Raw genomic sequence first — 55,640 nt, 5'->3', positions numbered from 1 at the left:
CGCGGGCGACCGGACAGGGCGCAACGGGTGCGCTGGCGAACCGGGCTGGCGTCGCGCGGCAGCTTCTGCAGCTTGCTCTGGGCCTCCATCTTCTCCTCGTAGGAGGCGCTGGGGCTCAGCACGACCGCCTTCAGTTCGGCGCGCTTGGCGGCGTACTTCTGGACGAGCTTGGTCCGCTTCAGATCGCGGTTGACCATCGAGGTCTTTGCCATGGTTTATCTCTCGCGTATCAGTTGCGGAACGGGAAGCTGAAGGCTTCCAGCAACGCCTTGGCTTCGGCGTCGGTCTTGGCGGTGGTGGTGATGGAGATATCCATGCCACGCATCGCGTCGATCTGGTCGAAGTCGATTTCCGGGAAGATGATCTGTTCCTTCACGCCGAAGTTGTAGTTGCCGCGGCCGTCAAAGGCGCGACCCGACACGCCGCGGAAGTCGCGGACGCGGGGCAGCGAGATGTTGATCAGGCGATCGAGGAACTCCCACATCTGGGCACGGCGCAGGGTCACCTTGCAGCCGATCGGCCAGCCGTCGCGGATCTTGAACGAGGCGACGGAGACGCGCGCCTTGGTCGTGATCGGCTTCTGGCCGGCGATCTTGGCCATGTCGGCAACGGCGTTCTCGAGCACCTTCTTGTTGCCCGCCGCTTCGCCCACGCCCATGTTCAGCGTGATCTTGGTGATGCGGGGAACCTGCATCACGTTCTGGTAGCCGAACTTCTCGGTGAGCTTGGCGACTACCTGCTCTTTATAGAAATTTTCGAGGCGCGTCATGATCGTGTTCCTTACGCGTCCACTACTTCGCCGCTGGAGCGGAACACGCGGACCTTGCGCCCATCCTCGAGCGTCTTGGCACCCACGCGCTCACCCTTGCCGGAGGCGGAGTTGAACAGCTGGACATTGGAGATGTGGATCGAGGCCTCGCGCTCGACGATGCCGCCGGGCTGGTTGGCCTGCGGATTCGCCTTGGTGTGGCGCTTGACCAGGTTGACGTTGGTGACGAAAACGCGGTCACCATCGACGCGCAGCACATCGCCGCGCTGACCCTTGTTCTTGCCGGCGATCACGATGACCTGATCGCCCTTGCGGATACGGTTCATGGCTATTACTCCGCTCAGAGCACTTCCGGCGCGAGCGAGACGATCTTCATGAACTTCTCGCTGCGCAGCTCGCGGGTGACCGGCCCGAAAATACGGGTGCCGATCGGCTCGAGCTTGTTGTTGAGGAGGACAGCCGCGTTGCCGTCGAAACGGATCAGCGAACCATCCGGACGGCGCACGCCCTTGGCAGTGCGAACCACCACGGCGTTGTAGACCTCGCCCTTCTTCACCTTGCCACGGGGGATGGCATCCTTCACGGTGACCTTGATCACGTCACCGATCGCGGCGTAGCGGCGCTTGGAGCCGCCGAGCACCTTGATGCACATCAGTTCCTTGGCGCCGCTGTTGTCCGCCGCGGAGAGCGTGCTTTGCATCTGGATCATGTCTGCACCCTCCTCTTAGACGTTGGCGCGCGTGAGGATTTCCACCACGCGGTGATGCTTGGTCTTGGACAGCGGGCGGCATTCGGCGATGCGCACCACGTCGCCCTCGTTCGCGCCCAGGTCGTCCTGCGCGTGAAGCTTGGTCGAGCGACGGATGATCTTGCCGAGCAGGCCGTGCTGCACCTGGCGCTCGATCAGCACTGTGACCGTCTTGTCCATCTTGTTGGAAACCACGCGCCCTTCGAGGGTGCGTGCCTGTTTCTGGTTCTCGCTCATGTCCGCCGTCCTTACTTCTTGCCGCCGAGCACGAACTTCGTGCGGGCGATGTCGCGCCGAACGCGGCGCAGCTGGTGCGGCTGGCTGAGCTGGCCGGTGCCCTTCTGCATGCGCAGATTGAACTGCTCCTTGCGAAGGTCCAGCAGATGCTGGTTCAGCTCTTCGACCGACTTGTTGTTGATATCTTTGATAGCCATCACATCACCGCCCGGCTGACAAACTGGGTCTGCACCGAGAGCTTGGCAGCCGCCAGGCGGAAGGCCTCGCGCGCCGTGGACTCGTCCACACCCTCGATTTCATAAAGCATGCGGCCGGGCTGGATCGGGGCGACCCACAGCTCGACACTGCCCTTACCCGCGCCCATGCGGACCTCGATGGGCTTCTTGGTGATCGGCTTGTCCGGGAACACGCGGATCCAGAGCTTGCCGCCACGCTTGACGTAACGGGTGATGCAACGACGACCGGCCTCGATCTGGCGCGCGGTCAGCGCACCGAACGTGGTCGCCTTCAGACCGAACTCGCCGAAACTGACCAGGTTGGCGCTGTGCGCCAGCCCGTCATTGCGGCCCTTGAACTGCTTGCGGAATTTGGTTCGCTTGGGTTGCAACATGGCAACTCTCCTTACTTCGCCGCCCGCTCGCGACGGCCTTCACCGCCCTCGCGACGCGATTCACGACGACCCTCGCCGCCTTCGCGACGCGGCTGCGACTGCTCGTCCTTCGACTCGGCCGACGCTGCCGCCAGGTCGAAGATCTCGCCCTTGTAGATCCACACCTTGATGCCGATGATGCCGTAGGTGGTCTTGGCCTCTGCGGTGCCGTAGTCGATGTCCGCACGCAGGGTGTGCAGCGGCACGCGACCTTCGCGACTCCACTCGGAGCGGGCGATCTCGGCACCGTTCAGACGACCGGAGACGTTGATCTTGACGCCCTGGGCACCGAGGCGCATCGCGTTGCCGACGGCGCGCTTCATCGCGCGACGGAACATGATGCGGCGCTCGAGCTGCTGCGCGATCGACTCGGCGACCAGCTGCGCATCGAGCTCCGGCTTGCGGACTTCGTTCACGTTGATGTGCGTCGGAACGCCCATCATCTCGCTGACTTCCTTGCGCAGCTTCTCGATGTCCTCGCCCTTCTTGCCGATCACCACGCCCGGACGGGCGCTGTAAATCGTCACGCGGGCGGTCTTGGCCGGGCGCTCGATCTGGATCTTGGAGATGCCAGCCTGGGCGAGCTTCTTACGAAGCATCTCGCGGACCTTCAGGTCAGCAACCAGGTACTTGGCGTAATCGCCCTTGTTTGCGTACCACTTCGAGTTCCAGTCCTTGGCGATGCCGAGGCGGATACCGGTGGGATGAACTTTGTGACCCATCGTCTTTTCGTCCTCTTAATCGCCAACGACCACGGTGATGTGGCTGGTGCGCTTCAGGATGCGCGAACCGCGACCCTTGGCGCGGGCGTACATGCGCTTCATCGACGGACCTTCGTCCACGAAGATGCGCGAGACCTTCAGTTCGTCCACGTCGGCGCCGAGGTTGTTCTCGGCGTTGGCGACGGCCGAGAGAAGCACCTTGCGGACAAGGTGGGCCGCCTTCTTGTTGGTGAACTGGAGCACGTCGCTGGCGCGACCCACGGGCATGCCGCGGACCAGGTCAGCCACCAGGCGTGCCTTCTGCGCCGAGATGCGGGCGCTGCGCAGGATCGCTTTGGCTTCGGTGCTCATCTTACTTGCCCTTCTTGTCGCCGCCGTGGCCCTTGAAGGTGCGAGTCACCGCGAACTCGCCGAGCTTGTGCCCGACCATGTTCTCGTTGACGAGCACCGGCACGTGCTGGCGACCGTTGTGGATGGCGATGGTCAGGCCGACCATTTCCGGCAGGATCATCGAGCGACGCGACCAGGTCTTGATCGGGCGCTTGTTGTTGGCGGAAACCGCAGCTTCCACCTTCTTGACGAGGTGAAGGTCGACGAACGGACCTTTCTTCAGAGAACGCGGCATGTCGGCTTCCTGTTACTTGCGACGACGCACGATGAACTGCTGCGTGCGCTTGTTGTTGCGGGTCTTGTAACCCTTGGTCGGCGTACCCCACGGGCTGACCGGATGACGGCCACCGGAAGTACGACCCTCGCCACCGCCGTGCGGGTGGTCGACCGGGTTCATCACCACGCCGCGGACGGTCGGGCGGATGCCCTTCCAGCGAGTGGCACCGGCCTTGCCCAGCTTCTTCAGGCTGTGCTCGGAGTTGCCCACCTCGCCGATCGTGGCGCGACAGTCGACCGGCACCTTGCGCATCTCGCCGGAGCGGAGGCGCAGGGTGGCGTAACCGGACTCGCGGGCGACCAGCTGGACCGAGGCGCCGGCGCTGCGGGCGATCTGCGCGCCCTTGCCAGCCTTCATTTCGATGCAGTGGATGGTCGAACCGACCGGGATGTTGCGCAGCGGCAGGCTGTTGCCCGGCTTGATCGGGGCGTCCGAACCGGACACCAGGCGATCGCCCACCTGCACGCCCTTCGGCGCGATGATGTAGCGGCGCTCGCCGTCGGCGTAGCACAACAGCGCGATGTGCGCGGTGCGGTTCGGATCGTACTCGATGCGCTCGACGCGGCCGGCGATGCCTTCCTTGTCGCGCTTGAAGTCGATGATGCGGTAATGCTGCTTGTGCCCACCACCGCGATGACGCGTGGTGATGCGGCCGAAGTGATTGCGACCGCCCGTCTTGGACTGCGACTCGGTCAGCGCCGCGTACGGCGCCCCCTTGTGCAGGCCCTCGGTGCGGACGCTCACCGCGTCGCGGCGGCCCGGCGAGGTCGGCTTGTGCGTGATCAGTGCCATCTCAATGCGACTCCTTGAGCTCAGGCCTTGGCCGACACGTCGATGGTCTGACCATCGGCGAGGCGGACATAGGCCTTGCGCTTGCCCTGGCGGCTGCCAGTGCGGAAACGGAAGGACTTGACCTTGCCCTTGGCGTTGACGAGGTTCACCTGCTCGACCTTGACGTCGAACATCTGCTCCACCGCCGCGCGGACATCGGCCTTGGTCGCCTCGGGGGCGACAACGAATACGTACTGGTTGCTCTCGGCCAGGCGCGCGGACTTCTCGGAGATGTGCGGCGCACGCAGGGTGTTGAGAATGCGTTCGGTGCTCATGCCAGCCATTCCTCGATCTTCTTGACCGCGTCGACGGTCAGCACGATGTGGTCCGAACCCACCAGATTGACCGGGTTCAGCGCCATCACGTCCACGACATGCAGGTACGGGATATTGCGAGCGGCAAGGTAGAGCGCCTCGTTGGCGTCTTCGCTCACCAGCAGCACGCGGCCGGACACCTGCAACTCGGCCAGCTTGGCCATCATCGACTTGGTCTTCGGCGCCTCGATGCCGAAGCCCTCGACGACCTTCAGGCGATCCTGGCGGTTGAGTTCGGCCAGAATCGAGCGGATCGCCACGCGATACGCCTTGCGATTGACCTTCTGCTCGTAGCTGCGAGGCTTGGCGGCAAACGTCACGCCACCGCCGACGAAGATCGGGGCACGGTAGTCGCCGTGACGGGCACCGCCACCCTTCTGCTTCTTGAATTTCTTGGTGGTGCCGGACAGCTCACCACGCGACAGCTGCGCCTTGGTACCCGCGCGGCCGCCAGCCTGATAGGCCACAACCACCTGGTGCACCAGGGCCTGCTTGAACTCGCCGCCGAACACTTCGTCCGACACGCTGAGCGGCTTGGCGCCAATGACATTCAGTTCCATGGCGTCTCTCCTCAACCCTTGGTGGTCGGACGGATGACGACGTCGCCACCGGTCGCACCCGGCACCGCGCCCTTCACCGCGATCAGGTGACGCTCGGCGTCGACCTTGATCACTTCCAGACCCTGCTGCGTGCGATTCACCGCACCCATATGGCCGGCCATCTTCTTGCCCGGAAACACGCGACCCGGCGTCTGACGCTGGCCGATCGAGCCCGGGGCGCGATGCGACAGCGAGTTACCGTGGGTGGCGTCGCCCATCTTGAAGTTGTGGCGCTTGATCGTGCCCTGGAAGCCCTTGCCCTTGGACACACCGGCGACGTCGACGATCTGGCCGACGGTGAACAGCTCGTCCGCCTTGATCTCCGCACCGATCGCGTACTTACCGAGGTCGTCGGCGGCAACGCGGAACTCCCACAGGCCACGGCCCGGCTCGACCTTCGCGGTCGCATAGTGGCCCTTCAGCGGCTGCGTCAGCAGCGAGGCGCGCTTCGCGCCCGCCGTGACCTGCACGGCGCTGTAGCCATCGTTCTCTTCCGTCTTCACCTGGGTCACGCGGTTCGGCGTCGCTTCGATCAGCGTCACCGGAATCGAGCGGCCGTCTTCGGTGAAGAGTCGGCTCATGCCGCACTTGCGGCCAACCAGTCCGATACTCATCTTCGTATCCTGTCTATCGCTCAGCCGAGCTTGATCTGGACATCCACGCCGGCGGCGAGGTCAAGCTTCATGAGCGCGTCCACGGTCTTGTCGTTGGGGTCGACGATGTCGAGCACGCGCTTGTGGGTGCGGGTCTCATACTGGTCGCGCGCGTCCTTGTCGACGTGCGGCGAGACCAGGATGGTGTAGCGCTCGATCTTGGTCGGGAGCGGAATCGGGCCGAGCACCGTAGCGCCGGTGCGCTTGGCCGTCTCGACGATCTCGCTGGCCGAGCGGTCGATCAGACGATGATCGTACGCCTTGAGCCGGATGCGAATCTTCTGGTTCGCCATAAAACCGTGTCCTGTTGTCAAAAGAACAATTACTTGTGAACCGAAGCGGCTTCTCACCGCCTCGCACTTGCGACTGGACGTCCCGGTGCACTGAAAGCCGCCCAAAATGTTCGGCAAGCCAGTCGATCCGGCTTGCCGAGCAGAAAAGTATAAAAGGCGTAAAAACAAAGATCAACAAAGCTCGCGCCCTGTGATCCTCGTGTCTTATGCCCCAGGCGATCCGCGCCAGCGAACTCGAAGCACGTCCTGTGCCTCATTTCGCGGTGTAGGAGACCTCGCCGTAGGCAAGACGCTCCTGCAAAGAAGAACGAGTATAGCTCGCTCCGAACGCGAAAGGAAGCCCCGACCCAACAAAAAGCGGCAGCCGGCTCCGGCTGCCGCCCTCGTCCGCTCGGGAACCCTTACTTGATGATCTTGGCCACCACGCCGGCGCCGACGGTACGGCCGCCTTCGCGGATCGCGAAGCGCAGACCCTCGTCCATCGCGATCGGGTGGATCAGGCTCACCACCATCTTCACGTTGTCGCCCGGCATCACCATCTCCACACCCTCCGGCAACTGGCAGGCGCCGGTCACGTCGGTCGTGCGGAAGTAGAACTGCGGACGGTAACCCTTGAAGAACGGGGTATGACGGCCACCCTCGTCCTTCGACAGCACGTACACCTCGGCCTCGAAGTCCGTGTGCGGGGTGATCGAACCGGGCTTGGCCAGCACCTGGCCGCGCTCCACGTCGTCACGCTTCAGGCCGCGCAGGAGCAGGCCCACGTTGTCGCCCGCCTGGCCCTGGTCCAGCAGCTTGCGGAACATTTCCACGCCGGTCACGGTGGTCTTCTGCGTGTCGCGGATACCCACGACCTCGATTTCCTCACCGACCTTGATGATGCCGCGCTCCACGCGACCGGTCACCACGGTGCCGCGACCGGAGATCGAGAACACGTCTTCCACCGGCATCAGGAACGGCCTGTCGATGTCGCGCTGCGGCTCCGGGATGTAGCTGTCCAGCGCGTCCACCAGCGCAATGATCGCCGGCACGCCGATCTCGCTCTGATCACCTTCCAGCGCCTTCAGCGCCGAACCCTTGATGATCGGCGTGTCGTCGCCCGGGAAGTCGTACTTCGACAGCAGCTCACGCACCTCCATCTCGACCAGCTCGAGCAGCTCGGCGTCGTCCACCATGTCCGCCTTGTTCAGGAAGACCACGATGTACGGCACGCCCACCTGGCGCGACAGCAGGATGTGCTCGCGCGTCTGCGGCATCGGGCCGTCCGCGGCCGAGCACACCAGGATCGCGCCGTCCATCTGCGCCGCACCCGTGATCATGTTCTTCACGTAGTCGGCGTGGCCCGGGCAGTCCACGTGCGCGTAGTGGCGGTTCGGCGATTCGTACTCGACGTGGGCGGTCGAAATCGTGATGCCGCGCGCCTTCTCTTCCGGCGCCGCGTCGATCGCGTCGTACGCCTTGAACTCGCCACCGAAGCGCTCTGCGCCGATCTTCGTCAGCGCCGCCGTCAGCGTCGTCTTGCCGTGGTCCACGTGACCGATCGTGCCCACGTTGACGTGCGGCTTGGTGCGCTCGAATTTACCCTTTGCCATGACTCTAACCTCTGAAAAAAGGACCGCAATTATACCGAAAGATGAGCCTGTCAGGCCCGGTTTGTGACCCGCCCCGCGACGGAATCCGGCGCCTCGGCGTAATGGTCGAATTCCATCGAAAAGGTAGCCCGCCCGCGGGACAGCGATCGCAGGGCCGTGGCGTACCCGAACATCTCCCCCAGCGGCACCCGTGCACCGATGGCCGTGCCCGAGGGAGTCTCCTCGGTACTCCGGAGCAATCCCCGGCGGCGGCTGAGATCACCCATGACGTCGCCGACGAACTCGTCTGGCGTCACCACCTCGACCCGCATGACAGGCTCGAGCAATACCGGATCGGCGCGGCGAAAACCGTCGCGGAACGCCGCGGCCGCCGCCAGGCGGAAAGCCAGGTCGGGCGACTCCATCGCATGACACTCCCCACCAAGCAATCGAACGCGGACGTCCACGACCGGAAACCCCGCAAGCACACCCGCAGCCATCGCATCGCGTACCCCCTGCTCTACTGCCTGGACATGTTGTGGCGGGATCGAGGTTGCCGGAGCCGCCAGTTCGAAGCTGCAACCCGCGCCGCGCGACTGCGGCGTCAGCTCCAGCACGACCTGTGCCGACTGCTCCTGGCCGGCAGCCGGACCGGCGAACCGCCCCGGCTGGACCATCGGCTGCCGGATGGCCTCTCGATAGGCGACCTGTGGCCGGCCGACATTCGCCTCGACCTGGAACTCACGCCGCATCCGGTCCACCAGGATGTCCAGATGCAACTCGCCCATTCCGGCAATGACGGTCTGACCCGACTCGGCGTCAATGTAAACACGAAAACTGGGATCCTCTGCCGCCAAGCGCTCCAGCGCCGTCGCCAGACGCGCACCGTCAAGCTCGGTGCGCGGCTCCACCGCCATCGCGATCACCGGCTCGGGGAAGCTCATCCGCTCGAGGGTAATGACGTGGGCAGGGGAGCACAGCGTGTCACCGGTAGCCACGTCGCCCAACCCGACCGCTGCGGCGATGTCGCCGGCACGGACCTCACCGATTTCCTCATGCTCATTGGCATGCATCTGCAGGATGCGTCCGATGCATTCCCGACGTTGCCGGAGCGGGTTGTAGACCACCTCGCCGGCACGCAGCGTGCCGGAGTAGACGCGGAAAAAGGTGAGCGCACCGAGCGGCGCATCGTTCATGATCTTGAAGGCTAACGCGGCAAAGGGCTCGTCGTCCGACGCGCCGCGCGAAGTCTCTCGATCCAGCTCATCCACTCCGACCACCGGAGGCCGGTCCGCTGGCGACGGGAGAAAGCTGAGCACCCCATCGAGCAGCGCCTGTACCCCCACGTTGCGGAAGGCCGCGCCGCAGAAGACCGGAATCAGGCCGGAGCCGAGCGTTGCGGCGCGCAATGCCGAGAGCAGCACCTCGTCACCAAGCTCGCCCTCGCCGATATAGCGTTCCATCAGCTCTTCAGACGTCTCGGCGGCCGCCTCGACCATGAACTCTCGCGCACGCGTAGCGGCATCGAGGAGCTCAGGAGGGATGTCCCGATACTCGAACGTCATGCCCTGCGAACCGACATCCCAGTAGATCGCCCGCATCTGCAGCAGATCGATCACTCCGCGAAAGCCATCCCCGGCACCGATGGGCAACTGCATCGGCACGGGGTTGGCGCCGAGCCGGCTGCGCAGCTGGGCGACCACCTTGTCGAAGTCCGCTCCGGCACGGTCCATCTTGTTGACGAATGCCAGGCGCGGAACACCATAGCGGTCGGCCTGGCGCCAGACCGTCTCCGACTGCGACTGCACGCCGCTCGCCGCACACAGGACGAAGATCGCCCCGTCCAGCACGCGCAGCGACCGCTCCACTTCGACGGTGAAGTCGACGTGACCCGGGGTATCAATGATGTTCAGCCGGTGCTCGGGCAGCTCGCGGTCCATGCCCCGCCAGAACGCCGTGGTGGCGGCGGCGGTAATGGTGATGCCGCGCTCCTGCTCCTGCTCCATCCAGTCCATCGTGGCGGTGCCCTCATGGACCTCGCCCATTCGCCGGCTGACGCCGGTATAGAACAGGATGCGCTCGGTAGTCGTGGTCTTCCCGGCATCGATGTGCGCCATGATGCCGATGTTGCGATAGCGCTCGATCGGGGTCGTGCGTGCCACGATGGAGGACCTCCGAATACGACAAGGCAGTGGACGAGCCAAGCCCGCCCACTGCCCTGGAAACCGCCGAATTACCAGCGGTAGTGCGAGAACGCCTTGTTGGCTTCCGCCATGCGATGCGTCTCTTCACGCTTCTTGATCGCGCCGCCACGGTTCTCCGAGGCTTCGAGAAGCTCGGCCGCCAGCTTGCGCGGCATCGAGGTCTCGCCGCGCTTGCGCGCTGCGTCGATCGCCCAGCGCATGGCCAGCGCCATACGACGGCCCGGACGCACTTCGACCGGCACTTGGTAGGTGGCGCCGCCGACGCGGCGGGACTTCACCTCGACCGCCGGGGCGATGTTGTTCAGGGCCTTCTCGACCAGAGCCACCGGCTCCGGATTCTTCTCGCCGAGCTGAGCGAGCGCACCGTAGACGATACTCTCGGCCACGGACTTCTTGCCGCTCTTCATCACCATGTTGATGAAACGGGCGATCAACTGGCTACCGTGCTTGGGATCCGGCAGGACCAGACGGGCGGGGTGGGAACCTTTACGCGACATGTTGGGTGTCCTTGATACTTACTTCTTCGGGCGCTTGGCGCCGTACTTGGAGCGGGCCTGCTTGCGCTTGGTGACACCAGCGCAGTCCAGACTGCCGCGCACGGTGTGGTAACGCACACCCGGCAGATCCTTGACGCGGCCACCGCGGATGAGCACCACCGAGTGCTCCTGCAGGTTGTGACCTTCGCCACCGATGTAGCTGATGACCTCGTAACCGTTGGTCAGGCGCACCTTGGCGACCTTGCGCAGGGCCGAGTTCGGCTTCTTCGGGGTGGTGGTGTAGACGCGGGTGCAGACACCACGGCGCTGCGGGCTGCTCTGCAGTGCCGGCGAAGCGCTCTTGTAGCTCTTCGGGCTGCGGGACTTGCGCACCAACTGATTGACTGTCGTCATGCGGAACTATTCCTGGGAAACATAAAGGCAGACCGATGCATTCGGCCTGCCGAGAAGCGGAAATTTAACACGGGCCCTCTTGCTCGAGCAATCAGACCCATCGCATCCATGACCCGAACACGAGGCGCCTCCGTGCGCCTCATTTCGTATGTCAGCGAGTGTCGCCCGCGAAGGGCTACTCGACCCCACCGTCGCTTACCGGCGCTTCCGAGAAGGAATGCGAGGAACCGGACAAGGTCTCCAGCTCCGCATCGGTAAGACCGCTCTGGCGACGACGCTGCGCGTGGTACGCCAGACCCGTACCTGCCGGGATAAGACGGCCGACAATAACATTTTCCTTCAGGCCACGCAAGGTGTCGCGCGTGCCACGAACCGCCGCTTCGGTAAGGACGCGGGTGGTTTCCTGGAACGAGGCCGCCGAAATGAACGACTCGGTGGCCAGCGACGCCTTGGTGATACCGAGCAGCACCGACTGGTATTCGGCCGGACGCTCGTTGCGGGCACTGGCGCGATCGTTCTCCTCGTTGATCCGCACGCGCTCGACCTGCTCGCCGCGCAGGTAGTGGCTCTCGCCCGGCTCGGTGATCTCGACCTTGCGCAGCATCTGGCGAATGATCGCTTCGATGTGCTTGTCGTTGATCTTCACGCCCTGCAGACGGTAGACGTCCTGGATCTCCTTGACCAGGTACGCGGCCAGCGGCTCGACGCCCAGCAGGCGCAGGATGTCGTGCGGATTCGGCTCGCCATCGACGATGGTCTCGCCCTTCTCCACGTGCTCGCCTTCGAACACGATGACCTGACGCCACTTCGGAATCAGCTCCTCGTGTTCGTTGCCGTCGACGTCCTTGATGATCAGACGCTGCTTGCCCTTGGTGTCCTTGCCGAAGCTGACCACGCCGGAGCGCTCGGCCAGGATCGCCGGCTCCTTCGGCTTGCGCGCTTCAAACAGGTCGGCCACGCGGGGCAGACCGCCGGTGATGTCGCGGGTCTTGGAGGTCTCCTGCGGGATACGGGCGACCACGTCGCCCACGCCCACTTCGGCACCGTTCTGGATCGACACGATCGCACCGGCGGGCAGGAAGTACTGCGCCGGCACGTCGGTACCCGGCAGTTTGAGCTCGCGGCCCTTGCTGTCTTCCAGACGCACGATCGGGCGCAGATCCTTGGCCTGCGTACCGCGGCGCTTCGGATCGGTCACCACCGCCGACTCCAGGCCGGTCAGCTCGTCGGTCTGGCTCTGTACGGTGACGCCATCGAGGAAGTCGATGAAGCGCACCACACCGGCCACTTCCGAGACGATCGGATGGGTGTGCGGATCCCAGTTGGCCACGGTCTGGCCGGCCTTGACCGGATCGCCGTCCTTGACCGCGATGGTCGCACCGTAAGGCACCTTGTAGCGCTCGCGCTCGCGACCGTTGGCGTCGATCACCGACACCTCGCCCGAGCGCGACACCGCCACCAGATGACCCTGGCTGTGCTGCACGGTCTTGAGGTTGTTGAACTTCAGCGTGCCGGTGGTCTTCACCGACACGTTGTCCACGGCGGCGGCACGTGAGGCGGCACCACCGATGTGGAACGTACGCATGGTCAGCTGCGTGCCGGGCTCACCGATCGACTGGGCGGCCACGACACCCACGGCCTCGCCCATGTTGACCAGGTGACCACGGGCCAGGTCGCGGCCATAGCATAGGGCGCACACGCCGTGGCTGGCTTCGCAGGTGATCGGCGAACGCACCTTGATCGACTGCACGCCGGCCTTGTCGAGCTTCTCGACCAGCGCCTCGTCCAGCAGGGTGTTGCGGGTGACGATCGGCTGGTCGTCGTCGCCGGGGGCGTAGACGTCCTCGACCACCACGCGGCCAAGCACGCGCTCGCGCAGCGGCTCGACCACGTCGCCGCCTTCGACGATCGGCTGCATGATGATGCCGTCTTCGGTGCCGCAGTCGTTCGAGGTGATGACCACGTCCTGCGCCACGTCCACCAGGCGGCGGGTCAGGTAACCCGAGTTCGCCGTCTTCAGCGCCGTGTCCGCCAGGCCCTTGCGGGCGCCGTGGGTGGAGTTGAAGTACTGCAGGACGTTCAGGCCTTCACGGAAGTTCGCCTTGATCGGGGTCTCGATGATCGAGCCGTCCGGACGGGCCATCAGGCCGCGCATGCCGGCCAGCTGGCGGATCTGCGCCACCGAACCACGGGCGCCGGAGTCGGCCATGATGTACAGCGAATTCATCGACTTCTGGTTGACCGTCTTGCCCTCGGCGTCGGTCACCTTCTCGGTACCGATGCCGTCGATCATCGCCTTGGCGACCAGCTCGTTGGTGCGCGACCAGATGTCGACCACCTTGTTGTAGCGCTCGCCGGCAGTCACCAGACCGGACTGGTACTGCTCCTGGATCTCGACCACTTCCTTCTCGGCCTCTTCCAGGATCGGCCTCTTCTCGTCGGGGATGATCATGTCATCGATGCCGATGGAGATGCCGGCGCGGGTCGCGAAGCGGAAGCCGGTGTACATCAGCTTGTCCGCGAAGATCACCGTTTCCTTAAGGCCCAGCAGGCGGTAGCTGGAATTGATCAGGCGCGAGATGGCCTTCTTGGTCAGCTCGGTGTTGGCCAGCGCGAACGGCAGGCCTTCCGGCAGGATCTCGGCCAGCAGCGCGCGGCCCACGGTGGTCTCCACCAGGCCATGCTCGACCGACTTGTTGCCCTGCTCGTCGATGCGCACCTGGTTCATGCGCACCTTGACCTTGGCGTGCAGCTGCACCGCACGGTTGTCATAGGCGCGGCGCACCTCGCCGATGCCAGAGAACACCATGCCGGTGCCCTTCGCGTTCACCAGCTCGCGGGTCATGTAGTACAGGCCCAGCACCACGTCCTGGGTCGGCACGATGATCGGCTCGCCGTTGGCCGGCGACAGGATGTTGTTGGACGACATCATCAGGGCGCGCGCTTCCAGCTGCGCCTCGATCGACAGCGGCACGTGCACCGCCATCTGGTCGCCGTCGAAGTCCGCGTTGAACGCGGTACAGACCAGCGGATGCAGCTGGATCGCCTTGCCTTCGATCAGCACCGGCTCGAACGCCTGGATGCCCAGTCGGTGCAGGGTCGGCGCGCGGTTGAGCAACACCGGATGCTCGCGGATCACCTCTTCGAGGATGTCCCACACCTGCGACTCTTCGCGCTCGACCAGCTTCTTGGCGGCCTTGATGGTGGTGGCTTCGCCACGGGCCTGCAGCTTGGCGAAGATGAACGGCTTGAACAGCTCCAGCGCCATCTTCTTCGGCAGACCGCACTGGTGCAGGCGCAGGGTCGGACCGACCACGATCACCGAACGGCCGGAGTAGTCCACGCGCTTGCCGAGCAGGTTCTGGCGGAACCGGCCCTGCTTGCCCTTGATCATGTCGGCCAGCGACTTCAGCGCGCGCTTGTTGGTGCCGGTGATGGCCCGGCCGCGGCGACCGTTGTCGAGCAGCGCGTCGACCGACTCCTGCAGCATGCGCTTCTCGTTGCGCACGATGATGTCCGGCGCATTGAGCTCGAGCAGACGCTTCAGGCGGTTGTTGCGGTTGATGACGCGGCGGTACAGATCATTGAGGTCGGAGGTGGCGAAACGGCCACCGTCCAGCGGCACCAGCGGGCGCAGGTCCGGCGGTAGCACCGGCAGCACGGTCAGCACCATCCACTCCGGCTTGTTGCCGGACTCGAGGAACGCCTCGATCAGCTTGACGCGCTTGGTGAGGCGCTTGAGCTTGGTCTCGGAGTTGGTCGAGGCGATCTCTTCCTTCAGGCGCACAACCTCGCCCGGCAGGTCGAGCGACTTCAGCAGCTCGTAGACGGCCTCGGCACCCATGCGGGCGTCGAACTCGTCGCCGTGCTCCTCGACCGCCTCCAGGTACTGGTCCTCGCTGAGCAACTGGCCGCGCTCGAGCGCGGTCATGCCCGGATCGATCACCACGAAGGCTTCGAAGTACAGGATGCGCTCGATGTCGCGCAGGGTCATGTCCAGCATCAGACCGATGCGCGAGGGCAGCGACTTGAGGAACCAGATGTGCGCGGTCGGGCTGGCCAGCTCGATGTGGCCCATGCGCTCGCGGCGCACCTTGGCCAGCGTGACCTCGGTGCCGCACTTCTCGCAGACCACGCCGCGGTGCTTCATGCGCTTGTACTTGCCGCACAGGCACTCGTAGTCCTTCACCGGACCGAAGATCGCGGCGCAGAACAGGCCGTCACGCTCCGGCTTGAAGGTGCGGTAGTTGATCGTCTCGGGCTTCTTGACCTCGCCGAAGGACCACGAGCGGATCAGCTCCGGCGAAGCCAGCGCGATCTTGATCGCATCAAAATCAGGCGTCGCGCGCTGCTGATTGAACAGATTGAGCAAATCTTTCATTGCATAAGCTCCTGTAACCCGTCGGTTACTTGATCTCTTCCAGGTCGATGTCGATACCGAGCGAACGGATTTCCTTCACCAGCACGTTGAAGGATTCCGGCATGCCCGCCGTCATCTCGTGGTTGCCGTCGACGATGTTCTTGTACATCTGGTTGCGGCCCTGCACGTCATCGGACTTCACCGTCAGCATTTCCTGCAGGGTGTAGGCCGCGCCGTAGGCTTCCAGCGCCCAGACTTCCATCTCACCGAAGCGCTGGCCGCCGAACTGCGCCTTGCCGCCCAGCGGCTGTTGGGTGACGAGCGAGTACGGGCCGGTCGAGCGCGCGTGCATCTTGTCGTCGACGAGGTGGTTGAGCTTCAGGTAGTGCATGTAGCCGACGGTGACCGGGCGATCGAACGCCTCGCCGGTGCGGCCGTCGAACAGCGTGGTCTGGCCCGACTCGGGCAGATCCGCCAGCTTCAGCATCGCCTTGATCTCGGACTCCTCGGCACCGTCGAACACCGGCGTCGCCATCGGCACGCCTTCCTGCAGGTTGTTCGCCAGGGTCAGGATTTCCTGGTCGGTCAGCGACTTGAGGTCGACGTGCTGCACGGCGCCGGAGACGTGGTGGTTGTAGATCTGGTCGAGGAACTCGCGGATCTTCGTCACCTTCTCCTGGGCCTCGATCATCTTCTGGATCTTCTTGCCCAGGCCCTTGGCGGCCCAGCCCAGATGCACTTCCAGAATCTGGCCGATGTTCATGCGCGACGGCACGCCCAGCGGGTTCAGGCAGATGTCGACCGAGGTGCCGTCCGCCATGTGCGGCATGTCTTCCACCGGCACCACGTTGGACACCACGCCCTTGTTGCCGTGGCGACCGGCCATCTTGTCGCCGGGCTGGATGCGGCGCTTCACGGCCAGGAACACCTTGACCATCTTCAGCACGCCCGGCGCGAGGTCGTCGCCCTGGGTGATCTTGCCCTGCTTCTCCTTGAAGCGCTTGTCGAACTCCTCCTTGTGGCGCTTGACCTGGTCGGCCGCGCGCTCGAGGAACTCGGTGACGTCCTCGTCCTTGACGTTGATCTTGAACCAGTCGTCCTTCTTAAGGCCGTCCAGGTAGGCGTCGGTGATCTCCGCACCGCGCTTCAGGCCGCCCGGACCGCTCATCGCGGACTTGCCGACCAGCTGCATGCGCATGCGGTTGTAGATCGCGCCCTCGAGGATGCGGAACTGGTCGTCAAGGTCCTTGCGGATGCGCTTGATCTCGGTTTCCTCGATCTGCTTGGCGCGCTTGTCCTTCTCGATGCCGTCGCGGGTGAACACCTGCACGTCGATGACCGTGCCGTCCATGCCCGGCGGCACGCGCAGCGAGCTGTCCTTCACGTCGGACGCCTTCTCGCCGAAGATCGCGCGCAGCAGCTTCTCTTCCGGCGTCAGCTGGCTCTCGCCCTTCGGCGTGACCTTGCCGACCAGGATGTCGCCCGCCTTCACCTCGGCGCCGATGTACACGATGCCGGACTCGTCCAGACGCGCCAGCGCCTGCTCGCCCACGTTCGGGATGTCGGCGGTGATTTCCTCGGCACCCAGCTTGGTGTCGCGCGCGATGCAGGACAGTTCCTCGATGTGGATCGAGGTGTAGCGGTCTTCCTGCACGACGCGCTCGGAGAGCAGGATCGAGTCTTCGAAGTTGTAGCCGTTCCACGGCATGAAGGCGATCAGCATGTTCTGGCCGAGCGCGAGCTCGCCCAGGTCGGTCGACGAACCGTCGGCCAGCGTGTCGCCCTTCGCCACCACGTCACCGACATTCACCAGCGGACGCTGGTTGAGGTTGGTGTTCTGGTTGGAGCGGGTGTACTTGGTCAGCGTGTAGATGTCGACGCCGGCGTCGTTGTCGCCGACCTCTTCCTCGTTCACGCGCACCACGATGCGCGCCGCGTCGACCTGGTCGATCACGCCGCCGCGCTTGGCGGTGACGATGACGCCCGAGTCGCGCGCCACGGCGCGCTCGATGCCGGTACCGACCAGCGGGGTCTGCGAACGCAGCGTCGGCACGGCCTGGCGCTGCATGTTCGCGCCCATCAGCGCGCGGTTCGCGTCGTCGTGCTCCAGGAACGGCACCAGCGCCGCCGCGACCGACACGGTCTGCATCGGCGAGACGTCCATGTAGTCGACTTCCTTCGCCGGGCGCAGCTCGGACTCGCCGCGGAAGCGGCAGGACACGAAGTCCTCGATGAAGGCGCCGTGCTTGTCCAGCGGCGAGTTCGCCTGGGCGATCACGTGGTCGCCCTCCTCGATCGCCGACAGATAATCGACCTTGTCGGTCACCTTGCCGTTCTCGACCTTGCGGTACGGCGTCTCGAGGAAGCCGTAGGAATTGGTGCGGGCGTACACGGCCAGCGAGTTGATCAGGCCGATGTTCGGGCCTTCCGGGGTCTCGATGGTGCAGACGCGGCCGTAATGGGTCGGGTGCACGTCGCGCACCTCGAAGCCGGCACGCTCACGGGTCAGGCCGCCCGGCCCGAGGGCCGAGACGCGACGCTTGTGGGTGACTTCCGACAGCGGGTTGTTCTGGTCCATGAACTGCGACAGCTGCGAGGAGCCGAAGAACTCCTTCACCGCCGCGGCTACCGGCTTGGCGTTGATCAGGTCCTGCGGGGTCAGTCCATCGGACTCGGCCAGCGACAGGCGCTCACGCACGGCGCGCTCGACGCGCACCAGGCCGATGCGGAAGGTGTTCTCGGCCATCTCGCCGACCGAGCGCACGCGGCGGTTGCCCAGGTGGTCGATGTCGTCCACGGTGCCGTGGCCGTTCTTGATGTCGATCAGCACCTTGAGCACGTCGAGGATGTCCGACGTCTCGCCCTGCGCGGCCACCAGCTCCTGCGCGCTTTCTTCCTTGCGCTCGGAGAAGTACTTGTGGTCGTAGAGCACGCCCGGGCCCAGGATGTCCTGGCGACCGACGCGACGGTTGAATTTCATGCGGCCGACCGCCGACAGGTCGTAGCGGTCGAAGGTGAAGAACAGGTTGTAGAACAGGTTCTGCGCGGCATCCTTGGTCGGCGGCTCGCCCGGACGCATCATGCGGTAGATCTCCACCAGCGCCTCGAGCGGCGTCTTGGTGTTGTCGATGCGCAAGGTGTGCGAGATGTAGGCACCGCGATCGAGGTCGTTCACGTACAGCGTCGGCAGCGTCTCGATGCCCGCCTTGCGGAACGCCTCCAGATGCTCGGCGGTGATCTCGTCGTTGGCTGCAGCCAGCAGCTCGCCGGTCTTGGCGTCGACGACATCGATCGCCAGGATGCGGCCGACCGGGTAATCGTCGGGCACTTCCAGCGCGGTGATGTTCTCGGCCGCCAGCTGGCGCACGTGGCGCGCGGTGATGCGCTTGCCGGCTTCCACCAGCACCTTGTCGCCGATCATCAGGTCGAACGTGAGGGTCTCGCCGCGCAGGCGCTCGGCGACCAGCTCCAGCGTGGTGCCACCCTTCTTGCCCAAGTGGAACACGTTGTGCTCGAAGAAGATCTGCAGCATCTCCTCGTTGGTGTAACCCAGCGCGCGCAGCAGCACCGTCACCGGCAACTTGCGGCGACGGTCGATGCGGGTGAACAGCGCGTCCTTCGGGTCGAACTCGAAGTCCAGCCAGGAGCCGCGGTAGGGGATCACGCGCGCGGAGAACAGCAGCTTGCCCGAGCTGTGCGTCTTGCCGCGGTCGTGGTCGAAGAACACGCCCGGCGAACGGTGCAGCTGCGAGACGATGACGCGCTCGGTGCCGTTGATGATGAAGGTGCCGGTGTCGGTCATGAGCGGGATCTCGCCCATGTAGACCTCCTGCTCCTTGACGTACTTCACCGCCTTCTTCGACGCCGGGCTGTCCTTGTCGTAGATGACCAGGCGCACGGTCACGCGCAGCGGCGCGCCGAAGGTCATGCCACGGTTGCGGCACTCGCGCTCGTCGAACGCCGGTTCGCCGAGGCGGTAGTCGACGTACTCGAGCGCAGCATTGCCGGAGTAGCTGGAGATCGGGAAAACCGACTTCAGGGCCGCGTGCAGACCCTTTTCGTCGCGCTGCTTCGGGGCGACATGCTCCTGCAGGAATTCGCGATAGGAGTCGGTCTGGATGGTCAGCAGGTTGGGCACGCCCAGCACGGGCGGACGCTTGCCGAAATCCTTGCGGATGCGCTTCTTCTCGGTAAACGAGTAGGTCATGGTCGGTGACGCCTCGGTTCGCAGTGACGCCGGTGGTGCACACACCGGCTAATTTTGGAAAGCGGTGATGCTCCGGACGGCCAGGCAGGCCCGACGGGACATCAAAAAGACAGGAATCAGTAGCCGGTGTCCGGCCGCTCAGTACTGCCTTTTCGGGTGACTCGGTGAAACGGGATGGCGACGAGGCCAGCCCTTGCAACAGGCAAAGCCCGGGGGCTTACGCCCCCAGGCTTGCGTGACGCTAGATCAAACTGATGGCGCGCAAGAGCGCCAATTACTTCAGTTCGACCTTGGCGCCGGCGGCTTCCAGGTCCTTCTTGAACTTCTCGGCGTCTTCCTTCGACACGGCTTCCTTCAGGACGCCGCCGGCCTCGGTGAGATCCTTGGCTTCCTTCAGGCCCAGGCCGGTGATGGCGCGGACAGCCTTGATCACGTCGACCTTCTTGTCGCCGGCGTTCACCAGGACGACGTCGAACTCGGTCTTCTCTTCGGCAGCCGGGGCGCCAGCGGCCGGGCCAGCGGCCATCATCACCGGGGCGGCGGCGGACACGCCGAACTTCTCTTCGATGGCCTTCACCAGCTCCATCACTTCCATCAGCGACTTGGCGGCGACGGCGTCAACGATCTGTTCGTTGGTCAGGGACATTGTGTTTTACCTCTGGAAATTGAATCGAATGGGATAGACGACGAACTCAGGCTTCCGCCGGGGCTTCTTCCGCGACAGCTTCGCCACCGCCCTGCTTGTCGGCCACGGCCTTGACGGCGCGGGCGAACATCGCAGCGGGCTCGGCGAGCACGCGAGCCAGCATGGCCAGCGCTTCTTCGCGGGTCGGCAGCGAGGCCAGCACGTCCACGTGGGCGGCCGGCAGCAGCTTGCCCTCCACGGAAACGACCTTGGCCTTCAGCTTGTCGTTGGTCTTGGCGAATTCCTTGATCAGGCGACCGGCAGCACCGGGCTCCTCGAGCGAGAACGCGTACAGCAGCGGACCGGTCAGGGCGTCCTTGACGACCTCGAACTCGGTGCCGACCACAGCGCGCGATGCCAGCGTGTTCTTGACAACCTTCAGGAACACACTCGACTCGCGGGCCTTCTTGCGCATCGCGGTCATCTGTTCGACCGTGGTGCCCGCGTACTCGACGGCGACCAAGGAGTGCGCCTTCGCGGCCACTTCGGCCAGTTCGGCGACTACTTCTTGCTTCTGAGAGAGATTCAGAGCCATATCACTCCTCCACTATGAAATCCGCTCGCGACTCCTGCCGCTTGCGGTCCTGGGCGACGCCTTCCGTGACGTCGGGGATCCTTTGAGGGATCCCGGGTGGTGGCCTTTCCAGAAAAACGATTCCAGAAGGGGCAACACCATCTGCGCAGGCCAGGGTCCGCAACCGGATCCCGATTAAGCGCTCCCGCTTTCGATGACGGCGATTCCCTGCCAGCACGAGCTCCCTGCCCGTCGTCATCGCGCGCGGAACGCGCCTGCGGTCTTTGACGGCGACCTCGGCGGACATGCCGCCGGGGCTACCTTCAAAAACTGCCTGCCAGGCCCGAAGACCGGCAGGGCTTGAATTGCTTACTTCGCCGCAACCGTCAGCGACGAAGTATCGACCGGCACGCCCACGCCCATCGTGCTCGACAGGGCGACCTTCTGCAGGTACTGGCCCTTGGCCGTCGCCGGCTTGGCCTTCAGCAGATCGGAGATCAGCATGTTGAGGTTGTCCGCCAGCTGGGACGCCTCGAAGCTGGCCTTGCCGATGGTGGCGTGGATGATGCCCGCCTTGTCGTTGCGGAACTTCACCTGGCCCGCCTTGGCATTCTTCACCGCGGTGACCACGTCGGCGGTGACCGAGCCGTCCTTCGGGTTCGGCATCAGGCCGCGCGGACCCAGCAGCTGGCCCAGCTTGCCCACCACGCGCATCGCGTCGGGGGTGGCGATCACGCGACCGAAGTCGAGGTCGCCGGCCTGCATGCGCTCAGCCAGGTCGTCCATGCCGACGGCGTCGGCACCGGCAGCCTTGGCGGCCTCGGCCTTCTCACCGGCCGGGCAGAACACGGCGACCTTGACGGTCTTGCCGGTGCCGTGCGGCAGCAGCGAGGAGCCACGCACGCCCTGGTCCGACTTCTTCGCGTCGATGCCGAGGCGCACGGCCACGTCGATCGACTCGGCGAATTTCGCCTTGGCGTTGTCCTTGATGATCTTCAGTGCTTCGTCGAGGCCATAGACCTTGCCCGGCTGCACCGCGGCCTGGGCCGCCTTCATACGCTTCGTCAGCTTTGCCATGTCTTAGCCCTCCACCACCAGACCCATCGAACGAGCGCTGCCGGCGATGGTGCGCACGGCCGCATCCAGATCAGCCGCCGTCAGGTCGGGCTGCTTCTGCTTGGCGATCTCTTCGAGCTGGGCACGGGTCACCTTGCCGACCTTGTCGGTGTTCGGCTTGGACGAACCCTTCGGAGTATTGGTGAGCTTCTTCAGCCAGAACGTGGCCGGAGAGGTCTTCATCGTGAAGGTGAAGCTGCGGTCCGAGTAGGCGGTGATCACCACCGGAACCGGGGCACCGGGCTCCATCTTCTGCGTGGCGGCATTGAACGCCTTGCAGAACTCCATGATGTTCAGGCCGCGCTGACCGAGGGCCGGACCGACCGGCGGCGACGGGTTGGCCTGACCGGCCTTGACCTGAAGCTTGATGTAGCCGACAACTTTCTTTGCCATGGGATTTTCCTTGCGAGTGCAGGCGCCTTGCGGCTCCTCGCTTCATGTCCTTCCCGGACGATGGAATGCCCGCCCTCCGGCAGGCAACTGAAAACGCGAACACGCAGAGACTGAAAAGCCCCAGCGTGAACCGCGTAGTTTAGAGATTGATCAGCTTTTAAGCAAGTGGCGAGCCAGAACCCGGTTCGGCGCAGGCCACGACCACAGATCAACGGGAATGGGTCAGGCCTTCTCGACCTGGCCGAACTCCAGCTCGACCGGGGTCGAGCGACCGAAGATGAGCACGGCCACGCGCAGGCGGCTCTTCTCGTAATTAACCTCTTCGACCACGCCGTTGAAGTCGTTGAACGGGCCATCGGTGACGCGAACCATCTCGCCCGGCTCGAACAACACCTTGGGCTTGGGCTTCTCCACGCCCTCGCGGACGCGGCTGAGGATGGCATCGGCCTCGCTGTCACGGATCGGCAACGGCCGGTCGGCGGTGCCGCCGATGAAGCCCATGACCTTGGGCGTCTCCTTGACCAGGTGCCAGCACTCGTCGTCGATGCGCGGCCCCTTGCCCTCGGTGTCGGTCTCGATCTGCACCAGCACATAACCAGGGAAGAACTTGCGCTCGCTGCGGCGCTTCTGGCCGGCGCGCATTTCGATCACTTCCTCGGTCGGCACCAGCACTTCGCCGAACTTCTCCTCCATGCCAGCGCGCTTGATCCGCTCGTCGAGCGAACGCTTGACCTGGTTCTCGAAGCCCGAATAGGCGTGCACCACATACCAACGCTTGCTCATGCTCACTTACCTCACGAACCCAGCTTGAGCAGCCAGTCGAGCACGACCGACTTCAGGATCAGATCGATCAGCCCCAGCAACAGGGACAGCACGATCACCACCACGATAATGACTGCCGTGGTCTTGATGGTCTCGTCCCGGTTGGGCCAGACCACCTTGCGCAACTCGAACTGCGACTCGGCGATGAACCCCTTCAGACGGCGACCCGGTTCGGTAAAGGCCGCAATCGCGAGCGAGGCGACGATGGAGGCCAGCACGCCAATCAGCAGCACCGACTGCGGCACCTTGCCCACGCCGTCGTACCAGGAGTACGCGCCGATGCCGGCCACGAGCACCAGCCCGGCCAGCACAAGCTTGCCAATATCTCCGGCGCCAATGCCCCGGGATTGTTCTGCCTTGGTGTTCATGCGCACTGGACGGATGCAGCGACGACCGCCTTGGCGACCGATCCGCACTATCCGCCATCGCTCCTTGCAAGAGTGGCACGCCAGGAGGGACTCGAACCCCCAACCTGCGGTTTTGGAGACCGCTGCTCTGCCAATTGAGCTACTGGCGTACTGAAGTTCAGAAACAAGCAAAGCCGCACGCTCGACCAACCGACGGGGACGCCTCTGCGTCAGGGAGGGCGAGGAACGGAACCCGCCCTCGCCTCCTTCCCGGCAGCCAGCCCAACGGGCGACTTGCCACTTTACCGCTTACTTGATGATCTTGGCCACCACGCCGGCGCCGACGGTACGGCCGCCTTCGCGGATCGCGAAGCGCAGACCCTCGTCCATCGCGATCGGGTGGATCAGGCTCACCACCATCTTCACGTTGTCGCCCGGCATCACCATCTCCACACCCTCCGGCAACTGGCAGGCGCCGGTCACGTCGGTCGTGCGGAAGTAGAACTGCGGACGGTAACCCTTGAAGAACGGGGTATGACGGCCACCCTCGTCCTTCGACAGCACGTACACCTCGGCCTCGAAGTCCGTGTGCGGGGTGATCGAACCGGGCTTGGCCAGCACCTGGCCGCGCTCCACGTCGTCACGCTTCAGGCCGCGCAGGAGCAGGCCCACGTTGTCGCCCGCCTGGCCCTGGTCCAGCAGCTTGCGGAACATTTCCACGCCGGTCACGGTGGTCTTCTGCGTGTCGCGGATACCCACGACCTCGATTTCCTCACCGACCTTGATGATGCCGCGCTCCACGCGACCGGTCACCACGGTGCCGCGACCGGAGATCGAGAACACGTCTTCCACCGGCATCAGGAACGGCCTGTCGATGTCGCGCTGCGGCTCCGGGATGTAGCTGTCCAGCGCGTCCACCAGCGCAATGATCGCCGGCACGCCGATCTCGCTCTGATCACCTTCCAGCGCCTTCAGCGCCGAACCCTTGATGATCGGCGTGTCGTCGCCCGGGAAGTCGTACTTCGACAGCAGCTCACGCACCTCCATCTCGACCAGCTCGAGCAGCTCGGCGTCGTCCACCATGTCCGCCTTGTTCAGGAAGACCACGATGTACGGCACGCCCACCTGGCGCGACAGCAGGATGTGCTCGCGCGTCTGCGGCATCGGGCCGTCCGCGGCCGAGCACACCAGGATCGCGCCGTCCATCTGCGCCGCACCCGTGATCATGTTCTTCACGTAGTCGGCGTGGCCCGGGCAGTCCACGTGCGCGTAGTGGCGGTTCGGCGATTCGTACTCGACGTGGGCGGTCGAAATCGTGATGCCGCGCGCCTTCTCTTCCGGCGCCGCGTCGATCGCGTCGTACGCCTTGAACTCGCCACCGAAGCGCTCTGCGCCGATCTTCGTCAGCGCCGCCGTCAGCGTCGTCTTGCCGTGGTCCACGTGACCGATCGTGCCCACGTTGACGTGCGGCTTGGTGCGCTCGAATTTACCCTTTGCCATACGCGTTAAACCCCGATGGAGTCGATTGAAGTTAGAAAAACTCAATGGTGGCGCCGGCCAGCCCTGCTGGACGTGCCACCTGAGGTGGTGCTCATGACTGGAATCGAACCAGCGACCTCTTCCTTACCAAGGAAGTGCTCTACCGACTGAGCTACATGAGCGGAAAACTTGAGGCCGAGTTCAATGGAGCGGGAGACGGGAATCGAACCCGCACCATCAGCTTGGAAGGCTGAGGTTCTACCGTTGAACTACTCCCGCCCGATCGATCGAAAACCTGCGCGGAACCTGACTGGTGGAGGGAGGTGGATTCGAACCACCGAAGGCGTAAGCCAGCAGATTTACAGTCTGCCCCCGTTGGCCGCTTGGGTATCCCTCCAACAAAGAACGGCTATTTTCGCCACGCCCCCGGATACTGTCAACACTTTACCGACATTTTCCGGAGCACGGCCAGCCGCGAAACCGCACGGGGCGCGCATGATGCTCGGTTCGCAACGGCAGGGCAAGCTTTCCGTGGAAGCGGGCGGCGCGCGATCTAGTCCGAAGCAGGCTCCGATGGCATAGCCACGACCTGGGCCTCCATCGCCTTGGACATCTCCATAAGGCGGCGCGCGTGTTCCTGCAGGCGCTGATCCTCTTCGTTGCGGGGCGTCCAGGTGGGCACGGCCGTCGGGCGGCCGTCCGGACGGTCCAGCGCAACGAACACCATCACGCAACTGGTGGCGAGACGACGTTCGCCGGTCCGCAGGTCGCTCGCCTGCACATCGACCGCCAGGTGCATGCTGGTGGTACCTGTGTGGATCAGGCGCGCCCGTACCGTGACGAGGTCGCCGATCAGGATCGGCTTGACGAACTGAATGCCGCTGACCGAGGCGGTGACGCAATAGGCCCCACTCCAGCCCACCGCACAGGCGTAGCCGGCCTGGTCGATCCACTTCATCACCATGCCACCGTGGACCTTGCCCCCGAAATTGACATCGGTGGGCTCGGCCAGGAACCGAAAGGTGACTTCGCTCTGCTGTCCCGGCATGGGCACTGCTCCCGTGCATAGAAAACGTGCAGTATGCCCGCACAGGCCGGCTTGCGGACGGACTCCGCGGAGACGGCGAGACACCCGAGGGAGCCAGGGGAGGCGCGCATGCGGGGATTGCGCAGTATTGCGTCGCGACTGGCGCTGTGGAGCCTGCTTGGCTCGGCCCTGGTGCTCACCGTCGTCGGGTTGCTCCTGCTCGGCCACCTGCGCCAGACCTGGCTGCGCTCGGCGCATCGCGAGGGAGGCACCCTGGCGCTCGCCGCCGCACACGGCATCGAAGCCCATCTCGCCCGCGCGGGCGAGGTAACCCGACTGCTGGCGCGACTCGCCCGGACCCGCTCCGACCCGACCGCGCAACTGGCCTCCGACGCCCTGAAGGCGAACCCCGATCTGGCGGGCATCCTGTTTGCGTGGACTCCCGACGACCCCACTCATCCGCCCGTCGCGCCGTTCGTCGACCGCCAGCCGAACGGCACGCTGACTCGGCGCGACCTGAGCCATGACGGCACCCGCTACTGGGAACAACCGTGGTTCCGGTCGGGCCTGGATTGCACGGATGGCTGCTGGCAGAAGCCGTTCTTTTCGCAGTCCCGACAGGAGCGCCTGATCAACTATTCGGTGGCGATTCGCTCGGCCGGGCGAAGCATCGGCATCGTCAATGCCGACGTGACACTGGCGTGGCTGCAGAGCGTCCTGGGCTCGCTCAAGCGCCCGGACGGAGCCGTCATGTTCGTGGTCGACCACGAGGGACACTTCCTCGCCCATGACGGCACCGCCAGGCTGGGCCTAGTGGCCACGCCCGAGCTGCGGCAGGCGTTGGCCATGGCCGGAGACGCACCGGGGGAACTGCGGGCGGGTATCGACCCCAGCGTCTCCGGACGCGCGTGGATCTATCACGCTCCGGTAGCGGGCACCGGCTGGACGCTGGGCCTGCTGGTACCGCAAGCGCAGCTGGAAAGCAGCCTCCGCCGCCTGTTCATGCGCGAGCTATCGCTCGGACTGCTGGCGATGCTGGGCATCGCGGTCATCACCCTGGTGGTCACCCGACGCACCCTCTCACCGCTGGCGACCCTGACCGGTCGCGCCGAGCACGTGGCGCGCGGCGAGCTGGACTTCACCCTGCCCCGGATCCGTCGCCGCGACGAGATCGGCCGATTGACGCACGCCTTCGACCGGATGCGGCGGCAGCTGGCGCATCACCTGGAACAACTGACCCGGGCCACCCGGGAACAAGAGCGCCTGCGCAGCGAGCTGGAGATCGCCCATCAGATCCAGGTGGCCCTGCTGCCCAGCGAGCACTATCTGGATGCCCGCTGCGCCATGTTCGAGCTCCACGCCACGCTGCGCCCGGCGCGTGCGGTGGGAGGCGACCTGTACAGCTATTTCATGCTCGACCAGCGGCACTTCTGCCTGATGGTGGGAGACGTGTCGGACAAGGGGATTCCCGCCGCGCTGTTCATGGCCCGCGCGATCACCCTGGCCAAGGCGCTGGCGCCACGCGCGCGCCATCCCGCACTGTTGCTGGACCAGCTCAACCGCGAGCTGTGCCAGGGCAACGAAAGCTGCATGTTCATCACCCTGCTGTGTGGCGTGCTCGACACGTCGGACGGCCGGCTGGTGCTGGCCAGCGCGGGACACGAGCCCCCCATCCTCTACCAGGGGGGTACCGGGCGCCTCGTCGAGGTCACTACGGGACCGGCGATCGGACTGGACGAGGATGCGGGCTACGTCGAACAGGAGCTGACGATGGAAGCCGGGGATACGCTGCTGATGTATACCGACGGCATCACCGAGGCCGGAGCGCCCGATGGCAGCATGTTCGGCATCGAGCGCACGCTGGCCAGCCTGGAGCGGGCACCTCCGCCGACGGCTCCCGGCGAATTCACCGCCCGGCTGATGGCAGATGTGGATGCATTCGCCGAAGGCTGCGACCAGACCGACGACATCACGATCCTCGCACTCAGCTGGCACCATCGATCCCGGGAGGAAGCCGGCATGCTGGACCTGACGCTCAAGACCACCCTGGAGGATGTGTTCGCCGCCCTGGAGCGCTGCGAGTCCGTGCTGGACGACGCGGGCGTGGCCGTCGGCATACGCGAAGACGTGCGCCTCGTGCTCGAGGAGCTGATGGTGAACATGGTCCAGCACGGCCACGAGAACCCGGCCGATGGGTCGATCCGGCTACACCTGCGCACCAACGAAGGCGCCGTACTCGCCGAACTGCACGATGACGGCATGGCATTCGACCCGCTGCAGGCCTCCGTACCCGCACTCTCGGGAGACGTGGCCGACGCGGAAGAAGTGGGCGGACTGGGCATCCACCTGGTGCGCGCAATGGCCAGCGAGCTGACCTATCACCACGACCGCGACGGCAATCACCTGCAGCTGCGCTTCATCCAACCCGATCAGACGGAATCGCCAACATGACGATCGAACTGCGCACGGAACGACCCTCTCCCGACCGCCTGGTCCTGCACCTGCACGGGCGCCTGGATGCCAATACCTACCTGGAGTTCGACGGCGCGGCACTGCCGCTGCTGACCGAGCTGCCGCACGGCGCCACCGTGGTGCTGGACATGGCCGGCCTGGAGTACATCAGCAGCGCCGGGCTGCGCAGCGTGGCGCGTATCCGCAAGGCCACCCGCACCCTGGGCGGACACACCCTGCTGCTGGATCCGCAACCGCAGGTCCGCAAGGTCTTCGACATCGTCAAGGCGGTGCCGGTCAGCGAGGTGTTCACCGGCACGTCGGAACTGGATGCCTACCTCGACCGCATCCAGAAAAAGATCATCGACGAGGCCGACGGCGGCAAATGAGGTGACGGAGGGCAGGCCCGGGAGTCTGCCCTCCGCGCGATTAGACATTGAACAGGAAGTGCAGGACGTCGCCGTCTTTCACCACGTAATCCTTGCCTTCCTTGCGCAGGCGCCCGGCTGCCGCGGCGCCGGCCTCGCCCCGGTACTGGACGAAGTCGTCGAAGGAGACCGTCTCGGCACGGATGAAGCCGCGCTCGAAATCGGTATGGATCACCCCCGCCGCCTGCGGTGCGGTGAAGCCGCGCTTGATCGTCCAGGCGCGAACTTCCTTCACGCCGGCGGTGAAGTAGGTCTGCAGGTTGAGCAGCCTGTAGCCGGCACGGATGACGCGGTTCAAGCCCGGCTCTTCCAGCCCGAGGTCCTTGAGGAATTCGTCGCGGTCGGAATCGTCGAGCTGGGACAGCTCCTCCTCGATGGCCGCGCACACCGGCACCACCTCGGCGCCCTCCTCCGCGGCGCGGGCGCGCACGGCGTCCAGGTGCGGGTTGTTCTCGAAGCCGTCCTCGCGCACGTTGGCGATATACATCAGCGGCTTGAGGGTGAGCAGGAACAGGTCGCGCACCAGCGCCTTTTCCTCCTCGTCCAGGCCCAGGCTGCGCGCGGTCCTGCCTTCGTTGAGGCCCGTGGCGAGCTTCTGCAGCACCGGCTTCTTCGCCAGCGCCTCCTTGTCGTTGGCCTTGGCGGCGCGCTCGGCACGGTTCAACGCCTTCTCGACCGAATCGAGGTCGGCCAGCGCCAGCTCGGTGTCGATGGTCTCGATGTCGGCGATCGGGTCGACCTTGCCGGCCACGTGCACGATGTCGCTGTGTTCGAAGCAGCGCACCACGTGGGCGATCGCGTCGACCTCGCGGATGTGCGCCAGGAACTTGTTGCCGAGGCCTTCGCCCTTGGACGCGCCGGCGACCAGGCCGGCGATATCGACGAACTCCACCGCGGTGGGGATCACCTTTTGCGGATTGACGATCGCCGACAGCGCGTTGAGGCGCTCGTCGGGCACCGGCACCACGCCCACGTTCGGCTCGATCGTGCAGAACGGGAAATTGGCCGCGGCGATGCCGGCCTTGGTCAGCGCGTTGAACAGCGTGGACTTGCCGACGTTGGGCAGGCCGACGATGCCGCATTTGATGCCCATGATGGAGCTCCGGAAACTTGAGGGGGAAACAGGAAACGGAAACAGGGATCCAGCCGGGGCGGCGCGCTCGTTCAGGCGCTCACGCTCCCTTCTTGCCGTCCCCTGCCCCCACCGTGTGCAACTGCTGCATCGCCTTGTCGAACTGGCCGTCAACCGCCAGCGGCAGCGCTTCCAGCGCCCGGGCGATGCCGTCGAGGATGGCGTCCTCGTCAGACGCGGACGGTCGACCCAACACCCACGAGGTCACCCGGTCCTTGTGGCCCGGGTGGCCGATACCGATGCGCAGCCGATGGTACTTGCCGTGACCCAGGTGCGCGGCGATGTCGCGCAGGCCGTTCTGGCCGCCGTGGCCACCGTCGAATTTCATTCGCACGGTACCGGCCGGCAGATCCAGCTCGTCGTGCGCCACCAGGCACTCGGACGGTTCGATCTTGTAGTAGCGCAGCGCCGAGGCGACGGCAATGCCGCTCTTGTTCATGAACGTGGAGGGCTTGAGAAGCCACACCGGCTCGCCGCCCACGCGCACACGGCATGCTTCGCCATGCAGTTTGCCGTCGAAGCTGAAGCGCTCGCCCTGTGACGCTGCCAGGGCGTCCACAAACCAGAACCCGGCGTTGTGCCGGGTTCGGAGATATTCGGCGCCGGGATTGCCCAGCCCGACGATGAGTCGAAGTCCTGCCATGCGTCCGGCAAGCCGATTCCGCCCACGCCGCTGACGGCGCGGGCGGAAGCAGGCTTACTTCTTGTCGCCAGCCGGCTTCTCTTCGCCCTCGGCGGCGGCCGGGGCCTCTTCGGCCTCTTCCTTCACCGTGTTGGCGGTGACGACGGCGATGTCGTGGTCGGCACCCAGCGACAGGGCCGGGATCTCCACGCCCTTCGGCAGCTTGATCTGCGACAGATGGACGATCTGGCCCGGCTTCAGGTCGGTCAGGTCGACCTCGACGAACTCCGGCAGGTCCTTCGGCAGGCAGGACACTTCCAGCTCGGTCAGGTTGTGCGAGACCACCACGCCGGAGGTCTTGCCGGCCGGGGACTTCTCCTGGTTCAGGAAGTGCAGCGGCACGCTGACGCGCACGGCGGCGTTCTCGTCGATACGCAGGAAGTCCATGTGCAGCATCTGCTGCTTGTACGGATGCTTCTGCCAGTCGCGCACCAACACCTTCTGCACGCTGCCGTCGATGTTCAGGTCGAGCACGGAGGAGAAGAACCACTCGTGCTTGGCGGCGAGCAGGATGGTGTTGTGCTCGATCTGGATGCTCTGCGGCGGCAGCTTGCCACCGTAGACGACGGCCGGCACGTACGACGCACGACGCAGGCGGCGGCTCGCACCTTTCCCCTCGTCCTTGCGGCTCTCGGCCTTGATTTCATGGGTCTTGGACATTGGTCTACTACCTTGGTTTGGAAACGCCGCCTTACGGCGGCGGAGTGACTTTCCCGCGACCAGGAAAGTCGGTTTTCGCCAAGCGGGAGCGGCCGTGTGGCCGACCCCGCCCGGCGTGAATCAATCCACGTACAGCGAACTCACCGACTCGCCGAAGGCGATGCGGCGAATGGTTTCGGCCAGCAGCTCGGCGACCGAGAGCTGGCGGATCTTCGCGCAGGCCTGTGCCTCGGGGCGCAGCGGCAGCGTGTTGGTGACCACCAGCTGGTCCAGCTGCGAGCCTTCCACGTTGCGGATCGCCGCGCCGGACAGCACCGGGTGCACGCAGTACGCCACCACCTTGCGCGCGCCGCGCTCCTTCAGCGCCGCGGCGGCCGCGCACAGCGTGCCGGCGGTATCGACGATGTCGTCCACCAGCACGCAGGTCTTGCCGTCGACGTCGCCGATGATGTTCATCACCGTGGCCACGTTGGCCTTCGGCCGGCGCTTGTCGATGATCGCCAGGTCCGCGTCGTCCAGCCGCTTGGCCAGCGCGCGGGCGCGCACCACGCCGCCGACGTCCGGGCTGACCACGATCAGGTCGTCCATCGCGAAGTTGCGCCAGATGTCGGCCAGCAGGATCGGCGAGGCGTAGACGTTGTCCACCGGGATGTCGAAGAAGCCCTGGATCTGGTCAGCATGCAGGTCGACGGTGAGCACGCGGTCCACGCCGACGGTACCGATCAGCTTGGCCACCATCTTCGCCGTGATCGGCACGCGCGCAGAACGCGGGCGACGGTCCTGGCGGGCGTAGCCGAAGTACGGGATCACCGCGGTCACGCTGGTCGCCGACGCCCGCTTAAGCGCGTCGACCAGGGTCAGCAGCTCGAACAGGTTCTCCGCGCTCGGTGCACCGGTGGGCTGCAGCACGAACACTTCCTGCCGGCGGACGTTCTCCTCGATCTCGATCTGCACCTCGCCATCGCTGAAGGTGCCGACCAGGGCTTTGCCCAGCGGGATGCCCAGGCGATGCGCCACGTCTTCGGCGAGCGCGCGGTGCGCGTTGCCGGTAAAGAGCATCGGGCTAGCTGACGTGTCCACGGACAATTCCTCTCGACCTGTAAGGTCCTGGCTTGAATGGCTGGGGCGGCAGGATTCGAACCTGCGCATGCGGGAATCAAAATCCCGTGCCTTAACCAGCTTGGCGACGCCCCAGTATTACGTTGTGTGCCTCGCCTGCCCCGTGCGGCGGTGGCGATCCAGCGCACGGTGCAACATCGAACGATCCGCTCCGGCGGCTACCTGGGCGACGAATTCCGCGGGACACCGCGCGGCAATCGTCATCGCCCGGGTCGGCGAGTGCGTTTCCAGGAACACGCACCCGCCACTGCCGGAAAGTTTCGCCCGCCCGAAACCGCCGAGCCACTCCAGCGCCGCGTTCACGCGCGGATGGTGCGCGCGTACGACTGGCTCGAAGGCATTCTCGGCTGTTTCGCCCGAAACAAAGGACGAAATTGTCGCCCGGGGGGCATTTCGTGTCAATTCAGTCGCTTGAAACAGGGCCGCGGTAGGCACGTGTTCGCGCGGATCCAGTACCACGTAGCTACGCCGCGGCAGCTCCAGCGGATCCAGTCGTTCGCCGATCCCCTCGGCCCAGGCCGAGCGCCCCCGCACGAACACCGGCACGTCGGCCCCCAACCGACGGCCGAGTTCGGCCAGCGCATCCTCGCCCAGCCCGGTGCCCCAAAGGTGATCGAGCGCCACCAGCACGGTGGCCGCGTCGGAACTGCCGCCACCCAGGCCGCCGCCCATCGGAATGCGCTTGTCGACCGCGATGTCGGCGCCCCGTCGGCATCCCGACGCCTCCTGCAGCAGGCGCGCGGCACGCACGGTGAGGTCGCTGTCTTCGGGAACGCCCGGAAGGCCGCCATGGCGGTGGATCCGTCCATCGTCACGCACGCGCAGGCGCACCTCGTCGCCCCAGTCGAGCAGGCGGAACACCGTCTGCAGCTCGTGGTATCCGTCGGGCCGGCGTCCGGTGATGCGCAGGAACAGGTTGAGCTTGGCCGGTGCCGGCCAGACGCTCCAACTGCTCGCATCGAGCGGCGGCAGCGGGCGGCTCATGAAGACCCGGAGGCGGTCGGGAAAGCCGTTTTCGCGGTCGCGTTCACGGGCGAAGGCGAAGGTCGGATCGTCCTTGTCGACCACGACAAAACCGTGCCGGGCGTAGAACGGCGCGTTCCACGGCACGTCGGCCAGCGTACCCAGATCGACCCGGTCGTAACCGGCTGCACGTGCCCAGTCGCAGGCATGCTCCAGCAGCGCGGCGCCAATGCCGCGGCGACCGTGCTCCGGCAACACGTCCAGCTCGCCTATGCCGATGGCATCGCCCGGCAAGGTATCGTCCAGCCAGACGAAGCCGAGCGGCTCCCCGCCGACGGCGGCTCGCGCCACCCACACCACGCCACGCGCAACCGCCGCACACAGCAGTTCCGGCGGAATCGCCATATCGGCATAGAACGTCCAGGCCGGGTGGCCGCGAAACAGCTGCACGGCCGCGCGCTCGATGGCGCGAAGCGCGTCCACCTCGTCCGGCCGGGCACGTTCGATGACTGCGTTCATGGGGGCTCTTGCGATGAGGCGGCTCACGATACGGCGTCCGCGCGGGGCCGATAGCCTACCCGCTCCCGGCTACTTCAGCTGCCAGGACTCCACGAACAGGCGCACCTTGTAGGGCGGCTTGGTCGCGAAGATCTGCACCGGCAGGGCGGGCTGGCGGCTCTGGTCCCAACTCCGGTAATCCACCGTCCAACCATCCTGCAGCAGCAGCGAAGGCAGATGGTCCTCGCCGAAGCGAAGCTCGGCCGGACCGCTGTCGGCGCGCAGGCCAAGCACCCAGGCACGCAGGTCCGACAGCGGCACTTCCCAGCCCAGTGCCTTGCGCATCAGCGACTCGGCATCCGGGCCGCGCAACGGGCCACCATCCAGCCCCTCGAGCAGGGCACCGTCGGGACCACCGGTGAGGCGGAAGCTCTTGCCGGTGATCGGAGCACGCAGTTGGAAGTCGTAATGATCCCCGTCCTGATGCCACTCCAGGCTGCCGCTGCCTCCTTGGTGGCCGTCGGAAACGCCCAGGCGACCGCTGAGCGACCAGTGTTCGGTGCCCGCCAGCGCGTGCTCGCGCTGCTGCTGGGCACGGTACATCGCCGCATCGCCCTTCAGCCGCACAGCCGGGGCACAGCCCGCGAGCAGGGCCAGCGCACCCAGCCCGACCAGGAAGCGTGCAACCCTCACGGTTTCAGCCGCTTGAGCGTGCTGAACAGGCTGGCATTGCCGGGATCGAGCTTGCGCACCTGGTCGAACACACGGTTTGCCTCGTCATGCTGGCCACTCTTCCAGAGCACCTCGCCCAGGTGCACGCCGACATCGGCGTCCTGCCGTTGTTTCCAGGCCTGCCGCAGCACCGCAACCGCCTGATCCAGGTGCCCCAGCCGATACTGCAGCCAGCCCCAGGAATCGGCGATGGCCGGATCGTCCGGCTTGGCTTTGCGCGCCTGCCCGATCAGCTTCTCGGCCTCCGGCAGGTCGCGATTGGCATCCGCCAGGGTGTAGCCCAGCGCATTGCTGGCATCGACGTCGTCAGGCTTGAGCTGCAACAGACGGCGCAGATCGGCCACGGCGAGATCGATCTTGCCCGACTCGGCATAAGCCAGCCCGCGTCCATACAACAGCCCGGGGTCGTCCGGCACCACCTGCAGGGCACGACTGAACGCGACCTCCGCCTGCGGGTAGTGCTGCTCGGTCATGTACAGGTCGGCGTCGGCCTCGTAGGCGCGGCGCAGCTGTCCGGGCTCGTCGAGATAGGCGGTTTCCAGCTGGCCGAGCAGTTCGTGCGCTTCGGCGCGCTTGCCCTGCTGATGCAGGATGATCGCGCTGCGCAGATCCGCATCGAAGGCATGCGGGTCGTCGTCGCCGACCTGGTCGTACCAGTCCAGCGCCGCCTGCTTCATGCCCTGCATCTCGGCCAACTGGCCGAGCAGGAAGGTACTGGCGTCGCGGATGTCGGGACTGGCGTTCTTCAGCTGCCGGTACAGCGCCGCCAGTGTCTTGCGGTCGTTGGCCTTGGCGGCGAGCGCTGCCCGCAGGTTGTAGATATCCGCACTCTGCTTGCCCGACGCGAGGAATTTCGCGGCCGCCGGGTAGTCCCCGCCCTGCGCGAGCATGGTGGCGTACGCGAGCCGCAGCCGGGTTTCGCCCGGATGGTCCACGATCGCCTTGTGCAGCAGGTTCTTCGCACCATCGCGGTCGCCCGCGCGGAGCATCATCTGCGCCGTCCAGGCGTAGGTGGTCGGCGTATGGAAGCGCTGCACGGCGGCCTTGCCGATACGCAGCGCATAGCCGCGTCGCCCCAGCCGTTCGCCCAGTTCGCTCATCGCCAGCCAGGCCCGCTCGTCATCGGGCAGGCGTTCCGGCGTGGCCATGGCCTCGAGCAGGCGGGCCGCCTGCGCGGAGTCGCGCGCCCCGACCAGTACGCGCCCGAAGCGGCGCCAGGCATCCGGGCCACCGAGTGCGATCAGCTGCTCGAGCTGCTTCCGCGCCTCGGCAGCATCGCCGCGATCGAGCGCGAGCTGGGCCCGGCTCTGCGCGAGGTCGGGCGCTGGTGCACCCAGAGCCTGCCAGCGTGCCAGCGCCCGCTCCGCGGCGGCATCGTCGTGCACCGCCAACGCCAGTTCGGTAGCGCGCTCAGCCACCTGGGCGTCGCCGGAGAGCTGCGCCGCCTTGCCGTAGCCGGCCGCGGCCGTCTTGAGGTCGGAGTGGGTCAGCGCCATCTCCGCGGCCAGCAGCTGGGCCAGCACGTCGTGGTCGGCATCCGGCGTGGCCACCACCATCCGGGCGAGCGGCTGCGCCTCGCCGCGAGGGCCCTCCGGCGCCCCACCGGGCCGAACCGTGGCACAACCGGTGGCGGCGAGCGCGAGGCCCCCGGCCACCGCAAAATGCCGCAGTTGCTTGAACTTGGCCCACCTGCTCAGCACACTATCGTTCATCTGTTCGCCTGTTTCGGCTGTTTCCGTCATCGCACGCGACGAGCACCAAGCTTAGCCTACGCCGCCGGACACCCTAGTCGCCGAAATGTCTGCCTCGTCATGCCGCTGATCGCCCTCGGGCTCAACCACCTCACCGCGCCGGTCAACCTGCGCGAGCAGGTGGCTTTCGACGCGGGGTCGACCGAGGAGGCCCTGCGCGAGCTCACCGGCGAACCCGGGGTGGAAGAGGCCATGATCCTGTCCACCTGCAATCGCACCGAACTTTATGTCGGTGTCGCCGACGGCGCGGAGGACGTACCGCAGGCCTGGCTGAACCGACATCATCATCTGACCCCGGGCAAGCTGGACGAGTTCCTCTATCTCCACCGCGACGGCGATGCCGTGCGTCACATGTTCCGCGTGGCCACCGGACTGGATTCGATGGTGCTGGGCGAACCGCAGATCCTCGGCCAGGTGAAGGACGCCTACCAGCAGGCGCGCGACGCCCAGGCACTGAAGGCGCCGCTGGACCGCCTGCTGCAGCACACCTTCGCCGTGGCCAAGCGGGTGCGCACCGACACCCGGATCGGCGCCCACACGGTGTCGGTGGCGTTCACCGCGGTGCGGCTGGCCGAGCAGGTCTTCACCGACCTGAGACAGGCCTGCGTATTGCTGCTCGGCGCCGGCGACACCATCGAACTGGCCGCCCGGCATCTGGTCGAGAAGCAGGTCAGCCGGCTGATCGTGGCCAACCGCACGCTGGAGAACGCCCACGAGCTGGCCACCCGCCACGGTGGTTACGCGATCGCCCTGGCCGACCTGCCCCAGCACCTGGCCGAGGCGGACATCGTGATCGCCTCCACCGCGGCACGGCAACCGGTGCTGACCCGGGCGATGGTCGAGAAGGCCATCGCCGCGCGCCGCCGCAAGCCGATGTTCATGGTCGATATCGCGGTGCCGCGGGACATCGAGGACAGCGTCGGCACGATGGAGGACGTGTTCCTCTACGGTATCGACGACCTGCGCCAGGTGATCGACGACAACCTGCGCTCGCGCGAGGCCGCCGCCCGCGAGGCGGAGGCCATCATCGACCTGCAGGTGGACCGCTACATGGCCTGGCGCCGCGCGCTGGGCGTGCGCAATCCGGCGGTGGACATGCGCCACCACGCCGAGGTGTACCGCGACGAGGTGCTGGAGAAGGCGCGCGGCATGATCGCCCGCGGCAAGTCGCCGGACGAGGCGCTCGCGTTCCTCGCCAACACCCTGACCAACAAGCTGCTGCACCACCCCAGCGCCGCGCTGCGCGAGGCCGCCCTCAGCGGCGACCTCGACCTGCTGCACGCGGCCGGACGCCTGTACGGCCTGGAGCGCGAGGCCGGCGAGGATTAGCGACGCGAACGCCCGGCTCCCCGCCCGTTCGCCCGCCCTGCCCTCCGCCAATGCCCCGTCCATGACCCCTTCCATCCGCGCCAAACTCGAAGCCCTCGCCGAACGCCACGAGGAAGTGGGCCTGCTGCTGGCCCAGCCCGAGGTGATCGGCGACGGCAATCGCTTCCGCGCCCTCTCGCGCGAGTACGCCCAGCTCGAACCCGTCGCCAACGCCCTGCGCGAGCACGACCAGGCGCAACGCGAGCTGGCCGAGAGCCGCGCGATGCTGGCCGACCCGGAACTCAGGGAGATGGCCGCCGACGACGTGGCCCGGCTCGAAAAGCGACTGGATGAACTGGACGGCGAACTGCAGATCCTGCTGCTGCCGACCGATCCTCGCGACGAGGGCAACCTGTTCCTGGAAGTGCGCGCCGGCACCGGCGGCGACGAGGCGGCGATCTTCGCCGGCGACCTGATGCGCATGTACCTGCGCTATGCCGAGCGCCGCGGCTGGCGCACCGAGATCGAGTCGGCGCACCCGGGCGAGCATGGCGGCTACAAGGAGGCCGTGGCGCGGATCGAGGGCAAGGGTGCGTTCTCTCGGCTGAAGTACGAGTCGGGCACCCACCGCGTGCAGCGCGTGCCGGCCACCGAGTCGCAGGGCCGCATCCACACCTCGGCCGCCACCGTCGCGATCATTCCCGACGTGGACGAGGTCGAGGACATCGCGATCAACCCGGCCGACCTGAAGGTCGACACCTTCCGCTCCTCCGGTGCCGGCGGCCAGCACGTCAACAAGACCGACTCGGCGATCCGCATCACCCACCTGCCCACCGGCATGGTGGTGGAGTGCCAGACCGAGCGCTCGCAGCACGCCAACCGCGACAAGGCGATGAAGCGGCTGAAGGCGCAGCTGCTGGACGCCGAGCGGGCGAAGCAGGCCGCCGCCGAGGCCGAGTCGCGGCGCCTGCAGGTGGGCTCCGGCGACCGCAGCCAGCGCATCCGCACCTACAACTTTCCGCAGGGCCGGATCACCGACCACCGCATCAACCTCACCCTCTACCGCCTGCCGGAAGTGCTCCAGGGCGACCTGGACGAACTCGTCGACGCGCTGATGCGCGAGGACCAGGCCGACCAGCTCAAGGCGCTCACCGACGTGGCCTGACCCGGTGGTGACGCCGGGCATGCGCAACGCGCTACCCTCGCCCGGCCACCCCGCCGGAGATCGCCCGATGAAGCGCAAGGCCTACGAGCAGCAGCTGGAATCCCTGCAGATCGAGCTGACCGGCGTGCAGCGCTGGCTACGCAAGAGCGGGCGGCGCCTGCTGGTGATCTTCGAAGGCCGCGATGCGGCCGGCAAGGGAGGCACGATCAAGGCGATCACCGACCGCCTGGACACCCGCGGTTACCGCGTGGTGGCGGTACCCAAGCCGGACGAGCGCGAAGCGACGCAGTGGTATTTCCAGCGTTACGTGGCGCATCTGCCGGCCGCCGGCGAACTCGTGCTGTTCGACCGCAGCTGGTACAACCGCGCGGTGGTCGAGCCGGCGATGGGCTTCTGCACGCAGGCGCAGTACACCCAGTTCCTGGACGACTGCCCGGCGTTCGAGCGCATGCTGGCCGACAGCGGCATCCTGATCCTCAAGTACTGGCTGGCGGTGGACCAGGACGAGCAGGAAGCCCGCTTCGCCGAGCGTGCGGCCGACCCGCTCAAGCGCTGGAAGCTCTCTCCGGTGGATCTGGCCGCCCGCGAAAAATACGCCGAGATCGGCCACCTGCGTGATGTGATGATGGAGCGCACCCACGCCGCGCACGCGCCCTGGTTCGTGGTCGACTACAACGACCAGAAGCAGGGGCGCCTCGCCCTGATGCGCCACCTGCTCGACCAGTTGCCCGACGTGCGCGTGCCGGACATCAAGGTCAAGCTGCCGAAGCTGCGCGGCAAGCCCAAGCAGGAGAAGTTGGCCGACGCTAGTTTCTGGATTGAGCCGCGGCGCTGAGCCTCAGCCGGTGGCGAAGCCGCTGCCGCTCCAGGGCTCGCAGGTTTCACGGAGCACCTGCTCGACCCGGGCGGCCGGCGGGCCGCGACGCAGCCACTGCTCCAGCGCGTCGATCGCCGCCAGCGATCCGCAGGCAATCACCTCGACCCGGCCGTCGGCCAGGTTGCGCGCGATCCCGTCCAGGCCCAGCCCCACCGCCTGTTCACGGGTGCTGGCGCGGTAGAACACGCCCTGCACCCGACCACTGACCAGGAAGCGCGCGGCGGCCACTACTTCGCGTCGGCGATCGCGGCAGCGAGAACGTCGCCGGTGATCGGACCGACGAAGCGCTTGGCCACCGTGCCGTCCGGTGCGATCAGGTAGGTGGTCGGCAGACCGCGCGGCTCGTCGAAATCCTTCGGCGGGTTGTCCAGGCCCATCTGGGCGATCGGATAGCTCACCGGATGCTTGGCGACGAAGGCCTTGATATCCGCCAGCGCGCTGTCGTCGTAGGCCAGCCCGATCGCGCTGACGTTCTTGTGGGTGCTGACGAAATGCGAGATGTCGGGCATCTCCTTGATGCACGGCACGCACCACGTCGCCCAGAAATTGACGATCACCCAATGCCCGCGCTGCGCCGCCAGGTCGTAAGGCTTGCCATCGAGCGTGGTGACCTTCAAGGCCGGTGTAGCTGGCATGGCCGCCTGCACGGGCGCGGCGAGAGCCATGGCAAGTACCAGGGCGCAACGGACAATGAGCTTCATGGGGATGACTCCTTCGGGGCGTCCGCCGGAACGGCGGTCGGGGGATAGATGCGGTCCAGCCGCGTGCCGAGCGCGATGTGCAGGGCATCGGCCACCGCCGCCAGCAGCTCGAGCAGCACGGGCGGCAGCACAATACCCAGAGCCTGCGCCTCCTCGGCCGGACGCAACGGCAGACGATACTGCGTACCGGCGTAGACACGCAGCAGGTCGGTGCTGTCCAGGCTGCGCGACAGCAACCAGCCACCGCTCTCGCTGCGCTGGATCAGGTCGGCCCGCTGCAGGTCCTCGAAATAGCAGATCACCTGGCTAGGACGCAGGTACGGCTCGGCCGCCTGCACGATAGCCGGGTCGATCGATCCGCCGCCGCGCTGCGCCTCGACGAAGTGCTTGAGCACCACCAGCAGGCCGAGGAACTCCGACCCTTCCGGCAGCGCATGTGCGGGCGGGTGGTACTCGAAAGCGTTGATCGAGGCGGCGATCGACGCACCGAGGATCACGATCACCCAGGACAGGTAGATCCACAGCAGGAAGGTGGGGATCACTGCCAGCGCACCATAGATCTGCTGGTAGGTCTGCGCATTGCGCACGAACAGCGTGAAGCCCCACCGCGCGATCTCGAAAAGCACCGCGCCGAGCAGCGCGCCGATGGCCGCGTCGCGACGTACCACCGGCCGGTTCGGGATCACCGCATACATCAGCCACAACGTGATGAAGGTCACCACGAATGGCAGCAGGCCCAGCAGCCGCTGGCTGGCATTCGGCACGAACTGGCCGGCCGCCTGCTGCAGCAGCGGCAGCGCGGTGACGTAGGAGCTGGCCGCGAGCCCGCCCACCACCAGGATCGGCCCCAGCGTCAACGCCGCCCAGTACAGCAGCAGCCGCGACCCCCAGCGCCGTGCACGGTGGACGCGCCAGATGCGGTTCAGCCGATCCTCGATGCTGACCATCATCGATAGCGCGCTGAACAGCATCACCAGCACGCTGATCCCGGTCAGCCCGCTGGCATTGTTGGCGAAGCTGGCCAGCGCCAGCTGCAACTTCTCCCCCGCGGCCGGCACGAAATTGTTGAACACGAACGAGATCAGCGCGTCGCGCGCGCCGGCGAACGCCGGGAACACCGAGAACATCGCGAACACCGCCACCATCAGCGGCACCAGCGACACCAGCGTGGTGTAGGACAGCGCACCGGCCGTCTCGAAGCACTTGTCGTCGACGAAGCGCTGCCAGATGAAGCGGGCGAAGCTGAGCGTGCGATCGCGGTTGAATGGCTTGGCCATCGAGGTCCCTTGCTCGAACGGAGGCTCGCGCCGCATCGCGGCGCGAAGGACAGAAGCGGACGGTACACTACCGGATCGTCAACGAACCGCCCAAGCGCATGTCCTCCACCATCCTCGTCCTGTACTACAGCCGCACCGGCCACACGGCCCAGCTGGCGCGACTGATCGCCCGCGGCGTGGAGGAGGTCCCCGGCATGCAGGCGCGACTGCGCCAGGTGCCGCCGGTCGCGCCGGTCACCGAGACGGCGCAGCCGCCGGAGCCGGACGAAGGCGCGCCCTATGCCACGCGACAGGATCTGCAGGACTGCGCCGGCCTGGCACTGGGCAGCCCGACCCGCTTCGGCAACATGGCCGCACCGCTGAAGTATTTCCTCGACAGCACCGGCGCCGAGTGGGCGAGCGGCACACTGGTCGGCAGGCCGGCGGCGGTATTCTCCTCCACCAGCACGATGCACGGCGGGCAGGAATCGACCCTGCTCAGCATGGCGCTGCCACTGCTCCACCACGGCATGCTGCTGCTCGGCCTGCCGTTCACCGAGCCGGCGCTCAATGCCACCGTCACCGGCGGCTCGCCCTATGGCGCGACCCACGTATCCGGCACCGATGGGGAGCGGCCGGTCAGCGAGCACGAGCGCGAGCTTGCCCGCGCGCTGGGCCGACGCCTGGCCGACACCGCGCGCAAGCTGGCGGGGGACGCATGAACGCCGTCCGTGCAGGCCTGCTCCCCGTCTACCGGCTCGGCCTGGCCGCCTGGGCCGGGCTGACCCTGCTGCAGCTGGCCTGGCACGGCTGGCTGGCCCCGCCGATGCACCTGTCCACTGCGCTGGTACTGGCCATCACGGTGGTGCCCCTACTGCTGCCGCTGACCGCCCTGCGCAACGTGCGAAGGGCGCTGCTGTGGGTGGGCATCCTCAGCCTGTTCTACTTCTGCCACGGCATTTCGGAAGCTTGGAGCTCGCCGGATACGCGAGTGCTGGCCCTCCTCGAGATCGTCCTGACCCTGCTGCTGATCGGCAGCCTCGGCGCCGGCGTGCGGCGCCGCGCGGCGCGCGGCGGCACGGCCAGTTGAGATGCCTGGGCGGGCTGCCACCGCCCGCCGCGCCAGCGTCGTCACACGGCATCCGTATACTCGCCCCGTTTCCCGAACGGAGCCGACCATGGATTTCCTCCAGGACGCGCCGGAACTCTCGCACCCGTTCCGCAGCGACCGGACGCTGCGATCCACGCTCGACCGCGTCCTGCCGGCGGATCGACGCGCCGCACTCGATGCCGATCTGGAAGCGCTGGGCGACTACGCGATCACCGCCTGGGAGCGGACCACGACAACGACGCGCCGCAGACCGGAACTGATCCGCTGGGACGGCTGGGGACGCCGGGTCGACCGCATCGAGCTGACTCCGGCCTGGCAGGAGGGGGCGGCGATGACCACGCGCCACGCAGTGCTCGCCTCCGGCCACGCCGGCTCGCCGCACGCACGGCTGGAGGAGTTCGCCCGGGTCTATCTGTATCACGTGGCCAGCGAGTTCTATACCTGCCCGCTGGCGATGACCGACGGCGCCGCCACGGCGCTGAAGGCCTCCGGCCATCGCGAGCTGATCGAGCGCGCCCTGCCCCGCTTTCTCAGCCGCGACCCGGCCACGTTCTGGCTCAGCGGCCAATGGATGACCGAGACCGCCGGCGGATCGGACGTCGGCCGCACCGGCACCGTCGCACGACAGGGCGAAGACGGCCGGTGGCGCCTGTTCGGGCGCAAGTGGTTCAGCTCGGCGGTGGTCGGCGAAGCCGCGCTGGCGCTGGCGCGGCCGGAGGGTGCAGGCGACGGGGCCGCTGCGCTGGCGCTGTTCTACGTGGAAACGATGGACGGCGGGCGGCGCCGGCCGGAGCTGGTGATCGACCGGCTGAAGGACAAGCTCGGCACGCACGAGCTGCCCACCGCTGAGATCCACCTGGAGGGACTGCCAGCGTGGCCGGTGGGCGAGCTGGCCCACGGCGTACGCCAGGTAGCGCCGATGCTCAACGTCACACGCACCTGGAACGCGGTGTGCGCCGTCGCCAGCATGGCGCGCGCGATCGCCCTGGCCCGCGACTACGCCCGGCGCCGCAGTGCCTTCGGTCGCCGCCTGATCGAGCTACCGCTGCATGCGCACACGCTGGCCGATCTGCAGGCCTCGTTCGAGGCGGCCTTCGCGCTCACCTTCGAAGTCGCCCACCTGCTCGGCCGGGTCGAACATGGCGCCGCCGAGCCGCACGAAACGGCCCTGCTGCGCCTGCTCACCCCGCTGGCCAAGCTATGGACCGGCAAGCTGGCGGTGGCGACCTGCTCGGAAGCCCTCGAGTGCTTCGGCGGCGCCGGCTACGTCGAGGACACCGGCCTGCCGCAGTTGCTGCGCGATGCGCAGGTCTACGCGATCTGGGAGGGCACGACCAACGTGCTGTCGCTCGACACGCTGCGCGGCATCGGCGAAGGACTCGGAGCGCTCCGCGCGGCGGTCTCGCAGTGGCTCGCCGCGGGCGACGATCCGGCCAGCGCCCGCGCCATCCGCACCGCGCTGGACGACGCCAGCGCCTTCCTCGATCGCCAGGGCGGTCACCGCGACGCACTGGAAGCTGGCGCGCGCGGCTTGGCCTTCACCCTCGCCCGCTGCGCTGCCGCTGCCTTGCTGGCCCGCCAGGCCGCCTGGGCCTCGGCGCGGGGGGGCGAGCGACCGGCCGCGGCTCTGCGCCGCTTCGTCCAGCTCGGGCTGGATCGGCTGCGCTGGCCGGACGCCGGAGACACCGCGCGCCTGCTGGCGGACTGAGTCCGGCAACGGCGCGCTGGGGTTGCCGGCCGCACGCAGCTAAAATGTCGTTTCGTCCCCCCATCGGCGCAGCCAGCATGCAGCACCTGTCCATCGTCACCACCGGCGGCACCATCGACAAGATCTACTTCGACGACAAGTCGGACTACAAGATCGGCGCGCCGCAGATCGGCGAGATCCTCGCCCAGCTCGGCGTGGCATTCCAGTACGACGTGATCCCGATCCTGCGCAAGGACAGCCTGCACGTCACCGACGAGGACCGCGCGCTGATCCGCTCCACCATCGAGGCGCAGCCGCACCGCCACGTGCTGGTCACCCACGGCACCGACACCATGGTCGAGACGGCCAAGGTGCTGGCCGGCATCCCGGGCAAGGTGATCGTGCTCACCGGCGCGCTCAACCCGGCGCGCTTCCAGGGCTCGGACGCGGTGTTCAACATCGGCTGCGCAGTGGCCGCGGTGCAGACCCTGCCGGACGGCGTCTACATCACCATGAACGGTCGCGTGTGGGACCCGGCCAAGGTGCGCAAGAACCGCGAGGCCAACCGGTTCGAGCAGGCCTGACCCGACCTGGCCCCGCCCCGGGACAGACAAAGGCCCGGCGCTCGCGCCCCGGGCCTTCGCGTTCCAGCATGCCGCATCCCTGCGGCGAGCCGCTCCTTACTGCACCGTCAGGGTGATGTCGTCGAGCACGAACGAGGTCTGCAGCGAGGCGTCCTCCGTGCCGGTGAAGCGGATCACCACGGTCTGTCCGATGTAGCTGGACAGGTTGGCGGTATGCACGCTGTAGCCACCGGCCGCGTTCAGGTTGGAGAACGTGGCATAGGTGTGCAGCAGGGTGCCCGAGGTGTTGAAGACCTGCACCTTCAGCTTGTCGTACTTCGACGTCGAGGTCGTCTCCGACGTATCGATGTGCAGGTAGTACTTCAGCGTGGCCGAGGTCTTGCCGCTCGGGATAGTGACGGTTTGCGCGACACGGTCGGTATGGCTGGAGCCGTAGCCGTCCAGCCAGGCATCCCACGAACCGGCGTGCGGCGGCTCGGCGCTGTTGTTGTTGATCACGCCGCTGGTCGTCGTCCAGGGCGAGGCGGAGCCGGTTTCGAAGCCGGTGTTGCCCAGCAGCTGGCTGCCGCCACCGCCGCCCGAGCTGCTCACCGTCACCGACTGCGTCCTGGTGTTGGTGGCGCCGCCGTTGTCGGTCACCGTCAGCGACACGTTGTAGGTGCCGGCGGCGGCGTAGGTGTGACTGGGATTGGTCGCCGTCGAGGTGTTGCCGTCGCCGAAGTTCCACGAACGCGAGGCGATGGTGCCGTCGCTGTCGGTCGAACTGTCGGTGAAGGCGACGGTCAGGCCGTTGATGCTGTCGCTGAAGTTCGCCACCGGCGGGTTGTTGGTGCCGCCGCCACCGCCAGCGATGTCGTTGATCGCGCTGGCCATGATGATGCTGCCGCGGCCGCTGGCCAGGTCATAGCCCGGACCGGCGCTTTCGCCGCTGTTGTTGCCTGAGGTGACGTCATGGAAGTCGCTCGCCGGCAGGCCGTAGAGGATCGGACCGGCGAAGCCCACGCTGCTGCCTTTGGCCGCGATCACGCGGGCCCAGAAGCCGGCGAACAGCGGCGCCGCCAGGCTGGTGCCGCCGATCTGCTGGGTAGCGCCCTGCACGATCACCTTGGAGCCGGACTGCGGATCGCCGTCGAACGCCACGTCGGCCACGCCGCGGTGGGTGCCCGACCACAGGGTCTGCCAGCTCGGCTTCGGCTCGAAGGTGCTCTCGCTGCCGCCGGTGGCGCCCTCGTTGATGCTCAGCTCGTTCCACACCACCTCGCTGTTCCAGGTGGTGGTGGACGCATCCAGCTTGGTGCCGGCCACGGCGATCACGTACTGCGAGGCCGCCGGCCAACTCGGGGTGGTGCCGCCGGTGCCGCACTCGTCCGCACCGGAATCACCGGTGGAGATCGAGAAGGTCTGGCCCTGTGCCACTGCCTGCTGGAAGGCCTGGTCCTGTGCTGCCGCCGAGCCGTCGCCCTGCGCGCTGGTCTCGCACTCGCCCAGCGACACGTTGATGATCTTCACCGCATTGTCCGACACCACCTTGTTGATGTCGGCGGTGAGATTGGCGTTGGACAGCGTGGGGATGTTGTAGAAGATCAGCCCCCCGACCTGGCCACCGGCCATGCCCACGATGTCCTGGCTGTCCAGGTCCCACTCGCCCAGGCCCGAGGTGTCGGTGCTGGTGCCGTTGGTGTTCACCGTGGTGGTGCTGACGGCGGGCAGGCCGTTGTTCGAGGTAAAGGTGTTCAGGTCGGTGATGACCTGGCTGAGCTTGCCCTGGGTGATGATGCCGACCGTTACGCCGGATGCCGTCGGCGCACCGCTGCCACCGTAGATCGAGGCGAACTCGGTGGGGTTGTGGCCGGTCACTGCCTGCGGCTGCAGGCCGGACTGCGTCGAGTACTGCACGAAGGTGTGCGGCGCGTGGGCGTTCTGCAGGCCGATCACCGACAGCACGCTGCTCTTCAGCGCGTTCGGGATACTGACGTCGCCGGTGTTGATGAAGCCTTCGCGACCGCGACGCGTACGCACCCGCTCGAAGCTGGTGTTGAAGGCGGCCTTGACCACGTCGGCGGTCGCGTCGCCGGACACCAGCATGTTGTTCGGGGCGATCGCGACGTTGGTGAAGCCGGCCCGGGTGAGGTAGGCCGCGACCGCCTGCGCCTGCGCGTCGGTCGGCGAATGCTGGCTACGGAACTGGGCGCGGCTCATCACCGGCCGTGTCGCCATCACGCCGAGGGCGTGGGTCTGGGCGATGAATGCGTGCAGCTGGCCGGTGTTGCGCAGTTTCAGTGCCACCTCGATGTGCATCGGCTGCGAGGTGGGGACGGCACCGATGACCGTGTCGCCGGCAAGCAGCGACATCGGGCCGGCAAGGTGCGACATGGATGTGTCGGCCGCCGTCGCAACGCCTGCGGCGAACGGGCTCATGGCGAGCGCAATGGCGATCGCGATCGATTTGGAACGAATCGGGCTGGGCATGTGGATGGTCTCCTGACCTGAATTTGGGATGCAGCAACCTGATGCGGCCGTTAGGCCCCATGACTGTGGGTCGTCGCCGCTGGGCGACAGGGAACGGATTGGTTGAAGCGATCCTTCCGGTCACATGGCGTTTCAATGGCAAGCCTGGCCTGGGACCGATGCTCCCGTTACGGACAGACAGGGGTCCGCATGGGGCAAGGATCATCCATTGGCGATTCCGCCAAGGACGTCATCGACGTTAGGTTTGTCCTTTGGAAAGCGTCAATAGGACTAATTCCTGCACTCCATAATCATGTGACGACAATCAAATAAAAAACACCGCATTACCGTTCGATCATCATCCTCGTTCGATTATTAGGCATGCACACGGGCAAATACCTTGAGGTCATTTTGGCGTAACGCATCAAAGCCAGAACACCCGACCCTTTTGATAATCGAAAGATATTGCGTTCCATTGCAATTCATCTCTGTGAAACCGCATTCCCCGAATCACCCGTAAATAGCGGCGTGACTCCGTACGGACAAATGGCCACCATCCACCCGTCACCGAGGATGCCCTCGCCTGCTGCAACCATGGCGCGGTGGGGCAGCAGACCCTTGGGCACAGCGCGATCCACAGCCCCTTCGATGCGCCCCGGCGGTCACCTCACCCGGAACGGGTGTACCAGAGCGGCCACTCGGGCAAGGCACAAAAAAACTCCCGGCCCTCTCGGGCCGGGAGTCGTCGCTCCAAAGCGTGGATCGATTACGGGGTGTAGCTACCGGTCAGGCTGACGCCCGAGTAGGTCGCGTAGGCCCGGACCATCACGTAGTACGTACCGGCCTGCACGTTGGAGATGTTGCAGGTCTCGTTGTCGCCGACCAGGTACGGGCGGCAGTCGTAGCTCGAGGTGGTCGGCGCCGAGCCGAACTTCACGTACAGATCGGCGTCACCGGTGCTGCCGGAGATCTTGAAGCTCAGGCCGGTGGCACCGGCAGGCACGACCATGGTGTAGGCCACGGAATTGCCCTTGGTGGCGCTCAGGCCCGTGGCCGCCACGCCGTTCTGCAGCACGTTGCCGCCACCACCGCCGCCGCTGCTGGTGCTCCAGCTGGCCTTTACGGAGACGCCCGAGAACGCGGCATAGCCGTTCAGCATCACGTAGTAGGTGCCAGCCTGCGGCGAAGCCACAGTGCAGCTCTCGTTGTTGCCGGTGATGTACGGACGGCAGTCATAGCTCGACAGGGTCGGAGCAGAGCCGAACTTGGTGTACAGGTCGGCGTCGCCGGTACCGCCGGACTCGGAGATCACCAGGTTGCTGGCACCGGCCGGAACGGTCACGGTGTAGAACAGCTGCGCACCCTGCGCACCGGACTGGTTGGTGATCGGCACGCCGTTCTGCAGCACGTTGCCGCCACCGCCGCCGGAGCTGCTCACCGTCACCGAGGCGGTCTTGGTGTTGGTGGCACCGCCGTTGTCGGTCACCGTCAGCGAGACCGTGTAGGTACCGGCTGCCGAATAGGTGTGGCTCGGGTTGGTCGCGGTCGAGGTACTGCCGTCGCCGAAGTTCCACGAGCGCGACGAGATGCTGCCGTCGCTGTCGGTGGAGCTGTCGGCGAAGCTGACGGTCAGGCCGCTGATGGTATCGCTGAAGTTGGCGACCGGCGGGTTGTTGGTGGTGCCGCCCGACACGATCGGATGCGACAGGTCGCACTCGTTGGTGTCGTTCGACCAGGTCGACTGCATCGGGAACGTGCCGGTACCCATGGTCACGTTGGCGGTCGCGCCCTGGCCGGAGGAGATCCAGGCGCACTCATCGCCGTTCTCCTGGCCGTTGTAGGAGCTGCCAGTGTGGTTGGTCCAGCCGCCGGCCGGGTTCTGGTCGGTCACGGTCTCGGCGTACTCGTGGCCTTCCACGATCGAGAAGCCGTCGAGATTGCCGGCGGAGCTGCCGTTCACCGAGCCGGTGCCGCAGCTCGAACCCATGTCGTAGACGTAGGGCATGTTGGTGAAGGCGATATCGCCATAGGACGAGGACACGCCGGCGTCACCGTTGTAGTCATGCCAAGCGCAGAACTGGCCGCTGGAGGTGTTGAAGCCGTCCGGATGCGTGCCGGTCGGCGACAGGATCACGTACTGCACATAGCGATTGGACGCCGCCGTGGTGTTGCCGAAATGTGCGGCGGCCTTGATCGCCTCCTGGGCCAGCTGCGCGGCCGTGGCATTACTCGGCGAGGACACCGAGTTGTCGTACCAGATGCCGGCGAAGGCGCCACCGGTCGGGTAGCCGATGTGCGGCGCGCCCGACGGGCAGGAGGTGGCGCCGTTGGAGACCGTGGGACCATCGCAGTACTGGGTCATGGTGCCCGACCACAGCTCGCCGCCGGTACCCAGGCCCTTGAACAGCTTCTCCAGGTACGGCACGGCGCCGACCGAGTCGCCCGACAGGGTCATGTTGCCGTTGGCGTCGGTGCCGGCACTGCCCCACTGGCTGCCGTAGACGACCAGGTACACCTTCGGCGTACCGCTGGTGACGCCGATGCCATCGACGCCGCCGCCGTAGCTCAGCGTCTCGGTACCGGTCGCCGCCGTCGTGGCGGCATTGGCCGCGTGGGCCGCGGCGAACTGCTTCATCCGGGCGTGCGCCTCGCGGGTCGGCACGGCACCGTGGCGGTAGTGGTGCCCGTAGGCGGGCGCATACGGATTACCGACCTGCTGCCCATTGGCATGGGCCACGGCGGCGCTGCCAGCCAGGCCGAAAAGCGCACAGGTAATTGCGGTTTTCAGCAAACGATTTTTCTGCGTATTAAGCATGTCACTCCCCAATTGAATTATTCAGGACAAACAATCCCCGCCGCGGTCGAATGACCGCAGTGTTTAATCGCCGCGTCATGCGGCCAATCAATTCATGGATTTGCCCAACGATCCCGCTCGAAGCCCGGCCATATGACGTCCTGTCCGGCCCGGCGCACCCGTGCCCTTGGCGCGCCGCCCCGCGTGTCAGCTTGAACGAAACTACCCGCCACCCGTTCGGATGACGAATCACCCGACATTAGGCGCTCTTCCGGAGAGCGGACAATTGGAATTTTTCCTGTGGGGTGGTGCGCGACTTCTCAGAATATTCGCAAGTAATTTCGAATACCAATGCAAACAGACACTTGCGCAGACCCATTTTCAAGCTTTCGTAATTGAATGCGAATCAGCTGATCATTATCGGATTGCCTGACTAACGAAAGCGAATCGATAGCCTCGCTTCAGTCCACACCCGGGTCACCGATGCAGCACGCGAATCGAGGACTCGCCCGGCGTCCGTCGCGCAGGCACTCCCGACGCGCCCAGGACCCAGCGGGCCGCCAGGCTGGCGTCGAGCGAAAAAAAGGCCCGGTCATCCTGACCGGGCCTTCGGGTCAATCCAGCGGGGACTCCGCCCCGTCTGTCACGGCAATCAGTTCCAGGTCGCCTTCAGGGTGACACCGGAGAACGCGCTGTAGCCGTTGAGCATGATGTAGTACGTGCCCGTAGAGGGCGACGCCACGGTGCAGCTCTCGCTGTTGCCCGAGATATACGGACGGCAGTCGTAGCTGCTGGTGGTCGGCGTGGCGCCGAACTTCACGTACAGATCCTCGTCGCCCGAGCCGCCGGAGGTGGTGATCGCCAGATTCTTGGCCCCGGCCGGGATCTGCACGGTGTAGTAGAGCTTGGCGTTCTTCGAGCCGGACAGGCCGGTCACCGGCACACCGTTCTGCAGCACGTTGCTGCCGCCACCACCACCGCCACCTGTGCTCCAGGTCGCCTTGACGGTGACACTGGAGAATGCGGCATAACCGTGCAGGCGCACGTAGTACGTGCCCGCCTGGGTCGTCGCATAGGTGCAGCTCTCACTGTTGCCGGTCTTGTACGGACGGCAGTCGTAGCTGGTGGAGGTGGGTACCGTGCCGTACTTGGTATAGAGATCGGCGTCGCCGCTGCCACCGGAGATCGAGATCACCAGGTTGGTCGCGCCGGACGGAATCGCCACGGTGTAGTCGAGATCCGCACCCGTAGCTGCCGACTGGCCGGTCACAGCCACGCCGTTCTGCAGTGCAGTCGAACCACCACCGCCACCACCACCGCCGCCCGTGCCCGGACAGGTCACGCCAACACCGTTGAACGCGGTGATCACGTCATTGGCGTTGTAGCCCAGATCGGTGGCCGCCGATTCCACGCCGCAGGCACCGGAGTTGAAGGTCGAGGTGGCCGTCCAGTACGACTTGTTGGCCAGCGCGAACACCTGGAAGGCCTTCTTCACGTCCCAGCCGCCGGTCTTGGCCAGCAGGCAGAACGCCTTGTTGTAGACGCCCGAGCTGTAATGCACGTCCAGGCTCGAGGTGTAGTCGGCCGCGTTGTCGATCGAGCCGCCGTCTTGCGGCGGGTTGCACATGTAGCGCAACGCATCGCCGATGCCGGCGCTGGCCTTTACGATGTCCGCACCGACCAGGAAATCGGCGGCCCCACGGTCGTAGAATTCGGCCGCCTCGCCGGCGATGTCCGAGTAGGCCTCGTTCATGCCGCCGGACTGGCCGGAGTACTGCAGGCCGGAGTTCTGCTCGGTGTAGCCGTGGCTGATCTCGTGGCTGGTCACGTCCAGCGAGACCAGCGGATAGAACGTGCTGGCACCGTCACCGAAGTACATCGCGGTGCCGTCCCAGAACGCGTTCTCGTAATTGCTCTTGTAGTGCACGTTCATGCGCAGCTTGATGTTCAGCGGCGCCGCACCGGTGTAGGCCAAGTACATGTCGTGCACCACGCCACCGAAGTGGTGGGCATCGTTCACCGGCGAATAGGCGCCGTTGATCGCGTCGGTGTTGCTGTTCGGGCAGGTGAAGCTGACGATCGAGCCGCCGCTGGTGCCGTGGTTGAGGTTGTAGGTCACAACGTTGGAGTTGTTCAGCGTGCAGGTGCTGCCCGACTGCGTGACGTCCAGCGCGGCGTAGTCGGTGCCGTAGTAGTACTCGCCGGTCTTCTGGTTGCCGCCCGGGCCGGTGGCCGTGGCGTAAGTCAGGCCGTTCCAGCTCTGGATCACTTCGCCCGTGTTGGCATCGATGATGGCGGTGGGACGCGAGACCTGGCCGTTTTCATGGGCCACATACGACGTGCGGTAGACCAGGCGTGCCGGACCGTTGTCCTGCGGATAGACGAACAGGTCGGATTGCTGGTTGCTGATGGTGTTGCCGCCCACCAGGCTGGTGTGCGCGTGCGACTTCAGCGCGTTGAGGGCCTTGGCGGCACTCAGCTTAGGGGAGACCGAAACCAGGTCGGAGTCGAGGTTCTGCGCCAACTCGCCGGTCGCGCGCAGCGCGTTGCCACCGGCATCCTCGACCACGGCCACGCTGCGGCCGTACACCGGCACGCCGCGATAGACCTGCTGCTGGCGCACCACATGGCGCCCCAGACCGAGCGGCACCGAACTGCGCGCCACCAGGGCGCTGTTCGCCCCGAGACCGAAGTGCGCCGACAGCGAAGCAGCCGGGACCGCGGCCAGATTCTGTCCGTGAACACTGTGTGTGGTGGCGGCGGTGGCGACGGACGCCGATGCCATACCGATGGCGGCAACGAGGACCTTCAAGCGGAGATTGCTGCGCATTGCTTACTCCTTGGCATTGATCGGGGCGCAATTACCTGATGCGGCTACATAAGCCCCATTTATGGATAGCCGCATAAAAGCGGCTTTGGATTTCGTCGGTTTGCCTAGCGATGCCTGCCGGTCCGAAGGCCGCCTCCCCCGTGACATCCTGTCAGGGCAGCGCGTGGACCATCACGATGAGGCCGGAGATTCCCAATGCCTCCACAGGATCATCCGTCAACCTCCCCGCCAACGGATGCCACGACGATAGGCGGCAAGAAATTACGAAACAAGGGGAATTATTCCTAGGGGGTGTGACCCTCCTCACGCGTGGAGAGGAGGCGGCGACCACGGGATGCAGCCACACCCTCGGCACCGGAAGCACCCGAACAGGACCGCGCGAGCGCCACCGGCCCGCGCCACTCAACCGGTGGATCAGAGCATCCCGGTCTCGAGCTTGGCGATCTCGGACATCATCGAGTGGTTCCACGGCGGGTCGAACACGAGATCGACATCCGCCTGGGAGATGGTGGGGATGAGCTCGAGCTTGGTACGAACGTCGTCGACCAGGATGTCGCCCATGCCACAGCCTGGCGCGGTGAGGGTCATCTTTATGTAGACCTTGCGCTGACCGTCTTCGGTGCCTTCCATGGCCACGTCGTAGACCAGTCCCAGCTCCACCACGTTGACCGGGATCTCCGGATCGAACACGGTCCGCAACTGCTCCCACACCAGCTTCTCGACCTCCGCGTCGCCAGCGCCATCGGCCAGCTCGATCGCCGGCGGCGGCTCCTTGCCCAGCGCATCGGCGTCGCCGCCGGCAATCCGGAACAGGTTGCCCTCCACGTACACGGTGAAGCTTCCGCCCAGGGCCTGGGTGATGTAGCCGACCTGGCCCGCCGGCAGCACCACGGTCTCCCCCTGCGGCACCATGACGGCCGGGCAATCCCGCTCGAGGGTGAAAGGCTCGCTGCTCAGACTGAAACCGCTCATGCTTGTCCCGTGGTGAGATCCATGCGTCGAGGACGCACTTTCAGGGGCGCCATTATGACGCTCCGCAGCAGATCAGGTCTCCTCTTGCCCTAATCAAGCCCGGGCCAAGCCGCCGCGGGCCCGCGCTATCATGGCTGCTTTGCGCCGAAGCCAATCACCCGATGCCCCATCCGGCCCGAATTCTCGCCTCATGAAGCGGCTGTACCGCTTCCTGTCTCTCGCGCTCTCGCTGATCAGTGCAGCCATGCTTGGCCTGGCCGCCGGTGCCCTGTGGATGCTGGTCGCCGCCTACCTGCAGAGCCACGCCGCATGGCTCGCGATACCGGTCGGCACCCTGCTCGGCTGGGCGATTGCCCGCTGGATCAGCCCCCGTCGCAAGGCTGCGCCATGGCTGGCCGCCGCGGCCACCTTGCTCGCAGCGGTCTATGTGAACGTGCTGATCACCGGCCTCCAGCTTGCCGGCTCGCTGGGCATGGGCCTGACCGAGGCCGTGCGCACCGCCGGCCCGGCCATGCTGTGGGCGCTGGGCGGACTGGGCGCACGCCCCGCGCACTGGATCTGGTTCGCTGCCGGCGCCGCGGTGGCCGCGCTGGCCGCGCGCCGGATCAGCCGTCCAGCGTCTTGAGCGCTGCCACCAGCTCGCCGGCCGCCGCCTGCCCGTCGCCGTAGAGCATGCGCGCATTGTCCGCGTAGAACAGCGCGTTCTCGATGCCGGCGAAGCCGGTGCCCTTGCCGCGCTTGACCACGATGACGTTCTTCGCCAGCGCCACGTCGAGGATCGGCATGCCGTAGATCGGCGAGGCCGGGTCGGTCTTGGCCACCGGGTTCACCACGTCATTGGCACCGATCACCAGCGCCACATCGGTGTTGGGGAACTCGGGATTGATGTCGTCCATGTCAGCGATCAGGTCGTACGGCACGCCGGCCTCGGCCAGCAGCACGTTCATGTGACCCGGCATCCGGCCGGCCACCGGGTGGATGGCGAACTTCACCTTCACCCCGCGCTCGATCAGCAGCCGGGCGAACTCCCACACCTTGTGCTGCGCCTGGGCCACGGCCATGCCGTAGCCGGGCACGATCACCACGCGCTCGGCGTAGGCCATCATCACCGCCACGTCGCTGGCCTCGATCGGCTTCTGGCTGCCGGCGATGGCCTGCACCTGGCCACCGGCCGCGGCGCCGAAGCTGCCGAACAGCACGTTGCCGATCGAGCGGTTCATCGCCCGGGCCATCAGCTGGGTCAGCAGCGTGCCGGCCGCGCCGACCACGGTGCCGGCGATGATCATCGCCTCGTTCTGCAGCACGAAGCCCTCGAACGCCACGGCCAGGCCGGTGAACGCGTTGTACAGCGAGATCACCACCGGCATGTCGGCGCCGCCGATCGGCAGCGTCAT

The 55,640-nt window shown here is 66.2% G+C and carries 54 protein-coding genes and 5 tRNA genes (2 of these 59 cut by a window edge); 10 read left to right on the top strand and 49 right to left on the bottom strand.

Annotated elements, in window-relative coordinates:
• From rpsN to NC595_RS09205, 33 genes are all read right to left on the bottom strand, one after another.
• A protein-coding gene (gene rpsN, locus NC595_RS09365) for a 30S ribosomal protein S14 (RefSeq protein ID WP_063672316.1) crosses the window boundary here: on the bottom strand, positions 1–212 show its 5' portion. It extends 94 nt beyond the left edge of the window; 212 of the gene's 306 nt are visible here — the first part of the coding sequence; the start codon lies at positions 210–212; the stop codon falls past the left edge of the window.
• Positions 213–229: 17 nt separating this feature from the next.
• Positions 230–772 (bottom strand): 50S ribosomal protein L5, encoded by a 543-nt coding sequence (rplE, locus tag NC595_RS09360; RefSeq protein WP_205631135.1) that lies wholly within the window; start codon positions 770–772, stop codon positions 230–232.
• Between the two features lie 8 nt (positions 773–780).
• The gene (rplX, locus tag NC595_RS09355) at positions 781–1,095 is read right to left on the bottom strand and encodes a 50S ribosomal protein L24 (RefSeq protein WP_063672320.1); all 315 of its coding nucleotides are present in this window, start codon (positions 1,093–1,095) and stop codon (positions 781–783) included.
• 14 nt (positions 1,096–1,109) lie between these two features.
• Complete coding sequence (gene rplN / locus NC595_RS09350) at positions 1,110–1,478, bottom strand: 50S ribosomal protein L14 (RefSeq protein ID WP_007513359.1); 369 nt, start codon at positions 1,476–1,478, stop codon at positions 1,110–1,112.
• Positions 1,479–1,493: 15 nt separating this feature from the next.
• Positions 1,494–1,754: a 30S ribosomal protein S17 gene (rpsQ, locus tag NC595_RS09345; protein WP_063672321.1), complete on the bottom strand. Its 261-nt coding sequence runs from the start codon at positions 1,752–1,754 to the stop codon at positions 1,494–1,496.
• Positions 1,755–1,765: 11 nt separating this feature from the next.
• Positions 1,766–1,951: a 50S ribosomal protein L29 gene (rpmC, locus tag NC595_RS09340; RefSeq protein WP_063672323.1), complete on the bottom strand. Its 186-nt coding sequence runs from the start codon at positions 1,949–1,951 to the stop codon at positions 1,766–1,768.
• The gene (gene rplP, locus NC595_RS09335) at positions 1,951–2,364 is read right to left on the bottom strand and encodes a 50S ribosomal protein L16 (RefSeq protein ID WP_017461867.1); all 414 of its coding nucleotides are present in this window, start codon (positions 2,362–2,364) and stop codon (positions 1,951–1,953) included. The genes rpmC and rplP overlap by 1 nt, the downstream gene beginning before the upstream one ends.
• A gap of 11 nt (positions 2,365–2,375) precedes the next feature.
• Positions 2,376–3,125: a 30S ribosomal protein S3 gene (gene rpsC / locus NC595_RS09330; protein ID WP_253566064.1), complete on the bottom strand. Its 750-nt coding sequence runs from the start codon at positions 3,123–3,125 to the stop codon at positions 2,376–2,378.
• Positions 3,126–3,140: 15 nt separating this feature from the next.
• The gene (rplV, locus tag NC595_RS09325; RefSeq protein ID WP_017461869.1) at positions 3,141–3,476 is read right to left on the bottom strand and encodes a 50S ribosomal protein L22; all 336 of its coding nucleotides are present in this window, start codon (positions 3,474–3,476) and stop codon (positions 3,141–3,143) included.
• Between the two features lies 1 nt (position 3,477).
• Positions 3,478–3,750, bottom strand: coding sequence for a 30S ribosomal protein S19 (gene rpsS, locus NC595_RS09320; protein ID WP_017461870.1), 273 nt, complete (start codon positions 3,748–3,750; stop codon positions 3,478–3,480).
• A 12-nt stretch (positions 3,751–3,762) separates the two neighbouring features.
• Positions 3,763–4,584 (bottom strand): 50S ribosomal protein L2, encoded by an 822-nt coding sequence (gene rplB / locus NC595_RS09315; RefSeq protein ID WP_017461871.1) that lies wholly within the window; start codon positions 4,582–4,584, stop codon positions 3,763–3,765.
• A 20-nt stretch (positions 4,585–4,604) separates the two neighbouring features.
• Positions 4,605–4,898 carry a 50S ribosomal protein L23 gene (rplW, locus tag NC595_RS09310; protein ID WP_017461872.1) on the bottom strand — a complete coding sequence of 98 codons (294 nt, stop codon included), beginning with the start codon at positions 4,896–4,898 and terminating at the stop codon, positions 4,605–4,607.
• Positions 4,895–5,497, bottom strand: coding sequence for a 50S ribosomal protein L4 (gene rplD, locus NC595_RS09305; RefSeq protein ID WP_253566063.1), 603 nt, complete (start codon positions 5,495–5,497; stop codon positions 4,895–4,897). Before rplD ends, rplW begins: the two co-directional genes overlap by 4 nt.
• An 11-nt stretch (positions 5,498–5,508) precedes the next feature.
• Entirely contained in the window at positions 5,509–6,150 is a 642-nt protein-coding gene (rplC, locus tag NC595_RS09300; RefSeq protein WP_253566062.1) for a 50S ribosomal protein L3, read from the bottom strand.
• A 20-nt stretch (positions 6,151–6,170) separates the two neighbouring features.
• The gene (gene rpsJ / locus NC595_RS09295; protein WP_017461875.1) at positions 6,171–6,482 is read right to left on the bottom strand and encodes a 30S ribosomal protein S10; all 312 of its coding nucleotides are present in this window, start codon (positions 6,480–6,482) and stop codon (positions 6,171–6,173) included.
• A gap of 401 nt (positions 6,483–6,883) precedes the next feature.
• On the bottom strand, positions 6,884–8,074 hold the full coding sequence (gene tuf / locus NC595_RS09290) for an elongation factor Tu (protein WP_253566055.1): 1,191 nt from the start codon (positions 8,072–8,074) through the stop codon (positions 6,884–6,886).
• A gap of 50 nt (positions 8,075–8,124) precedes the next feature.
• On the bottom strand, positions 8,125–10,215 hold the full coding sequence (gene fusA, locus NC595_RS09285) for an elongation factor G (protein WP_253566061.1): 2,091 nt from the start codon (positions 10,213–10,215) through the stop codon (positions 8,125–8,127).
• A 71-nt stretch (positions 10,216–10,286) separates the two neighbouring features.
• Positions 10,287–10,754 carry a 30S ribosomal protein S7 gene (rpsG, locus tag NC595_RS09280; RefSeq protein WP_253566060.1) on the bottom strand — a complete coding sequence of 156 codons (468 nt, stop codon included), beginning with the start codon at positions 10,752–10,754 and terminating at the stop codon, positions 10,287–10,289.
• 18 nt (positions 10,755–10,772) lie between these two features.
• The gene (gene rpsL, locus NC595_RS09275) at positions 10,773–11,147 is read right to left on the bottom strand and encodes a 30S ribosomal protein S12 (protein ID WP_017463275.1); all 375 of its coding nucleotides are present in this window, start codon (positions 11,145–11,147) and stop codon (positions 10,773–10,775) included.
• 175 nt (positions 11,148–11,322) lie between these two features.
• Positions 11,323–15,528 carry a DNA-directed RNA polymerase subunit beta' gene (gene rpoC, locus NC595_RS09270; protein ID WP_253566059.1) on the bottom strand — a complete coding sequence of 1,402 codons (4,206 nt, stop codon included), beginning with the start codon at positions 15,526–15,528 and terminating at the stop codon, positions 11,323–11,325.
• A gap of 25 nt (positions 15,529–15,553) precedes the next feature.
• Positions 15,554–19,714: a DNA-directed RNA polymerase subunit beta gene (gene rpoB / locus NC595_RS09265; protein ID WP_253566058.1), complete on the bottom strand. Its 4,161-nt coding sequence runs from the start codon at positions 19,712–19,714 to the stop codon at positions 15,554–15,556.
• Positions 19,715–19,988: 274 nt separating this feature from the next.
• On the bottom strand, positions 19,989–20,360 hold the full coding sequence (rplL, locus tag NC595_RS09260; protein ID WP_063672335.1) for a 50S ribosomal protein L7/L12: 372 nt from the start codon (positions 20,358–20,360) through the stop codon (positions 19,989–19,991).
• Positions 20,361–20,406: 46 nt separating this feature from the next.
• Complete coding sequence (rplJ, locus tag NC595_RS09255; RefSeq protein ID WP_017463271.1) at positions 20,407–20,934, bottom strand: 50S ribosomal protein L10; 528 nt, start codon at positions 20,932–20,934, stop codon at positions 20,407–20,409.
• Between the two features lie 348 nt (positions 20,935–21,282).
• Complete coding sequence (gene rplA / locus NC595_RS09250) at positions 21,283–21,990, bottom strand: 50S ribosomal protein L1 (RefSeq protein WP_253566057.1); 708 nt, start codon at positions 21,988–21,990, stop codon at positions 21,283–21,285.
• Between the two features lie 3 nt (positions 21,991–21,993).
• Positions 21,994–22,422 carry a 50S ribosomal protein L11 gene (gene rplK / locus NC595_RS09245; RefSeq protein WP_063672339.1) on the bottom strand — a complete coding sequence of 143 codons (429 nt, stop codon included), beginning with the start codon at positions 22,420–22,422 and terminating at the stop codon, positions 21,994–21,996.
• A gap of 222 nt (positions 22,423–22,644) precedes the next feature.
• Positions 22,645–23,205, bottom strand: a complete 561-nt coding sequence (gene nusG, locus NC595_RS09240; RefSeq protein ID WP_017463268.1) for a transcription termination/antitermination protein NusG — start codon at positions 23,203–23,205, stop codon at positions 22,645–22,647.
• 11 nt (positions 23,206–23,216) lie between these two features.
• A complete protein-coding gene (gene secE, locus NC595_RS09235) occupies positions 23,217–23,612 on the bottom strand; it encodes a preprotein translocase subunit SecE (RefSeq protein WP_253566056.1) in 396 nt (131 codons plus the stop codon).
• Between the two features lie 73 nt (positions 23,613–23,685).
• Positions 23,686–23,761: transfer RNA gene (locus NC595_RS09230), tRNA-Trp, on the bottom strand.
• 139 nt (positions 23,762–23,900) lie between these two features.
• Complete coding sequence (gene tuf, locus NC595_RS09225) at positions 23,901–25,091, bottom strand: elongation factor Tu (protein ID WP_253566055.1); 1,191 nt, start codon at positions 25,089–25,091, stop codon at positions 23,901–23,903.
• 85 nt (positions 25,092–25,176) lie between these two features.
• Positions 25,177–25,252, bottom strand: a tRNA-Thr gene (locus NC595_RS09220).
• Between the two features lie 23 nt (positions 25,253–25,275).
• Positions 25,276–25,349, bottom strand: a tRNA-Gly gene (locus NC595_RS09215).
• A 32-nt stretch (positions 25,350–25,381) separates the two neighbouring features.
• Positions 25,382–25,467, bottom strand: a tRNA-Tyr gene (locus NC595_RS09210).
• 156 nt (positions 25,468–25,623) lie between these two features.
• Positions 25,624–26,118 (bottom strand): acyl-CoA thioesterase, encoded by a 495-nt coding sequence (locus NC595_RS09205; RefSeq protein ID WP_063672340.1) that lies wholly within the window; start codon positions 26,116–26,118, stop codon positions 25,624–25,626.
• A gap of 108 nt (positions 26,119–26,226) precedes the next feature.
• Here NC595_RS09205 and NC595_RS09200 point away from each other — a divergent pair, with 108 nt between their 5' ends.
• Together NC595_RS09200 and NC595_RS09195 are read left to right on the top strand one after the other, a co-directional pair.
• Positions 26,227–28,548: a SpoIIE family protein phosphatase gene (locus NC595_RS09200; RefSeq protein WP_253566054.1), complete on the top strand. Its 2,322-nt coding sequence runs from the start codon at positions 26,227–26,229 to the stop codon at positions 28,546–28,548.
• Positions 28,545–28,937 (top strand): STAS domain-containing protein, encoded by a 393-nt coding sequence (locus tag NC595_RS09195; RefSeq protein WP_253566053.1) that lies wholly within the window; start codon positions 28,545–28,547, stop codon positions 28,935–28,937. The genes NC595_RS09200 and NC595_RS09195 overlap by 4 nt, the downstream gene beginning before the upstream one ends.
• A gap of 40 nt (positions 28,938–28,977) precedes the next feature.
• On the opposite strand, the gene ychF is transcribed toward NC595_RS09195, so the two are convergent.
• The 8 genes from ychF to NC595_RS09155 form a co-directional block, all read right to left on the bottom strand.
• Entirely contained in the window at positions 28,978–30,069 is a 1,092-nt protein-coding gene (ychF, locus tag NC595_RS09190) for a redox-regulated ATPase YchF (RefSeq protein ID WP_253566052.1), read from the bottom strand.
• Between the two features lie 79 nt (positions 30,070–30,148).
• Entirely contained in the window at positions 30,149–30,751 is a 603-nt protein-coding gene (pth, locus tag NC595_RS09185; RefSeq protein WP_253566051.1) for an aminoacyl-tRNA hydrolase, read from the bottom strand.
• A gap of 54 nt (positions 30,752–30,805) precedes the next feature.
• A complete protein-coding gene (locus NC595_RS09180) occupies positions 30,806–31,450 on the bottom strand; it encodes a 50S ribosomal protein L25/general stress protein Ctc (RefSeq protein WP_253566050.1) in 645 nt (214 codons plus the stop codon).
• A 120-nt stretch (positions 31,451–31,570) separates the two neighbouring features.
• On the bottom strand, positions 31,571–32,509 hold the full coding sequence (locus tag NC595_RS09175) for a ribose-phosphate diphosphokinase (RefSeq protein WP_063672352.1): 939 nt from the start codon (positions 32,507–32,509) through the stop codon (positions 31,571–31,573).
• Between the two features lie 58 nt (positions 32,510–32,567).
• Positions 32,568–32,644, bottom strand: a tRNA-Gln gene (locus tag NC595_RS09170).
• Positions 32,645–32,647: 3 nt separating this feature from the next.
• Positions 32,648–34,051: a 4-(cytidine 5'-diphospho)-2-C-methyl-D-erythritol kinase gene (ispE, locus tag NC595_RS09165; protein ID WP_253566049.1), complete on the bottom strand. Its 1,404-nt coding sequence runs from the start codon at positions 34,049–34,051 to the stop codon at positions 32,648–32,650.
• 69 nt (positions 34,052–34,120) lie between these two features.
• Entirely contained in the window at positions 34,121–34,723 is a 603-nt protein-coding gene (lolB, locus tag NC595_RS09160; protein ID WP_253566048.1) for a lipoprotein insertase outer membrane protein LolB, read from the bottom strand.
• Positions 34,720–36,474, bottom strand: a complete 1,755-nt coding sequence (locus tag NC595_RS09155) for a tetratricopeptide repeat protein (RefSeq protein ID WP_253566047.1) — start codon at positions 36,472–36,474, stop codon at positions 34,720–34,722. The genes lolB and NC595_RS09155 overlap by 4 nt, the downstream gene beginning before the upstream one ends.
• A gap of 99 nt (positions 36,475–36,573) precedes the next feature.
• On the opposite strand from NC595_RS09155, the gene hemA reads away from it, so the two are divergent.
• The 3 genes from hemA (at position 36,574) to ppk2 (ending at position 39,821) form a co-directional block, all read left to right on the top strand.
• Positions 36,574–37,842: a glutamyl-tRNA reductase gene (gene hemA / locus NC595_RS09150; protein ID WP_253566046.1), complete on the top strand. Its 1,269-nt coding sequence runs from the start codon at positions 36,574–36,576 to the stop codon at positions 37,840–37,842.
• A gap of 61 nt (positions 37,843–37,903) precedes the next feature.
• On the top strand, positions 37,904–38,986 hold the full coding sequence (gene prfA, locus NC595_RS09145; RefSeq protein WP_253566045.1) for a peptide chain release factor 1: 1,083 nt from the start codon (positions 37,904–37,906) through the stop codon (positions 38,984–38,986).
• Between the two features lie 67 nt (positions 38,987–39,053).
• On the top strand, positions 39,054–39,821 hold the full coding sequence (ppk2, locus tag NC595_RS09140; RefSeq protein ID WP_253566044.1) for a polyphosphate kinase 2: 768 nt from the start codon (positions 39,054–39,056) through the stop codon (positions 39,819–39,821).
• Between the two features lie 3 nt (positions 39,822–39,824).
• Here the strand turns inward: ppk2 and NC595_RS09135 are convergent, their stop codons facing one another.
• Genes NC595_RS09135 through NC595_RS09125 form a run of 3 tightly spaced genes read right to left on the bottom strand, consistent with a single transcriptional unit; the run spans position 39,825 to position 41,841 of the window.
• A complete protein-coding gene (locus NC595_RS09135; protein ID WP_253566043.1) occupies positions 39,825–40,091 on the bottom strand; it encodes an acylphosphatase in 267 nt (88 codons plus the stop codon).
• Complete coding sequence (locus NC595_RS09130; RefSeq protein ID WP_256489015.1) at positions 40,091–40,564, bottom strand: TlpA family protein disulfide reductase; 474 nt, start codon at positions 40,562–40,564, stop codon at positions 40,091–40,093. The genes NC595_RS09135 and NC595_RS09130 overlap by 1 nt, the downstream gene beginning before the upstream one ends.
• A complete protein-coding gene (locus tag NC595_RS09125; RefSeq protein WP_253566042.1) occupies positions 40,561–41,841 on the bottom strand; it encodes a YihY family inner membrane protein in 1,281 nt (426 codons plus the stop codon). The genes NC595_RS09130 and NC595_RS09125 overlap by 4 nt, the downstream gene beginning before the upstream one ends.
• Positions 41,842–41,939: 98 nt before the next feature.
• Between NC595_RS09125 and wrbA the strand changes: the two genes are divergently transcribed.
• The 4 genes from wrbA (at position 41,940) to NC595_RS09105 (ending at position 45,202) form a co-directional block, all read left to right on the top strand.
• On the top strand, positions 41,940–42,542 hold the full coding sequence (gene wrbA / locus NC595_RS09120) for an NAD(P)H:quinone oxidoreductase (RefSeq protein WP_253566041.1): 603 nt from the start codon (positions 41,940–41,942) through the stop codon (positions 42,540–42,542).
• Positions 42,539–42,910 carry a DUF2069 domain-containing protein gene (locus NC595_RS09115; RefSeq protein ID WP_253566040.1) on the top strand — a complete coding sequence of 124 codons (372 nt, stop codon included), beginning with the start codon at positions 42,539–42,541 and terminating at the stop codon, positions 42,908–42,910. The genes wrbA and NC595_RS09115 overlap by 4 nt, the downstream gene beginning before the upstream one ends.
• Before the next feature lie 88 nt (positions 42,911–42,998).
• On the top strand, positions 42,999–44,639 hold the full coding sequence (locus NC595_RS09110; protein WP_253566039.1) for an acyl-CoA dehydrogenase family protein: 1,641 nt from the start codon (positions 42,999–43,001) through the stop codon (positions 44,637–44,639).
• 77 nt (positions 44,640–44,716) lie between these two features.
• On the top strand, positions 44,717–45,202 hold the full coding sequence (locus tag NC595_RS09105; protein ID WP_253566807.1) for an asparaginase domain-containing protein: 486 nt from the start codon (positions 44,717–44,719) through the stop codon (positions 45,200–45,202).
• A 96-nt stretch (positions 45,203–45,298) separates the two neighbouring features.
• On the opposite strand, the gene NC595_RS09100 is transcribed toward NC595_RS09105, so the two are convergent.
• The 4 genes from NC595_RS09100 to sufT all read right to left on the bottom strand — a co-directional run bounded on the left by NC595_RS09100 (position 45,299) and on the right by sufT (position 54,246).
• Entirely contained in the window at positions 45,299–47,671 is a 2,373-nt protein-coding gene (locus NC595_RS09100; protein WP_253566038.1) for a protease pro-enzyme activation domain-containing protein, read from the bottom strand.
• 745 nt (positions 47,672–48,416) lie between these two features.
• Positions 48,417–50,285, bottom strand: a complete 1,869-nt coding sequence (locus NC595_RS09095) for a pre-peptidase C-terminal domain-containing protein (protein WP_425493112.1) — start codon at positions 50,283–50,285, stop codon at positions 48,417–48,419.
• Between the two features lie 811 nt (positions 50,286–51,096).
• A complete protein-coding gene (locus NC595_RS09090) occupies positions 51,097–53,274 on the bottom strand; it encodes a M4 family metallopeptidase (RefSeq protein WP_253566036.1) in 2,178 nt (725 codons plus the stop codon).
• Positions 53,275–53,688: 414 nt separating this feature from the next.
• On the bottom strand, positions 53,689–54,246 hold the full coding sequence (gene sufT, locus NC595_RS09085; protein WP_253566035.1) for a putative Fe-S cluster assembly protein SufT: 558 nt from the start codon (positions 54,244–54,246) through the stop codon (positions 53,689–53,691).
• Between the two features lie 190 nt (positions 54,247–54,436).
• Between sufT and NC595_RS09080 the strand changes: the two genes are divergently transcribed.
• Entirely contained in the window at positions 54,437–54,871 is a 435-nt protein-coding gene (locus NC595_RS09080) for a hypothetical protein (RefSeq protein ID WP_253566034.1), read from the top strand.
• On the opposite strand, the gene NC595_RS09075 is transcribed toward NC595_RS09080, so the two are convergent.
• Positions 54,852–55,640, bottom strand: partial view of an NAD(P)(+) transhydrogenase (Re/Si-specific) subunit beta gene (locus NC595_RS09075; protein ID WP_253566033.1) — the 3' portion only. 645 nt of this gene lie beyond the right edge of the window; 789 of the gene's 1,434 nt are visible here — the last part of the coding sequence; its start codon lies off the right edge, out of view; its stop codon occupies positions 54,852–54,854. The two genes, NC595_RS09080 and NC595_RS09075, sit on opposite strands and share 20 nt — an antisense overlap.

Origin of the sequence: Dyella lutea (assembly GCF_024158035.1) — a bacterium.
Classification (GTDB): Bacteria; Pseudomonadota; Gammaproteobacteria; order Xanthomonadales; family Rhodanobacteraceae; genus Dyella_A; species Dyella_A lutea.
This window is presented reverse-complemented; position numbering and strand designations above follow the sequence as displayed.

Excerpts from the sequence above, each read along its gene's own strand:
- rpoC (WP_253566059.1), bottom strand. The coding sequence starts at position 15,528 with ATGAAAGATTTGCTCAATCTGTTCAATCAGCAGCGCGCGACGCCTGAT.
- NC595_RS09105 (WP_253566807.1), top strand. The coding sequence starts at position 44,717 with ATGCAGCACCTGTCCATCGTCACCACCGGCGGCACCATCGACAAGATC.
- rplA (WP_253566057.1), bottom strand. The coding sequence starts at position 21,990 with ATGGCAAAGCTGACGAAGCGTATGAAGGCGGCCCAGGCCGCGGTGCAG.
- NC595_RS09130 (WP_256489015.1), bottom strand. The coding sequence starts at position 40,564 with ATGAAGCTCATTGTCCGTTGCGCCCTGGTACTTGCCATGGCTCTCGCC.
- NC595_RS09100 (WP_253566038.1), bottom strand. The coding sequence starts at position 47,671 with ATGCCCAGCCCGATTCGTTCCAAATCGATCGCGATCGCCATTGCGCTC.
- NC595_RS09180 (WP_253566050.1), bottom strand. The coding sequence starts at position 31,450 with ATGTCCAAGACCCATGAAATCAAGGCCGAGAGCCGCAAGGACGAGGGG.
- rplV (WP_017461869.1), bottom strand. The coding sequence starts at position 3,476 with ATGAGCACCGAAGCCAAAGCGATCCTGCGCAGCGCCCGCATCTCGGCG.
- NC595_RS09200 (WP_253566054.1), top strand. The coding sequence starts at position 26,227 with ATGCGGGGATTGCGCAGTATTGCGTCGCGACTGGCGCTGTGGAGCCTG.
- tuf (WP_253566055.1), bottom strand. The coding sequence starts at position 8,074 with ATGGCAAAGGGTAAATTCGAGCGCACCAAGCCGCACGTCAACGTGGGC.
- NC595_RS09115 (WP_253566040.1), top strand. The coding sequence starts at position 42,539 with ATGAACGCCGTCCGTGCAGGCCTGCTCCCCGTCTACCGGCTCGGCCTG.
- rplJ (WP_017463271.1), bottom strand. The coding sequence starts at position 20,934 with ATGGCTCTGAATCTCTCTCAGAAGCAAGAAGTAGTCGCCGAACTGGCC.
- rpoB (WP_253566058.1), bottom strand. The coding sequence starts at position 19,714 with ATGACCTACTCGTTTACCGAGAAGAAGCGCATCCGCAAGGATTTCGGC.
- rpsQ (WP_063672321.1), bottom strand. The coding sequence starts at position 1,754 with ATGAGCGAGAACCAGAAACAGGCACGCACCCTCGAAGGGCGCGTGGTT.
- ispE (WP_253566049.1), bottom strand. The coding sequence starts at position 34,051 with ATGAACGCAGTCATCGAACGTGCCCGGCCGGACGAGGTGGACGCGCTT.
- tuf (WP_253566055.1), bottom strand. The coding sequence starts at position 25,091 with ATGGCAAAGGGTAAATTCGAGCGCACCAAGCCGCACGTCAACGTGGGC.
- NC595_RS09080 (WP_253566034.1), top strand. The coding sequence starts at position 54,437 with ATGAAGCGGCTGTACCGCTTCCTGTCTCTCGCGCTCTCGCTGATCAGT.
- NC595_RS09110 (WP_253566039.1), top strand. The coding sequence starts at position 42,999 with ATGGATTTCCTCCAGGACGCGCCGGAACTCTCGCACCCGTTCCGCAGC.
- NC595_RS09090 (WP_253566036.1), bottom strand. The coding sequence starts at position 53,274 with ATGCGCAGCAATCTCCGCTTGAAGGTCCTCGTTGCCGCCATCGGTATG.
- rplP (WP_017461867.1), bottom strand. The coding sequence starts at position 2,364 with ATGTTGCAACCCAAGCGAACCAAATTCCGCAAGCAGTTCAAGGGCCGC.
- rplD (WP_253566063.1), bottom strand. The coding sequence starts at position 5,497 with ATGGAACTGAATGTCATTGGCGCCAAGCCGCTCAGCGTGTCGGACGAA.
- sufT (WP_253566035.1), bottom strand. The coding sequence starts at position 54,246 with ATGAGCGGTTTCAGTCTGAGCAGCGAGCCTTTCACCCTCGAGCGGGAT.
- rplL (WP_063672335.1), bottom strand. The coding sequence starts at position 20,360 with ATGTCCCTGACCAACGAACAGATCGTTGACGCCGTCGCCGCCAAGTCG.
- NC595_RS09195 (WP_253566053.1), top strand. The coding sequence starts at position 28,545 with ATGACGATCGAACTGCGCACGGAACGACCCTCTCCCGACCGCCTGGTC.
- ychF (WP_253566052.1), bottom strand. The coding sequence starts at position 30,069 with ATGGGCATCAAATGCGGCATCGTCGGCCTGCCCAACGTCGGCAAGTCC.
- rplN (WP_007513359.1), bottom strand. The coding sequence starts at position 1,478 with ATGATCCAGATGCAAAGCACGCTCTCCGCGGCGGACAACAGCGGCGCC.
- prfA (WP_253566045.1), top strand. The coding sequence starts at position 37,904 with ATGACCCCTTCCATCCGCGCCAAACTCGAAGCCCTCGCCGAACGCCAC.
- rpsS (WP_017461870.1), bottom strand. The coding sequence starts at position 3,750 with ATGCCGCGTTCTCTGAAGAAAGGTCCGTTCGTCGACCTTCACCTCGTC.
- rplW (WP_017461872.1), bottom strand. The coding sequence starts at position 4,898 with ATGAGCACCGAACGCATTCTCAACACCCTGCGTGCGCCGCACATCTCC.
- rplC (WP_253566062.1), bottom strand. The coding sequence starts at position 6,150 with ATGAGTATCGGACTGGTTGGCCGCAAGTGCGGCATGAGCCGACTCTTC.
- NC595_RS09155 (WP_253566047.1), bottom strand. The coding sequence starts at position 36,474 with ATGAACGATAGTGTGCTGAGCAGGTGGGCCAAGTTCAAGCAACTGCGG.
- rplK (WP_063672339.1), bottom strand. The coding sequence starts at position 22,422 with ATGGCAAAGAAAGTTGTCGGCTACATCAAGCTTCAGGTCAAGGCCGGT.
- NC595_RS09125 (WP_253566042.1), bottom strand. The coding sequence starts at position 41,841 with ATGGCCAAGCCATTCAACCGCGATCGCACGCTCAGCTTCGCCCGCTTC.
- NC595_RS09175 (WP_063672352.1), bottom strand. The coding sequence starts at position 32,509 with ATGCTCTTTACCGGCAACGCGCACCGCGCGCTCGCCGAAGACGTGGCG.
- rpsJ (WP_017461875.1), bottom strand. The coding sequence starts at position 6,482 with ATGGCGAACCAGAAGATTCGCATCCGGCTCAAGGCGTACGATCATCGT.
- wrbA (WP_253566041.1), top strand. The coding sequence starts at position 41,940 with ATGTCCTCCACCATCCTCGTCCTGTACTACAGCCGCACCGGCCACACG.
- NC595_RS09095 (WP_425493112.1), bottom strand. The coding sequence starts at position 50,285 with ATGAAGCAGTTCGCCGCGGCCCACGCGGCCAATGCCGCCACGACGGCG.
- secE (WP_253566056.1), bottom strand. The coding sequence starts at position 23,612 with ATGAACACCAAGGCAGAACAATCCCGGGGCATTGGCGCCGGAGATATT.
- rplB (WP_017461871.1), bottom strand. The coding sequence starts at position 4,584 with ATGGCACTGATCACGCACAAGCCGACCTCGCCGGGCCGCCGCGACGCG.
- pth (WP_253566051.1), bottom strand. The coding sequence starts at position 30,751 with ATGGCAGGACTTCGACTCATCGTCGGGCTGGGCAATCCCGGCGCCGAA.
- rpsG (WP_253566060.1), bottom strand. The coding sequence starts at position 10,754 with ATGTCGCGTAAAGGTTCCCACCCCGCCCGTCTGGTCCTGCCGGATCCC.
- nusG (WP_017463268.1), bottom strand. The coding sequence starts at position 23,205 with ATGAGCAAGCGTTGGTATGTGGTGCACGCCTATTCGGGCTTCGAGAAC.
- ppk2 (WP_253566044.1), top strand. The coding sequence starts at position 39,054 with ATGAAGCGCAAGGCCTACGAGCAGCAGCTGGAATCCCTGCAGATCGAG.
- rplX (WP_063672320.1), bottom strand. The coding sequence starts at position 1,095 with ATGAACCGTATCCGCAAGGGCGATCAGGTCATCGTGATCGCCGGCAAG.
- hemA (WP_253566046.1), top strand. The coding sequence starts at position 36,574 with ATGCCGCTGATCGCCCTCGGGCTCAACCACCTCACCGCGCCGGTCAAC.
- rpmC (WP_063672323.1), bottom strand. The coding sequence starts at position 1,951 with ATGGCTATCAAAGATATCAACAACAAGTCGGTCGAAGAGCTGAACCAG.
- NC595_RS09205 (WP_063672340.1), bottom strand. The coding sequence starts at position 26,118 with ATGCCGGGACAGCAGAGCGAAGTCACCTTTCGGTTCCTGGCCGAGCCC.
- rpsL (WP_017463275.1), bottom strand. The coding sequence starts at position 11,147 with ATGACGACAGTCAATCAGTTGGTGCGCAAGTCCCGCAGCCCGAAGAGC.
- rpsC (WP_253566064.1), bottom strand. The coding sequence starts at position 3,125 with ATGGGTCACAAAGTTCATCCCACCGGTATCCGCCTCGGCATCGCCAAG.